Genomic DNA, 56,438 nt, shown 5'->3' on the forward strand with positions numbered 1-56,438 from the left:
CGGCCGGTCTTGTAGTACTGCGTCGCGCTGGCGAACTCGTAGTCGAAGCCGAACGTGTCGAGGAAGCGGCAGAGCATCGCGTTGTTGTGGTCGGCGAAACTCGCATAATCGCCGCCGAAAGGGTTGGGCACCGAAGACAGCGGCTTGTGCAGGTGCGGCTCCAGCGCCGCGCGATCCGGCACGCTGTCGGGTATCTTGCGCATGCCGTCCATGTCGTCGGAAAAGCACAGCAGCTTGGTGGCGACCTTGTCCTGCGTGATGACGCGGAAGGCATGCCGCACCATCGACGTGCGCGCCACCTCGCCGAACGTGCCGATATGCGGCAGGCCGGACGGGCCATATCCGGTTTCGAACAGCACCGTTTGCGGGAGTTCGCGGCCCTTGTAGCGCTCAATGATCTTGCGAGCTTCCTCGAACGGCCACGCCTTGCTTTCGGCCGCCGCCGTCAGCACTTCGGGATTGAGATCGATGATGTTTGATCCCGCCATGTCACTGTTTTCCAAATTAGACGCCGGCAAAGCCGCAAGTGAGGATTTTCAACCGGTCTCTATGCGCGCCTGACCGGAGCGTCAACGAGCGCGGCGCTTTTTCCTTGCAGCGCAGGGAACGCGTTCCTACCTTCGCAGCCCGTATCGAGGAGTTGTTGAATGCCGACCCCGCATGAAGCGCTGATCTACCTGATGGTCATCACCTCCGCCTCCGACCGCGACATGACGGATGTCGAGCTGGCGCGGATCGGCGAGGTCGTCCGCTCATGGCCGGTATTCGAGGATTTCGACCACGACCGCCTGGTTGGCGTCGCCCAAGCCTGCCAGAAGAAGCTGCATGAAAAGGGCGGGCTGGAGGGTGTCCTGGCAAGCGTGGCCGAGGCCCTGCCGGAGCGCCTGCGCGACACCGCCTATGCAGCCGCTTTCGAGGTCGCGGCCGTCGATCTCGAAATGCGGATGGAGGAGGTGCGGGTGCTCCAACTCATTCGCCTCAAGCTCGATCTCGACACGCTGACGGTCGCGGCGATCGCCCGTGCGGCCAAGGCGCGCCTGCGCACGCTGACCTGAGCGGCGACACTCAACCGACCGGAAGAAACTGATCGGGACCGGATCAGAAAAAGCTGACCGGGACCGGATCAGAAGAAACTGACCGGGAAATAGCGCAGGTAGAACTCGGCGAACGTGCCTTTCAGCGAAATCTCCTGCAGCGCGTAGTCGAGAGCGGCGGCCAGCGCCGGGTCATCGGATCGGGCGGCGACGGCCATGCCCGAACCCAGATATTCCGGCGCCAGATAAGGTCCGCCGGCAAAGCGGCAGCAGCCGGCCGCATCCGAACCGCCCAGCCAGAAGGCGAAACGCATGCCGTCGCCGAAGGCGGCATCGATCTTGCCGGCCTTGAGGTTGGCGTAGAGGTCTTCCGGCCTGTCGAAGGTGACGACCTGAACGGTGTTGAAATAATCGCGCAGCATGCGCTCATGCGCCGAGCCTGATATCACGCCGACACGCTTGCCGCGCAGCTTGGCGAACAGCGGCTCGGTCAGCGCCTCGCCCTTCGGCATGATGAAGCGCGCCGGAAATTGCAGGTAGGACCGCGAGAAGGCGTATGTCTGGCGTGACTGCGGCGTCGCGGCGATGCCGGCGATGATCGCTTCGCCTTCGCCTTTCTCAAGCGCTCCTTCGAGCTCGGCCCAGGGCAATGCCTGGATCTGACATTTGTCGACGATGCCGAGCTCGGCGCAGATGGCGCGCGCCAGGTCGATGTGGAAACCGGACAGCTTTCCCGCGGCGTCCAGGAAGTTGAAGGGCGGGAAATCGGTGGTGGTCAGGAACCGCAGCCGCGGCAGTGCGGAGAGATCCGGTTTCGGTAGCCGCTCCTTGGCATCCCACAGCACCGGCACCTGCGGCTCGGCCGCGCGCGCGCGCTCACCCAACGCCAGCGACGCGATCAGCATCGACGCAAGGACGAGAGACCTCCGCTGGAACGCCATGATAAACTTCCACCGCACCTGTGTTCGCATCGGTTCTGGTACGAAAATAGTACAGGCACAATGCTTTTTGATTTCAACGCGTCGATTTCAGGATATGCTTTAGCAGGTTTGCAAACAGCGGTGGCTGCCCGGGTGGGGACCAGGGTCGAGAACCACAACCACAAGGCAACGCTTTGCAATCCCTGGTCGGTGGCGAAGTGCCAACAAGGCACGGATCATCGATTTCAACGAGGCAACATGGGGTTTGATGTTGCGATGGGTCAGTTCGATCGCACGCTGGAATACATAGATCACCTGCAGCAAGCCGGAACGGCGGCTGCGGTTTGCGAGAGGCTGTTGGGCATAACGTCGGATTTTGGCCTGACCGCTCTGATGGCGGGCACCGTACCGCAACCGGGCACGCCGACCGGCCAGCAAAAGCAGCATGTGCTGCTTTGCGACTGGCCTGTCGAATGGTTGGAGCGCTACGTGGCGCGCAACTATGTCGATCACGACCCGATCGTCAGCCACATGAAACAGTTGCAGGCGCCGTTCCAGTGGCGGGAAGCGGCCCAGGGCGTTAGCATCGACAGAAGCAGCGGCGAAGTGATGGGCGACGCCGTCGTGTTCAAGCTGCGCGACGGGCTGGCCTTCCCGCTCATCACGCTCGACGGCCAGATCGTCATGGTGTCACTGGGTGGCGAGGCCGTGGAACTGTCCGCCGCCGAGTTCGGTCTGGTGTCGCTGGTGTCGACCTATGCGGTGGGCCGGGCCATGCAGCTTCACACGAAGGCCAGCAAGACCATCGATAATGTCGAGCTGACGCCGCGCGAACGCGAATGCCTGCAATGGGCCGCCGTCGGCAAGTCCGAATGGGAGATTTCGCAAATCCTCGGCATCTCCGAACACACGTCGGAGAAACACCTCCTTAACGCCAAAAGCAAACTCGGCGCCGTCAACCGCGTACAGGCAGTCGCTGAAGCGATAAGGCGCGGCTATATTAGTTAGGTCGGCCGGGTCGGCCTAGAAATTCCTGCCTACGTGATCGCGTAATTTTCTTGCGAGGGCACGGCCGTATCTTCCTCTTGAACAGGAGACGGCAAAATGATTTTTTCCCTTACAACAAAAGAACTGATGGAACATCCCGATCTGTGGGAGGCCGTGCATCGGCTGCGCTACAGGATTTTTGTCGAGGAAATGGGGTGGGAGGACCTGCGGCGCCCCGATGGATTCGAGATCGACCAGTTCGATCATGACGAAGCGGTGCATCAGATCGTCATCAGAGGCAACGAGGTCGCGGGCTATCAGAGGATGTTGCCGACCACGCGGCCGCATCTGCTAACGGAGGTGCTGGCCGATCTTTCCGTGGGAACGCCGCCGTCGGGTCCGAACATCTGGGAACTGACCCGCTATGCGGTCGCTCCCGGCTTTCGCGACGGCCGCCGAGGCGTTTCGACCGTCGGTACCGAGCTCATTGCCGGCTTCGTCGAGTGGGGGCTGAAGCGCGGCGTCGACAAGGTGATCATCGAGTTCGAGCCGATGTGGGTGCTGCGCGCGCTGCAGCTGCATTTCCTGGCCACGCCGCTGGGCTATCAGCGCACCTATGGCAACCAGCAGGTCGTCGCGACGCTGCTCACCTTTAATGAGCACACGCTGGATGTGGTGCGTTCGCGCCGCAATCACCACGCTCCCGTTCTGGCCAGGGGATATCCCGATATGTTCGGGCAAAGGCGGGCGTCATGAGATCGGAAACGGCCATGAACGCGCACCCGCAACCCGAACTGCGCAACCACACGCTGATCGTCACGGTCTCGTCGACCGACGGCCGGCCGGTGCTCGACAGAAGGGCCTATGAAAGCCTGGCCAGGACATTTCACGAAGCCGCCGACAATGACGATGTGCGTGTCGTCGTGCTGCGCGGTCTGGCGGGCTGCTTCTGCCTCGGCGGCGATTTTTCCGAATTTCTCGACGCTACCAAGCACCAGAAGCTGATCGCCGCCGTCACCGAGATGTTCCGCACGCTGGCGACGTTCCCCAAACCCATACTGGCCTGTGTCGACGGCGATGCGGTCGGCGTTGGCTGCACCATCCTGTTCCATTGCGACATGGTGATCGCGTCCGCCGAAAGCACGTTCCGGGTGCCGTTCGTCGATTTCGGCCTAGTGCCGGATGCCGCGACCAGCATCCTGGCGCCGCAGAAGCTCGGCTACGCCGGCTCCTTCCGCTTTTTCTGCCTCGGCGACACGCTGCGCGCCGACGACGCCAGGGCGCTCGGGCTGGTCGCCGAGATTGTCTCCGAAGGCAGCGTCGAGGAGGCAACCCTCGGCCGGGCAAGGCAGCTCGCCAGGAAGCCGGTCGCCGCGCTGCTGCAGACGCGGGGCCTGCTCAAGGGGAACCCCGCGGAACTTTGCGAACGCATCGATCAGGAGATCTCGCTGTTCCAGCAGGCGCTGCAGGACGACACCACGCTGCGGCGGCTGCAGCGGATTGCCCGGTTGGCGGCCTGAGCGTCGCGCCGAAGGCGTTGCGCCACGCGGTCCAGTGCCGCGTGGCGCAGGCACCGTCAGTCCTGTTTTGCCAGGAATGACGGCCCTTCGCCGATGATTTTCTTGTCTTCCTTGCCTATGATGTCGAGGTCGCGGCCGTCATAAGGCAGCGACAGGAGGATGCGCCGCATCACCGCCAGCCGCGCGCGGCGCTTGTCATTGGCACGCACGATGATCCAGGGAGCGAATTCCTTGTGGGTGCGCTCGAACATGGTATCGCGCGCCCTGGTGTAATCGTCCCACTTGGTAATGCCGGCAATGTCGATCGGCGAAAACTTCCAGCTCTTCAGCGGACTGTGGCGGCGATCGTGAAATCGCTCGAGCTGCGTTTCCCGGCCGATGTTCAGCCAGAATTTGAAGAAGTGGATGCCGTCATTGACGATCATCCTTTCGAAGTGCGGTGTCTCGTCGAGAAACTTCTCGTGCTGTTCTGGCGTGCAGAAGCCCATCACCGGTTCGACGCCGGCGCGGTTGTACCAGGAACGGTCGAACGTGACGAATTCGCCCGCGGTCGGGAAGTGGTCCGCATAACGCTGGTAGTACCATTGCCCCAGCTCGGTCGGCGTCGGCTTGGTCAGCGCCACGTTGCGTGCCGTGCGCGGATTGAGGTACTGGCGCAGGACGAAAATCGTGCCGCCCTTGCCGGCCGCGTCGCGGCCCTCGAACAGCGCCATCATCCGCTTGCCTGTCGACTGCAGCCACGCCTGCGCCTTGACCAGCTCGATCTGCAAGGCCTCGAGCGTCTCGTCATACTCGTCGCTCTTCATCTTCTTGTCGTAGGGATAGCCACCCGCGGTCAGCTTGCGCTCCTCGACCCAGTCCGGCAGTGCCGGATTCTCGATGTCGAACTCCCGCTCCTTGCCGTTGATCCTGAGCTTCAGCGGCCCCTGGGTCGGCGCGGCGGTGTTTTCCTTGGCTTTTTTCATCGAGGCGAACCTTTCCAGCTTACGGACTCGTGCTATTGAGCCATTGCAGTGCCGCGCGCCGCTTCAGACGCAAAGGGCGCTGCACTTTTGGATTTTGCGCATGATCCTTTCCGAAAATCGATTCTGATTTTTCGGCGTCATGCGCCAGGCCGGTCCAGCGAAATTGCCGGACCGGGAGCGGGGCGCAGGCGCGAATGGCTGACCAGGGCGCAGACGAGAAGGGCATGGCGCAAGCGCTTGCCGCGCGGCTGTGGAACAGCCGATGGTTGCTGGTCGCCGGTCTTGTTGCGGTCATGGCGGTTTATGCCTTTGCGGGCATTTCCGCCTATGTGCTGCTGCCGGCGCTGGCTTTGCTGCTGGTGGCGGCGATGATGCCGGCTGGAGCCACGCGCCAGCCCCGCGAAAGCGGCGCGGCGATCGAGGCCATCGGCCTGCAACGCCTGTCCGGCGAATATCTGGCGGCGGCCGTCGCCGACCCCTTGATCATCTTCGACCATGCCGCGGCCATCGTTCATGCCAACGCCGCCGCCTTCGCCGCCTTTGGCGGCATCGCGCCTGGCGTATCGTTGTCGCTGAAATTCCGGGCGCCGGAAATGCAGGCTCTTCTGGACGGCGTGCTGTCGGGCGAGGTCGCGTCGGATGTCATCGATTACACCGAGAGGCTGCCGGTCGAGCGGACTTACCGGGTCAGTGCCTCCTCGGTCGGTCACGGCACCGATCTCTACGTGATGGTGTTCAAGGACCAGAGCGAAGCGCGCCGCATCGACCGCATGCGCGCAGATTTCATCGCCAATGCCAGCCACGAATTGCGCACGCCGCTCGCCTCGATATCGGGTTTCATCGAAACGCTGCGCGGACCGGCCCGCAATGATCCGGCGGCGCGCGAGCAGTTCCTGCAGATCATGCAGAACCAGACCGGCCGCATGGCACGCCTGATCGACGACCTTTTGTCGCTGTCGCGGCTGGAGATGAAGCCCTATCTGCGGCCGGGGACCGAGGTCGATTTGCGCCAGACCGTCGACAGCGTCATCGATTCGCTGGCCCCGCTGGCGCGCGAAAACGGCGTCGTCATCGAGCGGGATTTCGCCGACGGCCCTCTTTACGTGCCGGGCGACCGCGACGAACTGTTCCAGGTCTTCGAGAACCTTCTGGAAAACGCCTGCAAATATGGGCAGTCGGGCGGCCGCGTGGTGGTGTCGATCGAGCGCGGCGACGCCGAGGGCGAAGCGGGCATCGACGTGACGATCAGGGATTTTGGCCCCGGCATTCCCGAGGAGCACATTCCGCGCATCACGGAGCGCTTCTATCGCGTCGACGTCGAGAGCAGTCGAACCCAGAAGGGCACAGGCCTTGGCCTGTCGATCGTCAAGCATATCCTGACGCGCCACAACGCCAGGCTTTCGATCAAGTCCGAAGTCGGCAAGGGCGCCGCCTTCTCGGTCCATTTGCCGGCGGCCTGAGCCGCCCTAGTTTCCAAGCTGCCATTTCTTTTTTCTGTCATCCGGTTAGCGTATCAGCGGGGATTCGAGGAAACGACTCAAAATCAGATCATCCGTGGGAAGGCATCCGGTCATGCAGTCCGTGCACATAGTCAGCGCCTATGACGAGGAGCTGAAAGATCTGTCGAAGCGCATCGCCGCCATGGGCGGACATGCCGAACGCATGGTCGAACAGGCGATCTCCGCCCTGGTCAATGCCGATCCCGGCCTTGCCCAGAAGGTGATCCGCGACGACGCCGTCCTCGACGAAGGCCAGCGCGAAATCGACGACAGGGCAATCATCATCATCGCCCGGCGCCAGCCGATGGCGACGGACTTGCGCGAGATCGTCGGCGCGATCCGCATCTCGGCCGATCTCGAGCGGGTCGGCGATCTCGGCAAGAATGTCGCCAAGCGTGTGGTGGCGGTTGCCGACGGGCGCCAGCCGACCAGCCTGTTCCGCGGCCTCGAAGCCCTGGCCGACCTGGCGTTGACCCAACTCAAGGAAGTGCTCGACGTCTACGCCTCGCGCTCGGTCGAAAGGATCGGCTTCGTACGTGACCGCGACGACCAGATCGACGCCATGTACACGTCGCTGTTTCGCGAATTGCTGACCTACATGATGGAAGATCCGCGCAACATCACGCCTTGCACGCATCTGCTGTTCTGCGCCAAGAACATCGAACGCATCGGTGACCATGCCACCAACATTGCCGAGACGATCTACTATATCGTCACCGGCGACCAGATGCCGAGCGAGCGGCCGAAGGGCGACAAGACGGACAAGATCGGCCTTTCCGCAACGCAGCCGGTCAAGTGAACGCACTTTTTCTCGAACGCTTGGTCGTATTGCGCTAGACTATCCCTGAGGCAAGCCTGCTGGTTCCCAGCAAAGGCAGTGCTTCGGGAGGCTGCGATGGAATATGTCCGGGATTTCAAGCCCGCGCCGCCGACATCGGCCGTCATCGCCTCCAGCGTCTACACAGCCGGGCGCCGCATCGCCGACATCCCGATCGAGGAAGCCGGCACATGGGCAAGGAAAGCGGGGCACGTGGTGTGGATCGGGCTGCTTGAACCCGATCGCGAGCTTCTGCTGCGCGTGCAGGCGCAATTTCATCTGCATGAGCTCGCAATCGAGGATGCCGAGCATCCGCACCAGCGGCCAAAGATCGAGCAGTATGGCGATGCGCTGTTCATCGTCGCCCGCACGGCGCAGCTGATCGAGGGCCGCGTCACCTTCGGCGAGACGCATCTGTTTGTGGGCAGCGGCTACATCGTCAGCGTCAGGCACGGCCCTTCGACATCCTATGCTGTGGTGCGCCAGCACTGGGAAAGCTGCCCGCATTCACTGGCCAAGGGCGAGGATTTCGTCCTCTATGCCATTCTCGATTTCATCGTCGACAACTACATGCCGGTGCTCGAGCAGATCGAGGATGAGGTCGAGGCGATCGAGGACCGGGTCCTGCTGAAGCCGATGACCGGCCCCGATATCGAACGCCTTTATATGCTGCGCCGCGATCTGTTGCGGCTGCGCAATGCCGCACTGCCGCTGGTGGAGGTCTGCCGGCGGCTGACCAGCGCCGACCTGCCGCAGATCCATTCAGCCATGCACCCGCTGTTTCGCGACGTGACCGACCATATCCGCACCGTCCAGGAAAAGATCGACAGCTTGCGCGAAGTGCTGGCCTTTGCCTTCGAGGCGAGCCTGCTGGTGGGCCAGAGCCAGGAAACGGCGATCTCCAAAAAGCTCGCCTCATGGGCGGCAATCCTGGCCGTGCCGACAGCCTTCGCGGGCATATACGGCATGAATTTCAGCGACATGCCGGAACTGAAGATGGAATACGGCTACCCGACGGTGCTGCTGGCGATTGCGCTGATCTGCTGCTTTCTCTACTGGCGGTTTCGCAAGAATGGATGGCTGTGAGAGTAGGGCAGTAGGGCAGTAGGGCAGTAGGGCAGTAGGGCACAGTAGGGCAGTAGGGCAGTAGGTTAAGAGAACGCTCGGGAGCGCAAATTCAAACATACTGCCCTACTGCCTTAGTCCCTTATCTATTCCGCCGCCGCTCCGCTGCCGGCTGGAACGCCACGCGGGCATGGTATTTACAATAGGGTCCGGTTTCGGCGGCTTCGTTGCCGCAGAAATTGAAGTCCTCCGACAGCGGATCGCCGTTCGGCCATTTGCAGGTGCGCTCGGTGAGTTCGGTGAGCTGGAGATGCCGCGAGATCGGCACCACCACATTCTCGACCGGCCGGATATAGTGGCGGGCCACCGGCTCGGCATCGAACTGCGCTTGCAGCGCCGTTGCTCCGATCGATGTCGTGACGTGGCGGGTCGCACTCGCGGGGCGCGACACCGATTTCTGCGCGCCCGACCCTTGCGCCGTCTTCTTCTGGCGTGCCGGCGCTGCCGTGGCGCGCCCGCGGCCCGACAATTTCAGCCGGTGCACCTTGCCGATGACGGCATTGCGGCTGACCCCTCCAAGCTGGGCAGCAATCTGGCTTGCGCTCAGACCCTCCGACCACAGTTTTCTCAAGAGTTCGACCCGCTCGTCAGTCCAATTCATGACCGCGCTCCTGCTAAGCGTACGGTAATCGGAATCCATTCCCGGCCCAGCACCACTGCTGGGGCAGACACCACATATATCTGGTGATTAGGTCCGCCGCACGAAATCTAGTTATTTCCCGACTACAACTACCTTATGCGCTGACTCGGTGACAAGAGTCCGAAGTGCAACACGAATCGGTTTTTTCGGTTTTCCCCAACTTGCCAGCTCACTTATGAGCCGGCGTCCCGTCGGGAGGCTTGCCGCGCGCCACTACGCGACGTTTTCGTTGACTTCATGGCTGAAAAACCCGATAAGCCGCAAAGGCCGCCGCTTTGGCGGCTTTTTTGATTTTCCGGTTCCGGAGACGCATATAATGAGCGGTTCGGCGCTTTTCGAGACCTTTGCTCGCGCACCCCTGGCTTTCGACCATGGGGAAGGCACTTGGCTGGTTACCGACAAGGGCGAGCGATATCTCGACTTTGCCGGCGGCATAGCCGTCAATTCGCTGGGCCACGGCCATCCGCATCTGGTCGCGGCGCTCACTGAACAGGCTGCCAAGCTCTGGCACGTCTCCAATCTCTACGAGATCCCGGGGCAGAGCCGGCTCGGCGAGCGGCTGGCCGACGCCACCTTCGCCGACAAGGTGTTCTTCACCAATTCGGGCGCCGAGGCGCTGGAATGCGCGATCAAGACGGCGCGGCGCTACCATTTCGTCAAGGGCCATCCCGAGCGTTTCCGCGTCATCACTTTCGAGGGCGCCTTCCATGGCCGCACGCTGGCGACCATCGCGGCCGGCGGCCAGTACAAATATCTCGAAGGCTTCGGCCCCAAGGTCGAGGGTTTCGACCAGGTCGGCTTCGACGATATCGACGCCGCCGAAAAAGCGATCACGCCGGAGACCGCGGCGATCCTGATCGAACCGGTGCAGGGCGAGGGCGGTATCCGCCCGGTGCCGACACAATCGCTGAAGCGGCTGCGGCAGCTCTGCGACCAGCACGGCCTGCTGTTGATCTACGATGAGGTCCAGTGCGGCATCGGCCGCACCGGCAAGCTGTTCGCGCATGAATGGTCGGGGGTCGCTCCAGACATTATGGCCATCGCCAAAGGCATTGGCGGTGGCTTCCCGATGGGCGCCTGCCTTGCCACCGACGAGGCGGCTGTCGGCATGACCGCGGGCGTCCACGGCACTACGTTCGGCGGCAACCCGCTGGCCATGGCGGTCGGCAATGCCGTGCTCGACGTGGTGCTGGAGGAGGGCTTCCTGGCGGATGTGCAGCGCAAGGCGCTGTTGTTGAAGCAAGGGCTGGCAGGGGTGGCCGACGAATTCCCCGAGGTCATCGAGGACATCAGGGGCACGGGGCTGATGCTGGGCCTCAAATGCGCCATGCCCAACGGCAAGGTGAACATGGCGCTGCGCGACCAGCATCTGCTCGCGGTTCCGGCCGGCGACAACGTCATTCGCCTGCTGCCGCCGCTCACCGTCACGGACAGCGAGATCCATGAAGCGCTGGAGCGCATTCGCGCCGGCGCCAAGGCCCTGTTCGAGGCCATCGCCGCTGAAGCCGCGAAGTAAATTCGAAAGCTCCTGATGTCACTTCGTCATTTCACCGACCTCTCCGCCGTTTCCGAAGGCGACCTGCGCTCCATGCTGACCGACGCAGTGGAGCGCAAGGCGCGCCTCAAGGCGGGCGAGCGCTCGAAACCGCTCGAAGGCAAGGTGCTGGCGATGATCTTCGACAAGCCGTCGACGCGCACGCGCGTCTCCTTCGATGTCGGCATGCGTCAGCTTGGCGGCGAGACCATCATGCTGACGGGCACCGAGATGCAGCTCGGCCGGTCCGAGACCATCGCCGACACAGCCAAGGTTCTGTCGCGCTATGTCGATGCCATCATGATCCGCACCACCTCGCATGAGCGGCTGCTGGAGCTGACCGAGAATGCAACCATCCCGGTGATCAACGGGCTCACCGACGATACCCATCCTTGCCAGCTGATGGCCGACATCATGACCTTCGAGGAGCATCGCGGTCCGGTCGCCGGCAAGACCATCGCCTGGACTGGCGACGGCAACAACGTGCTGCATTCGCTGCTGGAAGCCTCGGCGCGGTTCCGCTTCAACCTCAACGTCGCGGTGCCCGAAGGCAGCGAGCCGGCGCAGAAGCATGTCGACTGGTCAAAGGCGCATGGCGGCAAGCTCTCCTTTACCCGCTCGCCAGAGGAAGCTGTCGACCAGGCCGACTGCGTCGTCACCGACTGCTGGGTGTCGATGGGCCAGGAGCACCGCGCCCGCGGCCACAACGTGTTTTCGCCCTACCAGGTCAACGCCAAGCTGATGGCCAAGGCAAAGCCCGACGCGCTGTTCATGCATTGTCTGCCGGCGCATCGCGGCGAGGAAGTGACGGACGAGGTCATCGACGGTCCGCATTCGGTGGTCTTCGACGAGGCCGAGAACCGGCTCCACGCCCAAAAGGCCGTGCTTGCCTGGTGTCTTGGGGCCTGAAGTGGACTTGAAGTGTCTTGGCGCTTGACGTGCCGGGGAACTTGATCTCCGGAGGCGCGATGCCTATCTGCGCGGCATCACACAAATCAAGCGCGTTTAGACGCATGCTCCCCAAAGGGCGGCATGGCCGCGCCCTGGAGCTTTGTCATGCTGGAAACCCATCAAGTGGCTGAACATCACCCCAAACTCGGCGAATTCGGTTACGCCGGCGATGATCACGTCGTGCCCTTCGAGGTCGGCCCGCTCGATGTGCGCGGCCGCACCGTGCAGCTTGGACCGATGCTCGACGCGATCCTTGGCCGCCATGATTATCCCGAGCCGGTCGCCCGGTTGCTGGCGGAAGCCTGTGTGCTGACGGTGCTGCTCGGCACCTCGCTCAAGTTCGAGGGCAAGTTCATCCTGCAGACCCGCACCGACGGCCCTGTCGACATGCTGGTCGCGGATTTTTCCACGCCCTCGGCGCTGCGCGCCTATGCGCGCTTCGATGCCGACCGGCTGGAGGCGCTGATTGCGGCCGGCGAGACCTCGCAGCAAACGCTGCTCGGCAATGGTGTGCTGGCGCTGACCATCGACCAAGGTGCTCACACGCAGCGCTACCAAGGCATCGTCCAGCTCGACGGCGAGACCCTGGAAGAGGCCGCGCGCACCTATTTCCGCCAGTCGGAGCAGATCCCGACCGATCTCCGGCTTTCCGTCGCCAAGCTTTTGACGCCCGGCCCCGGCGGCGCGCGCGAGCAGTGGCGGGCGGGCGGCATCCTGGCGCAGTTCCTGCCGCAGGCCTCCGAGCGCATGCGCGTTCCTGACCTGCCCGGCGGGGATGGCGATCCGCGCGAGGAGATCCACGATCCCACAGACAATTCCTGGCAGGAATTGCTGGCGCTGCTCGGCACTATCGAGCCGACCGAACTGATCGATCCGACCATCGGCGCCGAGCGGCTGCTCTATCGTCTGTTCCACGAGCATGGCGTGCGGGTCTTCGGCGGCGTTCCCGTCGCCGATCAGTGCTCATGCTCCCGCGACAAGATCCGCGGCATCCTCGAGGGCTTCTCCGCGCAGGAGATCAAGGACAGCACCGAGGACGGCGGCATCCACGTCGCTTGCGAGTTCTGTTCGACGCAATATGACTTCGATCCGGCGGAATTTACGACTCAGTAGGGTTCTTGTTTCTCCCCGTTCTACGGGGAGAAGGGGCCCAAGAGCGGATGAGGGGCGGCGCTGCCCCTCATTCCTGCCGGACATTTCTCGCCGTATAGTGACGGGGAGAACGACGCTGTCGCCGATTTCGCCTCGTCTAATTCACCGTCCGCCTTGTCCCCGGCAGGTCGAGTGAGAAGGCGGGGATGGCGATGTCGAATGTCTCGCCCCGCTCGTTGCGCATGGTGTAGTGACCGACCATGATCCCCGACGGGGTCGAGAGCGGACAGCCCGACGTGTATTGATAGCTGTCGCCGGGATTGAGTTCGGGCTGATCGCCGACCACGCCGGCACCTCGCACTTCCTCGACCCGGCCGGCGCCGTCGGTTATGTGCCAATAGCGCGACAACAGCTGCACGAATTCGTCGGACTGGTTGTCGATCGTTATCTGGTAGCCCCAGACATAGCGGTTTTCCGAAGGATCCGAGCGGTCCTCGAGATAGAACGGCCTGACCTGCACTTCGATGTTGCGCGTGACGGCGCGGTACATGAGCGGCTCCAAAACAAATCCGGTGTGGAACATTCGGCGCTCTTTGCGGTTCGATCAACCGTGCGCGTCCGAGTTGCTGTCCCTGAAGGGCAGGTGCCGACAAACAATGTCATTTGAGTGACACATGACAGTGATGGTGTGCACCAGCAATGCCGGGCGACTCGGGCGCTCTGTCGAACTGTCGAAAACGGCCGCCAAGCGGGCCGGTTTTTCTGGAGTGACCGGATATCGATGGAACTCGCTCTCATAACCGGCTCGCTTTCGATCGCTCTCATCGCCTCAAATCTCGCCAGCATCCTGCTCGCCTGCTCGCGCCTGAAACGGCGCGCCGCCATCGCGCCGCCGGCCGGCAAGCCGCTGCCTGTGTCGATCGTCATCCCGGCGCGCGGCGTCGAGCCGTTTACCCATGAGACGCTTGAGCGCGCTTTCTCGCTCGACTGGCCGCGCTACGAACTGATCTTTTGTGTCGCCCATGCCGACGACCCCGCGGTCAAGCCGATCCGCGCCGCGATCGCCCGCTTTCCAGCCGTGCCGGCCCGCCTGCTCACCGGCGACGACCGCGTCAGCGCCAACCCGAAACTGAACAACTGCGTCAAGGGCTGGGAGGCAGCGCGCCACGACTGGGTCATTCTCGCCGATTCCAACGTGCTGATGCCGAAAGACTACGTCCAGCACCTGATGGCGGCATGGCGGCGGGACACCGGCCTGGTTTGCTCGACGCCGATCGGTTCGCGGCCCGACGGCTTCTGGGCAGAAGTCGAATGCGCTTTCCTCAACACGCTGCAGGCGCGCTGGCAATATGCCGGCGAGGCGCTTGGCCTCGGCTTTGCCCAGGGCAAGAGCATGTTGTGGAACAAGCAGATGCTCGACGCCAATGGCGGCATCCGTGCGCTCGCCGCCGAGATCGCGGAGGATGCCGCGTCGACCAAACTGGTCAACAGGCTCGGCCTGCGCGTCAATCTCGTCGCTTCGCCCTTCGAGCAGCCGCTCGGGCAGCGCATGCCGGGCGAGATCTGGTCGCGCCAGGCCCGCTGGGCGCGCCTGCGCCGCGTCACCTTTCCGCTCTTCTTCGCGCCCGAGATCCTGACCGGCGTGGCGGCTCCGCTCGTGCTGGCGCTGATCGCCGCGGCCAGCGCCGGCGTCAGCCTGCCCATGACAGCGCTTTGCGTGCTGGCGCTCGCCTACCTGCCGGAATGCATGCTCGCCTCGGCAAAGGGCTGGTATCTGTCGCCGCGCATCGTCACCGCGATGATCGCACGCGACCTGATGTTGCCGGCGATCTGGATGCGCGGTTGGCTGGGCGGGGCCGTCGACTGGCGCGGCAACGCCATGACCATCGGCACCAAGGCGGCCGAGCTCGAAGAGACGCCCTCCCGCGCTTGATGTCGGCGGTTCAGCTTGATGTCGAGGAAGGTTATCGTATATACAAAAATTGTTGAACTTGGCTCTATTTTTGTGTATACAATAACCTATGGAGCGCCCCGACGGCGATGCTGTTCGAGTGGGATGAAACAAGGCAAAGACAAACAGGGCCAAGCATGGCGTGGATTTCGCGATCGCTCCGTCCTTCGATTTCGCCAATGCCGTTATCCGGCTCGATGACAGCGAGGATTTTGGCGAGGATCGTCTTGTTGCCATCGGTCTGATCGAGGCTGGCGTTTTTGTGATGGTCTATGTCGAGCGAAGCCATGCGATCCGCGTAATTTCGCTACGCAAGGCAACGAGACAGGAGATTACGGACTATGTCGAAAACCTCTAAGACGATCGTGCGCCGCGAGGCTACTCCCCCAAAGCAGTCGCGCGCTGATGCTTTGGGGCTCGCCAGAAAGGCGCTTGGCGCGAGGACCGACGAGGAAGATGCTGCGATCACTGCCGCCGCCGAGGCCGATCCGGATGCGCAGCCGACCGATGCCGCTTCGCGCCGCAAAGTTGGCCGACCGCCGCTTGCGCGACCCAAACGTGCGGTACAGTTGCGCCTCGACGCCGATGTTGTCGACCGTTTCAGGGCCGGTGGTGATGGCTGGCAGACGCGCATGAACGAAGCGTTGCGCAAAGCGGCAGGCCTGTAATCCTCGGTCTGCCACCAGTCCTCATCGGGCCTTCAACGCCTGCGCGATGTCGTCCAGCAAATCGTCGGTATCTTCCAACCCGACCGACAGCCTGAGCGTGCCGGGTCCGATGCCGAGCTCGGCGCGCGCTTCGTTGCTTAGGTTCTTGTGCGTCGTCGTCGCCGGATGGGTGATCAGGCTTTTGGCGTCACCGAGATTGTTCGAGATCAGGACGATGTCGAGCGCGTTCTGCAAGGCGAAGGCACCCTGCTTGCCGCCCTTGACGTCAAAGCAGATCAGGGTGGAACCGCCCGACATCTGCTTCTTCACGACGTCAGCCTGCGGATGGTCGGCGCGCCCGGGATAGATCACGCGGGCGATCTCCGGCTGCTCGGCCAGGAAATCGGCGATCTTGCCGGCGCTCTCCGTCTGCTGGCGCACGCGCAGCGGCAGCGTTTCCAGGCCCTTCAGCAGCGTCCAGGCATTGAACGGTGACAGGCTGGGGCCGGTATGGCGGAAATAATCGTGCAGGTTCTCGTCGATCCACTTCTTGTCCGACAGAATGACGCCGCCGAGACATCGGCCCTGGCCATCGATGTGCTTGGTCGCCGAATAGACCACGATATGCGCGCCGAGCTGCAACGGCTTCTGCTGCAGCGGCGTGGCGAAGACATTGTCCACGACCAGCCGCGCGCCGATCGAATTGGCAAGCGAAGCGACGGCGGCGATGTCCACCACCTCAAGCGTCGGGTTGGTCGGGCTTTCCAGGAAAAACAGCTTGGTGTTGGGCCGAACCGCCTTTTCCCAATTGGCGATGTCGGTGCCGTCGACCAGCGTCGCCTCGATGCCGTAGCGCGGCGCCAGCGTCTCGACCACCCAGCGGCAGGAGCCGAACAGGGCGCGCGCCGCAACGATGTGATCGCCGGCCTTGACGCTGCACAGGAGGGCTGCCGTCACCGCCGCCATGCCGGACGCGGTGGCGCGCGCGTCCTCGGCGCCTTCGAGCGCGCACATGCGCTTCTCGAACATGTCGACGGTCGGATTGGCGTAGCGCGAATAGATGAAGCCCGGTTCCTCGCCCTTGAAGCGGGCTTCGGCGGCTTGGGCCGTTTCATAGACATAGCCCTGGGTCAGGTACATCGCCTCGGAAGTTTCACCGAAGCCGGAACGCAGGGTCCCGCCATGCACGAGTGCGGTCTGAGGCTTCCAGTTGCGCGTCTTGCTCGTCATCGTCCTATCCAAACACAAAAAAACCGGCCGCGAAAAAGTCGCAACCGGTCCATGCGGCCTTGCGGCCCGACGGTCCTTTAGCGACTTGTTTAACGTGGCTGCAAGCCGACCGGCCAAATCACCACGGGATAACGACCCTTTAGACCCGCGCCACGCTTGCGTCAATTGCCGGCTTCATTAAGAGACTTGTACCAGCAGAGCGGAGCCAGACTTTGCGGCAGACAGGAATTCTTCCCGATCAGGACATTGCGGCGCTGTTCCAGTCCGGCGCGCTGAAGTCGTCGCGTGCGCTCGACGCCGACCAGATCCAGCCGGCCAGCCTTGATCTGAGGCTCGGCGACAAGGCGTGGCGGGTGCGCGCGTCCTTCCTGCCGGGTCCCAACCATAAGGTCAGTGAAAAACTCGACCGGTTGAAGCTGCACGAGATCAGCCTGGCCGACGGCGCTGTTCTGGAAACCGGCTGCGTCTACATCGTGCCCCTGCTCGAAAGCCTGGCGCTGCCGGCGGAAATTTCGGCGTCCGCCAATCCCAAGAGCTCGACCGGGCGGCTCGATATCTTCACCCGCGTGATGACCGATCGCGGCCACGAGTTCGACAAGATCGCCGCCGGCTATCATGGTCCGCTCTATCTCGAAGTCAGCCCACGGACCTTCCCGATCGTCGTGCGCGCCGGCTCGCGCCTTTCGCAGATACGCTTCCGCACCGGCAATGCGCTGCTCTCGGAAGCAGAGTTGCATCAATTGCACCGGGCCGAAATGCTGGTCGCCACCGAACCGCCAAACATCTCCGGCGGCGGCATCGCATTGTCGATCGATCTCAACGGCGACAGTGACGGGCTGGTCGGCTATCGCGGCAAGCACCATACCGGCCTGGTCGATGTCGACAAACGCGCGGCGCAGGAGATCGTCGACTTCTGGGAGCCGATCCACAAGAGCGGCGCCGGCGAGCTGGTGCTCGATCCGGACGAGTTCTACATCCTCGTCAGCCAGGAAGCGGTGCATGTGCCGCCGCTCTACGCGGCCGAAATGACGCCCTTCGATCCGCTGGTGGGCGAGTTCCGTGTCCACTATGCCGGCTTCTTCGATCCGGGTTTCGGCCATTCGGCGGCCGGCGGCACCGGCAGCCGCGCCGTGCTCGAAGTGCGCAGCCATGAGGTGCCGTTCATCCTCGATCATGGCCAGATCGTCGGCCGGCTGGTCTACGAGCATATGCTGAAGCGGCCGCAGGCGCTTTACGGCACCGAGCTCGGCTCGAACTACCAGGCGCAGGGCCTGAAGCTGTCCAAGCACTTTCGCGCCGCGCCCTGAACGCTCATCACCGTCAGGCAAGATACTTGCCTGCGCCGGCTCGCCATGCTTGGCTGCCTCGCCGGCCGCCGACGTGGCGGCGCTCAAGGGGAATGAAAATGCAGATTTCGAAATGGATCGTATCGGCGGCCGCCGCCGCCATGCTGACGCTTGGTGCCGGCGCCCTATCGGCGCATGCGGCGGAGAAAATCAAGATCGGCACCGAGGGCGCCTATCCGCCGTTCAACACCATCACGCCCGACGGCAAGGTCGAGGGCTTCGACATCGACATCGCCAACGCCTTGTGCGCGCAGATGAAGGTCGAATGCGAGATCGTCACCCAGGACTGGGACGGCATCATCCCGGCGCTGCAGGCCAAGAAATTCGACGCAATCATCGCTTCGATGAGCATCACCGAGGAGCGCAAGAAGCAGGTCGCGTTCACCCACAAATACTATACGACGCCGCTGTCGCTCGTCGCCCTGAAGGACAGCGACATCGCCTCGACCGAACCGGCGGCACTCGCCGGCAAGACGGTCGGCGCCCAGGCGGCGACCACGCAGGCCAATTACGCCCAGGACGTCTATGGCAAGGCCGGCGCCGAAGCGAAGCTCTATCCGACCCAGGAAGAGGCAATCACCGATCTCCAGAACGGCCGCCTCGACGCCGTCCTTTCCGACAAGTTCGTGCTGATGGACTGGATGAAGAAGGCGAGCGACGGTTGCTGCAAGATGGTCGGTGACGTCAAGGGCACCGAGACCGAAGCCGGCATTGCCGTGCGTCTCGAGGATACGGCGCTGCGCGACAAGCTCAACGCAGCCATTGACGCCATCGTCGCCGACGGCACCTACAAGAAGATCCAGGACAAGTATTTCGACTTCGATATTTATTGAGATGGAAGCTGCCGATCTCCTCCCACCAGGGAGGAGATCACGCTCATCTCACAGCGCCTTCACCGCCACCTTCACCGGCTGTTCGATTTCGAGCGGATTGCGCAGCGGCAGGCCGAAATCGCCGGCCTCGATCTCGAACACGTCGCCGGCCTCGGTCTTGATGCCGTCGGCGAAGGACAGGGTCGCGGTGCCGAACATGTGCACATGCACGTCGCCCGGCTGGCGGAAAGCCGAATATTTGAAATGGTGGTGTTCGAGATTGGCGATGGTGTGCGACATGTTCGCTTCGCCCGACAGGAACGGCTTTTCCCACATCAACTTGCTGTCGCGCCAGATGCGTGAGGAGCCCCTGATGTCGGCGGGCAGGTCGCCGACCAGGATCTCCGGTCCGAAGGAAGCGTTGCGCAGCTTGGAATGGGCGAGAAAGAGGTAGTTCACGCGTTCGGTCACATGATCGGAAAATTCGTTGGACAGCGTGAAGCCGACCCGGAACGGCGCGCCGTCGTCGCCGATGACATAGATGCCGGCAACCTCGGGCTCCTCGCCGGCATCCTTGGCGAAGGCCGGCGACAGGAGCGCGGCACCCGGCGCCACGGCCATCGTGCCATTGCCCTTGTAGAACCATTCCGGCTGCACCCCGATCTGGCCTTTCGCGGGTTTGCCGCCTTCCAGCCCCATGCGGAACATCTTCATGGAATCGGTGAGCTGCTCTTCGCCGTCGGTGCTGAGCTTCTTGTGCATGGAATCGCGCGTTGCCGCCGAGCCGAGATGCGTGAGCCCCGTGCCGGTCAGATGCAGATGCGCCGGATCGGGATGATTGATCGGCGACAGCAGCCGCCCCTTCTTGTAGGCGGCGTCGAGATCGACGGTCTCGCCAAGTCCCTTGCGTTCGATCAGCGCGGCAAGGCCCACGCCGGTACGAGCGGCTTCCATCGCCAGCGAATAGACGCTGCGCGCGCCGTTGATGATCCGGGTCTTGCCGCCCGTGCGTGCAACGACACGGATGGTCTCGGCGTCGTCGAGAATCTGCGAGATCAGCATGATCAGTCCTCTCTCATATCTTGGCATGGCTGCCTTCTGGCAAACCCTGACCTGCGCGGCTCGGACTGGCCGTGCCACGGGTTGAACTCGTCGTCCGGATTGCGCTCGCGAGCTCGGTCCTGAAGGACTTTTTCAAGCCGGCGAATTGCCGGCAGCGCCGCGACCGTATGCCTCCTGCTTGCCTCGCCTGAAGCCTGTTCAGGCCTTGTTCTTGTTGTAGACGTCGAAGATCACGGCGCCGAGCAGCACCAGGCCCTTGACCACTTGCTGCCAGTCGACATTGACGCCCATGATCGACATGCCGTTGTTCATCACGCCCATGATAAAGCCGCCGACCACCGCGCCGATGACCTGACCGACGCCGCCCATCGCCGAGGCGCCGCCGATGAACACCGCGGCGATGACGTCGAGCTCGCTGCCGAGGCCTGCCGCCGGCACGGCCTGGCCAAGGCGTGCCGCGATGATCAGGCCGCCAAGCGCCGACAGCACGCCCATATTGACGAACACGTAAAGCGTCAGGCGCTCGGTCTTGATGCCCGACAGCTGCGCGGCCTTGGCATTGCCGCCCATCGCATAGATGCGGCGGCCGATCGTCATGCGCTTGGTGACGAAGACGAACAGCGAGATCAGCAGGCCCATGACGAGCAGCACCACCGGCAGGCCCCGATAGCTGGCGAACTGGTAGACCAGGAACAGCGCCAGCGCGCTGCCGACCAGCGTCTTGATGACGAACAGGGTAAAGGGCTCGGCCTCATAGCCGTGGCGTTCGCGTTTGCGTCGCGTCCGTAGCCCGAAATAGGCATAGGCCAGCACGGCGATCAGGCCCAGCACGATCGTCGTCATGTGCAGCGTCAGACCGCTGCCCATAATCGTCTTGCCGGCTGCATTCACCGTTGGCGGGATCAGCGTCAGCGGTCCGATGACATCTGGAATGAAGCCGGAGCTGAGCGCCTTGAACTCGGGCGGCAGCGGTCCGACCGAAGATCCGCCGCCGAGCAGCGCCTGGCAGATGCCGCGGAAGATCAGCATGCCGGCCAGCGTCACGATGAAGCTCGGTATTCGGTGGTAGGCGATCCAGTAGCCTTGCGCCGCGCCGATGAGGCCGCCCACGATCAGGCAGACGATGGAGACCACCAGCGGGTTGCTGAATATGCCGAGAGGCCAGATCACCATCATCATCGCCGCCAGCGCGCCGATGAAGCCGGCCACGGACCCCACGCTGAGGTCGATATGACCCGATACGATGACCAGCAGCATGCCGAGCGCCATCACGATGATGAAGGAGTTCTGCTGCACCAGATTGCTCAGGTTCACCGGCTTGAACAGCGTTCCCGAGGTGGTGAACTGGAAGAACACCATGATGGCGATCAGCGCCAGGATCAGGCCGTATTCGCGCAGGTTCGTCGCCAGCGCCGATACGGCGATGCGTGGACGCTGCCCTACATCTTCGGCGACGTTGCTCTGCGGGGCGGGGGCGCTTTCCGTGCTCATGCTGCTTTTCCTTCTCCCCGAACGATGGCGCGCATTATTCTTTCTTGGCTTGCGTCCGCCGCGGGCATTTCGCCGACGATGCGGCCTTCGTTCATGACATAGATGCGGTCGGTGATGCCGAGCAGTTCTGGCATTTCCGACGAGATGACCACGATCGCCTTACCTTCGGCCGCAAGGCGCGCGATGATTGTATAGATTTCATATTTGGCGCCGACATCGATGCCGCGCGTCGGCTCGTCCAGGATCAGTACTTCCGGGTCGGCGAACAGCCATTTCGACAGCACCACCTTCTGCTGGTTGCCGCCGGAAAGATTGCCGGTCATCTGATAGACGCTGGAGGCGCGGATGTTGGTCTGCTTGCGATAGTCGTTGGCGACGGCAAGCTCGCGCAAATCATCGATCACGCTGTGGCGCGACACGCCGCCGAGATTGGCCAGCGTAATGTTGTGCTTGATATGGTCGATGAGATTGAGGCCGTAGGTCTTGCGATCCTCGGTCACATAGGCAATGCCGTGTTCGACCGCCCTGCTCACAGAGGAGACGTCGATCGGCTTGCCCTTGAGCAGCACCTCGCCGGTGATGCGGCGCCCATAGGAGCGGCCGAACAGGCTCATGGCGAATTCGGTTCGCCCGGCGCCCATCAGCCCGGCAATGCCGACCACCTCGCCCTTGCGCACATTGATGTCGATGCCCTTGATCACCTGCCGCTCGGCATGGAGCGGGTGATAGACCGACCAGTTCTTCACCTCGAACACGACCTCGCCGATATCGGGCTCGCGCGGCGGATAGCGATCGTCGAGCGAACGGCCGACCATCGAGGTGATGATGCGGTCTTCCGAGATGTCCTTCCTGGACAGCGTCTCGATGGTTCGTCCGTCGCGGATGACGGTCACCTTGTCGGCGACCCGGTTCACCTCGTTGAGCTTGTGCGAGATCAGGATCGAGGTCATGCCTTGCCGCTTGAATTCGAGCAGAAGGTCGAGCAGCGCCTGGCTGTCCTTTTCGCTGAGCGACGCCGTCGGCTCGTCGAGGATCAGGAGCTTGACCTCCTTGCTCAGCGCCTTGGCGATCTCGACCAGCTGCTGCTTGCCGACACCGATATTGGTGATCAGCGTCTTGGGGTCCTCCTTGAGGCCCACCTTCTTCAGCAGCGCGCTGGTGCGCGCCTCGTTGGCATTCCAGTCGATGACGCCGTATCGGGCGTGTTCGTTGCCGAGGAAGATGTTTTCGGCGATCGACAGCATCGGCACCAGCGCAAGCTCCTGGTGGATGATGACGATGCCCTTGCGTTCGCTGTCATGAATGCCTTTGAACTGGCATTCCTGGCCCTGAAAGATGATCTGGCCGTCATAGGTGCCGGAGGGATAGACGCCCGACAGCACCTTCATGAGCGTCGATTTGCCGGCGCCGTTCTCGCCGACCACGGCGTGGATCTCGCCTTCCTCGACCCGAAGGTTGACGTTCGACAGCGCCTTGACGCCGGGAAACGTCTTGGTGATGTCCTGCATCTCCAAAATCGTCGAGGCCATGGGTAAAGTGCTCCTGCGAGACCCGCAACAATACCGGGGTCGCTGGTGAACGAAAAGGGGCCCTGCGTTGCGCAGGACCCCTGGCTATACAACCGAATTTACTTCAGTTCGTCGGCCTTGATGTAGCCGGAGTCGACGACCAGGGCCTGGTAGTTCGACTTGTCGACCTCATGCGGCGTCAGCAGGATCGAGGGAACGACCTTGACGTCGTTGTTGTAGGTCTTGGTGTCGAGGCCTTCCGGCTTGCCGCCCGAGAGCACCTTGTCGACGAGCTCGACGGTGGCCTTGGCCAGTTCGCGGGTGTCCTTGAACACGGTCGAGTACTGCTCGCCCGAGATGATCAGCTTGACCGAGGCGGTCTCGGCGTCCTGGCCGGTCACGATCGGCCACGGCTGGGCCTCCGTGCCGTAACCGACAGCGCGCAGCGAGGCGGTGATGCCGCGCGACAGGCCATCATAGGGCGACAGAACGCCATCGACGCGGCTGCCGTCCGAATAGTTGGCCGACAGCAGATTGTCCATGCGCGCCTGGGCGGTGGCGGCGAGCCAGCGCAGCGTGCCGACCTTGTCCATGCCGGTCTGGCCGGACTTGATCTTGATCGAACCGTCATCGATCAGCGGCTGCAGGACGGAAATCGCGCCGTTGTAGAAGAAGAAGGCGTTGTTGTCGTCGGGTGAGCCGCCGAACAGTTCGACGTTCCACGGCTTGGTATTCGGGAAGCGCTCCTTGAGGCCCTTGACCAGCGAATTCGCCTGGATCACGCCGACGCCGAAATTGTCGAACGTGGTGTAGTAGTCGACATTGGGCGTCTTCTTGATCAGGCGGTCATAGGCGACGACGACGACGCCGGCATCAGCGGCCTTCTGCAGCGCATCCGACAGGGTGGTGCCGTCGATCGAGGCGATGATCAGCGCCTTCGGACCCTTGGTGATTTCGTTTTCCAGCTGGCTGAGCTGGTTGGGGATGTCGTCCTGCGCATATTGCAGGTCGACCGTATAGCCCAAAGCCTCGAGCTGGGACTTGACGGCATCGCCGTCGTTGATCCAGCGCTGCGAGGTCTTGGTGGGCATCAGCACGCCGACGAGACCCTTGTCGGCGGCGTGCGCCGAATAGGTCATGGCAGCGATGCCAAGGGCCGCGACGGCGGCCAGCGTCTTGATGATCTTCACAATTACTCTCCCTGGTTGATGGACGCGACACCTCGGGGCTTCGCGGGCCGCGCAGGCGAGCAGGAGCGCAAGCGCCGCTGTCGTCTATCGATCTCCGGTATCCTCCCAATCGGCCCTGGGACTGATTTCAATCGACACGATTTTCCTCGTCATCGACTGGCACGCCCCAGGACGCGCGAAGGGTGTGTCCCTTTGCCATAACTGTCAAATGCGATCTTTGATGATTGCTATACCGAAACTGGTATACGTTGACGCTAAACTCAAGGGCATTGGGAGCGAAGGGAAATCAATGGCAACGTTGCGCAATCCTGGCGGGATTTCAGAAGGTTACGAGGTGCTCCCCGGTGACGGCGAGACCCTGCTGCGCAGCGGCCTCAGCCTGCGCCATATGCGCATGATCGTTGCACTGGACGATCACGGCCGGGTCAGTTCCGCCGCCCAGGTCATGAATATCTCACAGCCGGCGGCCTCGCGCATGATCGCCGAGATGGAAGCCGTGCTGGACGTCACGCTCTGCGAAAGGCTGCCGCGCGGCGTCACCTTGACGCCCTATGGCAAGGCGCTCGCCAGGCGCGCGCGCTCCATCCTCTTGGAGATGCGCGAGGTCGATCGCGAGATCTCCGAACTCAAGGCGGGTAAGGGCGGCTCGGTGTTCCTTGGTGCGGTGACGGCGCCCGCGATCGAGCTCGCGGTGCCGGCGATCCGCGAAATCCGCCGCATCTACCCGCGCATCGAGATCACCATGCAGGTCGAGACCTCCAACGTGCTGGCGCGCGAGTTGATCGCGTCGCGCCATGACTTCATCATCGCGCGCATCCCCGACGATCTCAACCCGCGGCTGTTCGAGTCCCGTGTGATCGGCGTCGAGAAAGCCTGCCTGATCGTGCGCCGGGGCCATCCGCTGACCGAGGGCAAGGCGGTGCGGTTGGAGGAGACCGCGGCCTATGACTGGGTTTTCCAGTCCGGCGGCTCGCCGCTGCGCCAGGCCATGGAGAGCAATTTCCTGAACCGCAACATCGCGCTGCCGGACCGCATCCTCAACACCAGTTCGCTGCTCCTGACCCTGGTCATGGTCGCGCACTCCGACGCCATCGCGCCGGTCTCGATCCAGGTGGCGAAATTCATCCAGAATCCCGAAGGGCTGGCCGGCGCCATCGATGTCGTCCAGACCGAATTCGACATCGAGGTCCGGCCCTACAGCCTGATCACAGTGAAGAACCGCGCCCTGTCGCCGGCGGCAAAGATGCTGCATGACTTCATCCTGCGCGAAGTGGGATGACCGGAACAAAAACCAGGTAAGTGCGTTCAAAGGCCAATCGGCGTTCGCGCCGGAGCTCGTTTTGAGCCGGGGAACGATGCGCCGATGATAAACAACTCGGGAGATTTTGATGGAACGTCGGTTGTTTCTTACTGGAATGCTTGGCGTCGCGGGGGCCGTTGCTTTTGCAGGCCTGGCCAGGCCCGGCACAGCAGTTGCCGGGGTCCCGAACGGCAACGGAATCCTTGACGAGCTCGACAAGGACGACCTCGACAGGGCTGATGCGGCCGTCTTCGAAGGAGACGATCAAGCCGAGGTGGAGCAGATCTCGCATCGCCGGTGGCATCGCCGGCACCGTCGTCATGGGCGCCGCCGCGCCTGGCGCAGGGTCTGCCGCAGCTATTGGCGCCGCGGCCGCCGCCATGTCCGCTGCTGGCGCAGGCGCGTCTGGGTCAGTGTTTGGCTCTAAAGCGATGCCGGGAAAACGGCTGGAGCGGTTTTCCCGGAATGCGTGCGAAACCGATAGTTGGAGCGGCTTGGCAAGGGTGCAAGCCCCTTGCGGAGCAGACTGGAGCGGGTAGCGGGAATCGAACCCTTCAGCTTGGGAAGCTGGGTGTGCTGCTTATATTCCAGTGGCTTAGCTGTAAAACGAGCTGATTCTCGACCAAAAATTATCCAATGAAATCAATGACGCTGTAAAACCGTGAGCGCCATCCTCGCGCTATAGCCTATGCCCAAACTTGGCAGCAGAGACGCTATTCAGTCCACGGCCCGCCCGGCGGCCACCGGCCGGTGTGCGGTCCTTCAGTCAGAAGCGGTGCCAGGAACACCCGCAGGCCATCGATGATGGTAGCGAAGTCGTCGGGCGCCGCCACCATACGCTCCCGCGTCAGGAAAGCCCGCCACTGACCGCTCTTTGCTGTTGCGAAGGCAACGCTCAGTCCTGTCGGTATCTCGGTCGGCCAGGCCGTTTGGCGTCGCTCGAACGTTCGTCTGATCGCGGAGGAAAGAACGCTCCCCTCGAAGTTGAAGGTCCTGGCGATCATCCACAGGTCGTAGAAGTCCTTCATGCGGCTATTGGCGACGCCCAGGCTTGCCAGGGCCTCAAATTTTTCCGCAACGACCGTCTCCGGCGGGTAGGCGCGAAGGCGGGGCGGTGGCGAGTCGAGCAAGGTTGGGTATTCAAGCTCGACCGGCGCCGGCGTCACCACGTCACCGAAGCCGACGTCGACCTGAATGGGCACACGTGCGCCGGCAATCGTCGCGGCAGTCCTGACACGAACGCCGGCATACTCCGCGTCATTGCGGATCGGCTCGGCCGTAAGTCCAGCAACGTCGAACTCGACACCGTCATCCTCCACAGGTGTCGAGCAGATTGCTCGGAAGCACTCGACCATTGTGGCGACACCTGCATCGCCGCTTCCGAGAAGATCCAGGTCGCGCGTAGGGCGGAAGGGATTGTCGAGCCAGGCCGCAAACAGCATCGCGCCCTTCAGGAGAAAGCGCTCGCGTTCGGTGGATATGCTGAGCCTGTAGAGTAGCCGCTCAAGCGCATACCGTGTTAGCAGCAGCTGGAAGTCGGCCCGCTCCTCGCGAGCGCGATCGAGCAGGCGGGCTCTGACCGAGGCGCCAACGTTGCGAAGCTCATGCGCCATCGGCGACCATTGCCTCGACGTAGGGGCGCATCACCGACCAGACCCGGCCAGGCTGGGCGAATTTCCACAGTTGATCTGGCGTAACCTGTCGCGTCCTGAGCCCCTCTCGGAGCCCCTCGAGCGCGATGTCGAGTCCAATCTTGTTGCGGTAGCGAAAGCAGTCGACGATGGCTTTCGCGGGCTCGAACACTGGCACGTCGACGCCTTCGATGCGGTGGCGTTTGATGCCTTCCGTAAGGGCACGGCCGCTGAAGCGGACAAAACGGATGGGCGGATAATCGACTTTCGGTTTCCAACCCGTTCGATCAATGGCCATCCAGATGGCTGAGGGCATCTGCAGCGTCAGATCGTGGAATTGCAGCGCTGAGGTGAGGCAGACCACCCCTTTGGGAACCAGCGCCGAAGCTTCAGCGATTGAGCGACGCGCATCTGGCATGGCTTCTGCCAGTTGGTAGAGGCCACGCGCGAGCCGCACGACCTCACCCTCGCGAACCAGACGGGCCATTGTCTCCGGACTCACTCCCGCCCCGGTCAGGTCGCGCAGACGGACCAGACTGCCATCCAGCAGCAGTGCACGGGCTTGATCGCGTTGTGTAGGCTTGTGTGACATATCCTCGACGTCTAGGCGTAATAGAAGAGGTTATATCACATACAATTGCTCTCCGTAATGACTTTATCCACTGCGAGAGCTGGCTCGCTTGAATACCCGTCACCCCCCACGAAATCCCCGACAGACCGTCGCTATAAAGAAATTAGCAGCACATCGAAGATGCGATTTCAGAGGAAAGTGACGATGAGTAACCGCTCCGGCAAGCCCTTCGCAGGCACCAGGCTCGCAAAGTATCTTGAAAAGCGCATCCTCGAGCTGAGGCCGAAGAAGACCCAGATTGCGATTGCCGCCGAAGCCGGATTCGTCAACCCCAACATGCTCGCCATGATCAAGGCCGGCACGGCAAAGCTGCCTCTCGACAGGGTGTCGGCTTTGGCGACTGCCCTCGACTGCGATCCCGTGATGCTATTCCAGCTGGCGATCGAGCAGCTCGGCGGCGACACCACCGAGCTTGCCGTCCGGCAGATCTTCGGGACGCCGGTCACCGAGAACGAAGTGGCATGGCTCGAGGAAATTCGCCGCGCGTCCGATCAGACCAATCCAAGCCTCACCTCGAAGGCGCGGTCTGCTCTCCGAGGGATATTCGGCAAATGAGCGGCGAGCAAGACCTATCCATCAAGAGTTGGCGCCGGATTGCTGATAATCGGGCCGAAGGAGGTAACGGGACTCCGGAGTTGTGGGCGAAATAATGAAGGCGCGCCCGGACACCTCCTTCCCTAATTGGTCCGTCTATTCGTTCTAAAACGCCTAAGACATCGCGATTATGCACATTGCATCATTTCACGATGGTCGATCCGATGTCTTTGCATCCGGCGCCAAGTCGATAACGAACTGTGCCGTCAAGTCTGCGGAATATGTTTTGGAGCTTGCGGTGCAAGGGGTCTCATCATTCGTAAACAGCGAGTCACTACGCGTTCCGGTAGATGCTACGCTTCACTGGTCGGTCGAAGCTGTTCCCGCTCGCTAGTGGACCTTTTATGTGTCTTTACTGATCGGTCCATTAGCCGATCAAGATGTTGACGTTGATCTGAAAAAGCTGGAATCGGCTCAAATGTGTCAACCAAATGTAAAGTTACGACAACTTAGCCGCGGGTTTTGGCTGTTTTGGTTGTCGTTTTGGTTGACAGATGGCGGCCTGATGACCGAAATGGCCTGTTTGATGGCCGTAGGTTGACAGTTTTCGGATCCAAGTTGACTGTTTGCGGTTGCGCCGTCAACCTAGAAGCACAACCCTAGACTGATAATTGCCCAAGGCTAAGGGTAATGTCTATTGGTATGCTTGGCGCGGTGGTCCGCGCCTTGTTGGGATGCCGAGCACACCGGAGTTCTTCGCGTCCTACAATGAGGCGATTGCCAGCCGCACGTCGCCTGACAACAACCGCTTTCGATCGTTGGTCACGCAATACAAGGCGAGCGCCGACTACAAGAAACTCGCCGAGTCGACGCGACGTAACTGGGGTCCCTGGCTCGACCGGATTGCCGGCCATTTCGGGGAACTGCGCATCGCCCAGTTCGATCGGCCGGAAAAGATCAGACCAATAATCCGCCGGTGGCGCGCGGCATATGCCGAGACGCCCAGGTCTGCCGACTACGGCATGCAGGTTCTCTCTCGCGTGCTCTCATACGCGGTAGATCCACTCGGCAAGATTGGCTCGAACCCTTGCGAAGGCGTCAAACAACTTTACAGCGGCTCTCGCTCGGAGATCATCTGGACAGACAGCGACGTCGGGCATCTGAAGAAGACGTGCTCGGCCGAAATTGCTCATGCCGTCGATCTCGCTGCATGCACTGGTCTTCGGGTAGGCGATCTCGTCCGCCTGTCATGGTCCCATGTCGACGAGGATGCCATAACCATCACCACCGGCAAAAGCAGACACCAGCGCGAAGGCATCATTCCGCTCTATCGGGAACTGCGCGACGCCCTCGGGCGGATACCGAAGCGCTCACCTGTCATCCTGACCAGCAGCAAGAAGCGCCCATGGACTGTCAACGGTTTGGCTAGCTCGTTCTCCGACGCCAAGAAGATCGCATGGCCGAAAGGCGATGACCTGCACTTCCATGATCTTCGGGGCACGGCCGCGACCAAATTTTACACCGCCGGCCTGACCGAGCGCGAGATCGCCGAGATCATGGGCTGGGAAGAGGACCATGTTTCGCGCATCATAAGGCGTTATGTGAGCCGCGGAGCCGCAATCAAGGAGCGCATCCGAAAACTCGATCAGGCCAAAAAGTGAACGTGCTGTGTAAAACTACCTGTAAAACCGCTGGTTTTCGGCACTCGCCAAATCAGGCGCAAACCCTTGCGGCATATGCTGGAGCGGGTAGCGGGAATCGAACCCGCGCGTTCAGCTTGGGAAGCTGACAGGCTACCATTACATCATACCCGCGCAGCAGCCTCGTTACCATGAGGGCTGGCCATCGGGCAATCGCAAAGCGGCTCACTTTTCACACGGTACCGTCCCAGCGACCGGCGCGCCGCATGCCGGTCACGCCTGCTATCTCACTTTCGCGATCTCGGTGCCGGCTGCAAAGCTCGGCCAGTATCTCGAGATGGCGAGTGCTGCGCCCGCGGAAGAGAAGTGACCATAGTCGAAATAGAGAAATTGCTTGTTGCCGGCATCGGCATACGAGCAGCCTGCGGCGTCGCACAGATAGGTCAGCGGGTCTATGAAGTCAGCGCCTTTGACGAAGGGCAGAACCCGCTTGTTGATGTCCGGATCCATGGCCATCGGCCAGGACATGTTCGCGGTATCTCCTCGTCTTGCGAAGAAGGCGATTTTCTGGACGTCGGCGATGAATTCGGGAGACTGGCCGATGACGTAGACCTTGACGCCCATCTGGCGAAGCCGGTCGATCGTCTTCTGGAGACCGCCGAAGCCCCTGACCTCGTAGTCGGTCCATCGGCCACTCAGGATCACGGCCTGAATGTTGGCTTTGCGGATGATCGACAGGGCCCGCTCGTTGAAGCTGGTACAGGCAGGTCGGGCATAGGAAAAATAGGTCAGGTCCGGGGGGCAGCCGGCATAGGTGTATTGGATGACGTTAGCCTGGATTTTCTGGGCGTTGGCTTCAAGTCCCGAGACATAGTGGGCGGCGAAGGAATCGCCCCACAACAGCACATTGGTGGCAAAGCCGCTCGTTCGGGTGCAGGCGGCAAGGTTCCAGTCCTCGATCCGGTTCGAGCCTTCGTTGAAGCAGATGCCGTTGCGCCAGTCGCCAACCTGGATCCGTTCCGTTGAAAAGTCCGGGAAGCGTTGCGGAAAACCGTTGCCGAGCGCCCCGGCCACGCCGCCGACGCAGAGCAGGACGATTGCCGTCGCGGAAAAGGCGAAGATAGGCAGCGGTGCGGTGTAGGCCCGTTTCCGCCGAAACGGCTGCTCGACATATTTCCACGAGAACGCCGCCAGGGCGAAGCTTGCCACGGTCATGGCGATGATCGTCGGCACGCCGATGGCTTTCAGCGAAACGTAATGGACGAAGGAATTGATCGGCCAATGAACGAGGTAGAGCGAATAGGAAATGAGGCCGATCCAGACCAGCGGCGGAAACTGCAACACCCGCGTGGCGATGGTTGCCGGCCCCTGTTCGCGCGCCCTTTCGTGGCCGGCATAGATGAGCAGCGCGGTGCCGATGCAGGGGAACAAGGCATTGTAGCCCGGAAAGGGGTCGCTCTCCGAAATCGTGACGAAGCCGAAGGCGACCATGGCAAAGCCGGCGAGGCCGATCAGTTCCATTGCCGGCCGGTTGGCAAGTGCCGGCGGCTTTCTCAGCATCAGCATGGCCCCCAGCGCCAGTTCCCAGATGCGCGTCGGCAACAGGTAGAAACCCGCCGTGGGCGCCATCGAGGTCGCCATGACCGCCAGGGCGAAACTGCCGATCGCGATCGGCAGCAATATCGTCAGCCAGCGTTTCGAGGCATAGCGATAGATCAGGTACACCAGTATGGGCGCGAAGATGTAATATTGCTCTTCGACCGAGAGCGACCATGTGTGCAGCAGCGGCCGCAGTTCGGCGTCGATTGAGAAATAGTTCGTCGTCTTCCAGAAATAGATGTTCGACCAGAAGGTCGAGGCCGCGATGACGCTGAGGCTGAATTCGTGCAGGTCCGATGGCAAAAGGATGAACCAGGCGGCAGTGCCTGCGAGCACGATGACGAAGGTCAGCGCCGGCAGGATGCGCCGCGCGCGGCGCCAATAGAAGCGGCCGATCGAGAACTGGCCGCGTTCGAGATCGTCGAGCAGGCTGCCGCTGATCAGATAGCCCGATATGACGAAGAAGATGTCGACGCCGGTGAAGCCGCCTGGGATGGCGGACAAGCCGAAATGAAAGAGGACGACAGGCAGCACCGCTATGGCCCGCAGGCCGTCGATGTCGCGTCTGTAGTTCATGCGACCGGTTCGCGCGCCGTGGCCGGCGGCAGTCGTGGCGCACCCGGTTCACCGGCCCATGCGGCGGCATTGCCGCGATGCGAGAAAGCCTTGATTCTCGATCCCACTTTGTTCGTCCTCTCCGGTGCAATTTGCTGCACCGCAACATCGGTGTCAAGGCGAATGCTGGAGGGCCGAAGCCGGTTTGGGCTGGCGTCGCGGATCAGGCGCCGGGCAGGTAGATCACGGCGTATTCGTCCGCGTAGGCCCGCTTCCAGCCCAATTCCTCGAAGAAGGGAATGCGGGTGTCGCCGGCCGCGAGCAGCGCCCAGCCTATGGCGTATTTCTTCAGCCGGGCCTCGAGCAGTGGTTTGCCGTCACTGTGTCCGGTCGCGTCGTCGGTTTTCGTGAACCCGTCCAGGAACAGCTGGTCCGTCCTGCCGTCGATGTAGGTCTTGATCCCGTGGAAGATCAGCGTGCCGCCGAAATTGTAGGAATTCAGCACGTTGCCGGACAGCTGCTGATCCCTTGCGAAGGCGAGTGCTCCGCTGGCGGACGTCTTCGGGCTCGGCGCGATCTGTTGGACGCTGCCGAGGACCGAGACCGCGCCGATCAGCAGGACGGCCACCGCGCCTGAGATGGCGTAGTAATGCCTGGCGAGGACTTTTTCCAATCCGTCGCGCTTTTGCGCCAGCCAGGTCGCGGCTGAAAGTGCGGGATATTGCTGTGCGACCTCAACCATGATCACCAGCGGAACCAGCAGGAAGAACAGGTACATGAACCGCTGGTGACTGAGATAGGCATGCAAGGTGAAGAGGATGAACAGCGCCTTGGCCCAGCCGATCCGCAGCCGTGACACCAACAGCCCGAAAAGCGCCAGCAGCATCACGGCTTCCTTGATGAGCTCTTCCTGGGCGTTGAAGGGCCGCCATTCCAGGATTAGCGGCACCGCCTCGTTGCCATAGGCGACGGTAAGCGTCGCCAGGATGGCCTTGACGCCATAGGGATGAACCAGGCTGACCACTGGGCAGAGCAGGCCGAACGCGACCCATTTCGCCAAGAGAACCGGTTTCGACAGGCCTATGCGCGACAGGAGATACAGACCGGCAAAGCCGGCGATGACGAAGCTCAAGGTGAATGTGGCATGCAGGTTCGCCCACAACACGACGAGCGCGAGCAGCCACGGGGATGGCGCTCTTTCCTCCTGCGCCGCGCGAAACAGCATTGCCGTCCAAATGACGATGATCGGCAAAGTGAAGACGTGGGGGCGCGCCGTATAGATCGGGGCGACAAGGAAAGCCGCGACGAAAGCCAGCACCACCGCTAACACCGGCTTCAGCCATGCGCTGAGGAACCATCCCATCAGGAAGACTGTCAGGCCGATCGTGGCGATGATCAGCGTGACGACGCCATTCCAGCCACCGGCGCCATAGGCGAGCGCCAGAAGCACCTGCCCCAGCCATTCCTTGGCGATCCAGGGCTGGCCGGCGAAGGTATAGGAATAGGGGTCGACGGTCGGAAATGTCCGGTTCGCCAGGAAATCCAGCCCGACCTTCACCTGCCACCAGCTGTCAGGATCCAGAAGGAGGGAGTTGGCATGCCTCATCAGCACGTAGGCAACGGTGCAGGCGCAGAAAAGACAGAACAACAGCCTGCTGCGCTGTGCATCCTCGAGCGACGGCGTAGCCATCGCGATTGCCGTGGCTTGGTTCATGTCGCGGCTCCCGGCCATTTCGCGTTCGTTCCGGTCGAGAGGTCCCGTCGCGGCCGGTCGATCGTGGCCTTAGCCACGCGCGGCTCTCTTCACCATTTCCTGGAGGCGGTGGACAGGCAGGTCCTGGTTTTCGACGGCCACATCGCTTCGCGAAACGATCTCGTTGACGAAATAGAGCGGCCGCCGCTTCGTCTCCATGTACATCCGGCCGAGATATTCGCCGAATATGCCGAGCACCAGAAGCTGAACACTGCCCAGGATCAGCATGATCGCGGCAAGGCTGGTCCAGCCCGGCAGCACGTTTCCCAGCGACCACTCGAGCAGCGTATAGCCGAGCACGACCATCCCCAGCACGCCGGAAAGCATTCCCAGAAGCGAGGCAAACCGCAACGGCGCGATGGAAAAGCTGGTCATCGCGTCGACAGCCAGGAGAACCATTTTCTTCAGCGGATAGTGGGTGGCGCCGGCGAAACGCCGTTGCCGCTCATAGGAGAAGGCGGCCTGTCTCAGCCCGATCCAGCTCACCATGCCGCGAATGAACCTGTAGCGCTCCGGCATGGCGTTCAGATGGTCGAGGGCGCGGCGGCTCATCAGCCTGAAATCACCGGTGTCCGGCGCGATCTCGACGTCGACCATCCGGCGCAGCAGCCGGTAGAACATCGACGCGGAAGCCAGCTTGAACCAGCCTTCGCCATCACGCTTGGCCCTTTGACCGTAAACGACGTCGAAGCCTTCATCCATCTTCGCCATCATCGCGCCGAGCAGTTCAGGCGGATCCTGGAGATCGGCATCGAGAATGAGGATGCGCTGGCCCCGGCAGAACTCCAGCCCCGCGCTCAGCGCGATCTGGTGGCCATAGTTGCGGGCAAGGTCGATGGCGACGACATGGTCGTCCTTTTGCGCCAGTTCGAAAACGGCCTCGCGGGTGCCGTCGGTCGCCCCGTCGATGACGAGCACGATCTCGTAGGAAGGGTTTTGCGCCAGGCAAGCGGCGGTGACGCGTCGGTGAAGCTCAGCCACGCCGTCCCGCTCGTTATAGCACGGCACGACAACCGAAAGCATGACCGCGCGGCGCGCGCCGATTTTTTCCGCTTCCATCAAAGCCTAGCTCCCGCTCCAGGAATGGCAATAGCGGCAATTGGTTAGAAAACAGATAAGCCGGCCGCGATCAGCCGCCGCCGGCTGCTCGCCTGCCATGCGCCTATGGTCGCCGGCTTGGTACCAGGGCACGATCCGCGTTAACGTGTTCCTTCGGAGCCTTCGACGGTGCGCTGTTGACGGAGCCTTGAACGGATAAACCCGCCTGTGCGGCGGGTCCCTGGCGCAACTCAGCACCATAGCCAAATATCTACCATAGTTGCCTTCACCCCGTCAAGGAAAAAATTCCTATCATGAAAAGCCGGCGGCACCGCCGGACCGGCCGTCATAGGCTTTGTCAGCCAGGTTCAGAGCCTTGGCCCGCCCGGCTTGAAGCGGGGCGGCCAAGTGCGTATTTCTGATCCTGTCGCCGAATCGGGCGATCAGAGCCGGAGACAGGTCTTGTCCGCATTGACGCGCTTTCTCGGCGACACCCCGCTCAGGGTACTCCTGAAGTTGCTGGTGGTGTCGTTCCTCGTCGGCCTCGTCATGACCGCCTTCGGCTGGTCGCCGATGGACGTGCTCTATGGCATCCGCAAATTCGTCCTGGATCTCTGGAATCTGGGCTTCCATGCCATCGACCGCTTCCTGGGTTATATTCTGCTGGGTGCGGCGATCGTGGTTCCGGCGTTCATCCTGCTCAGAATAGCCAACTACAGGAAATAGCGGTCAGGCGTAGTCCGCCGCCGCCTCGAACAGAATGGCATGGCGCGCCGCGAGCGCGGCCACGTCGGTCGAATAGCCGCCGCCGATGACGCCGCATAGCGCGATGCTGCGCGAGCGGAAGTGACCGATCACCATGGCGTCGCGGGCGCGAAGCCCATCGTTTGAAAGCGCCAGCCTGCCGAGCCGGTCCTCGGCATGGACGTCGACGCCGGCATTGTAGAAAACGATGTCCCAGCGCGCATGGGCGGACAGTTCCGGCAAGATGGCGGCCAGCCTTTCGAGATAGGCGGCATCGCCCGTGCCGTCGGGCAGTGCGACATCGAGGTCGGAGGCGATCTTGCGCGCGGGGTAGTTGCGCTCGCCATGCATGGAGAAGGTGAACACGCGCGGATCGCCGGCCAGGATGTCCGCCGTGCCGTCGCCCTGATGCACATCCAGATCGACCACGAGTATGTTCCGCGCCGCGCCTTCGGCGAGCAGCACCAGCGAAGCGACGGCGACGTCGTTGAAGGTGCAGAAGCCCGCGCCTTGCGCGCGCCGCGCATGATGGCTGCCGCCGGCGGTGTTGCAGGCGATGCCGTGGCGCAAGGCCAGCCGGGCCGCCAGTACGGTGCCGCCGGTGGCGAGTTGGGCGCGCAGCGAGACGCGTGGGCCGACCGGAAAGCCGATCTCGCGTTCGATCTTGTCCGGCACCGAACAGCTGATGACCTGGTCGACATAGTCGGCCGCATGGGCAAGCTTCAGCCATGGCGCCGGCGCCGCTTCCGGCATGCTGAGCGCCCCCTGCATGGCCAGTTCGCGTGCGTGCAAGGCCTCCATCAGCAGCGGATATTTGCTCATCGGAAAGCGATGGTTGACGGCGAAGCCGGCGTCGTAGTCGGGATGATGGACGATCTGGAGGGACATGAACCGGATCCGGCGGCTCGCGCCAGACCGGAATTTCGGTTGGCCGCCATGGCAAGGGTGGATTGCGCGGTGGCCGGAAAATGGGGCACACCGGCTGTTCGATCAAGCCGCAATCAGCAAGGCAGCAATTCTTTGGAGAAGGGTGCAATCCCAGCCGACGCCGGATCCCCAATCGTTCCCGGATCCTTTGTCGTCACCAACCGCACGGTGCTCGTCATCGCCGTACCGATGACGCTCGCCTACCTGACGACGCCGCTGCTCGGCATGGTCGATACGGCTGTTGTCGGACAGCTCGGCGACGCCGCCTTGCTTGGCGGCCTGGCGGCAGGCGCGCTGGTCTTCGACGTCGTCTTCACCACCTTCAATTTCCTGCGCTCCGGCACCACCGGTCTGGTCGCCCAGGCTTTCGGGCGCAACGACGTGCTGGAGGAACAGGCGGTGTTCTGGCGCGCGGTGCTGATCGCTGTTGTCGCCGGCATCGTGCTGGCTGCGCTTTCGCCGCTGATCGCGGCCGGCGGGCGGTGGTTCATGGATGCCGGACCGCGCGTCAGCGAGGCGATGGGCGTCTATATCGGCATCAGATTGCTCGCGGCACCTTTCTCGCTGATCAACTACGCCATTCTCGGCTATGTCCTCGGCCGAGGCGAGGGCGGGCTCGGGTTGGTGCTGCAGCTGGTGCTGAACGGCATCAACATCGCGCTCTGCATCCTGCTTGGGCTGGAGCTTGGCTGGGGCGTCGCCGGCGTCGCATGGGCAACCGTCACCGGCGAATTCCTGGCCATGTTGCTTGGCCTCGCCATCGTCATCAGGCGGTTCAGTGCAAGCCCGCCCGTGCCACGCCAACGCCTGCTCGACATGAGCGCGTTCCTGCGCATGCTGTCGCTCAACCGCGATATCATGATCCGCTCGTTCTCGCTGCTTGCCGCCTTTGCGCTGTTCACCCGCCAGGGTGCGCAATTCGGCACGGTCACGCTGGCCGCCAACGCCGTGCTGATGAATTTTTTCCTCGTCGCAGGCTATTTCCTCGACGGTTTCGCCACCGCCGCGGAACAGCTCGCCGGCCGCGCCGTCGGTGCGCGGGCTGAGCACCCGTTCCGGCGCGCGGTGCGGTTGACCCTGTTCTGGGGGTTCGGATTGGCGGGCGCCGCAACCCTGGTGCTTCTGCTGGCCGGTGCCAATCTGGTTGCCGTCGTTACAACGTCGCAGGAAGTCCGCTCGGTGGCCGACACCTACCTGCCCTGGGCGGCCTTCACCGCACTGAGCGGCGTGCTGGCTTTCCAGATGGACGGCGTCTTCATCGGCGCGACCTGGTCGCGCGACATGCGCAACATGATGCTTTTGTCTTTCCTGGCCTTCGCCGCCGCGCTGATTACGCTGGCGCCCGCTTTCGGCAATCATGGGCTGTGGGCGGCATTGCATGTCTTCCTGCTGGTGCGTGGCCTCAGCCTGCTGGCCATCCTGCGGTTGCGGCTGCGGACGGCATTCAGTTGAGCGGCCTTGAAGCCCATTGGTCGAGATGGCGGTCGCGCAAATCGCTGATGGAGTTGAGCCGTTCCGTGTCGGCGAAACGCGCCATGCCGGCGACGATGCGTCCCGGCAGCGCCGGCCCGGCATAGATCATGCCGGTGTAAAGCTGGACGAGATCCGCGCCTGCGCGGATCTTCTCGAGCGCCGTCTCGGCGGAGTTGACCCCACCCACGCCGATGATGGCCATGTCCGGCCCCAGCAGCCTGCGCATACGGGCCAGCACGATGGTCGAGCGCTCGAATAGCGGCCGGCCGGAAAGCCCGCCGGTCTCGCTTGCCGCGCCGCTGGAGCGTAGCGCCGGGCGAGAAATGGTGGTGTTGGACACGATGATGCCGTCTATGGCGTTGTGGGTGACCTCGGCGGCGATGTCTTCCAGCTCGGCTTCGACCAGGTCCGGCGCAATCTTGAGAAACACCGGCGGCTGCCTTGCCGCCGCCGCGCGCGCGGCCATGACGCGCGACAGGAGCTCGCCAAGCTGTTCGCGCGCCTGCATGGTGCGCAGGCCGGGCGTATTGGGCGAGGAAATATTGACGGTGAGATAGCTGGCGTAAGGCGCGAAGCGGATGACACCGCGCTCATAGTCGTTGACGCGGTCGGCGCTGTCCTTGTTGGCGCCGATGTTGACGCCGACGATGCCGGAGCGCTCCTCGCGGCCGACCAGGCGTTTCTCGGCGGCCGCATGGCCTTCATTGTTGAAGCCGAGCCGGTTGATCACCGCTTCATCCGCCGGCAACCGGAAGATGCGCGGCTTCGGATTGCCAGGCTGCGGCAGCGGCGTCACCGTGCCGACCTCGGCAAAGCCGAAGCCGAGGCCGAGAAGCGCATCGGGCACCTCCGCATTCTTGTCATAACCGGCAGCCATGCCGAGCGGATTGGGAAAATCGAGGCCGCAGAGGCTGACCTTCAGCCGTGCGTCGCGCGCCGTCCGTGCGCCGACCGGCAGGCCGCAGCGCAGCGCCGCGATCGACAGGCCATGCGCCGTTTCCGGGTCGAACGTGAAGAGCAGCTTCTGGCCAATCCGGTCGAGCACGCTCATTCGGCCTCCAGCGCCGGGAACTGGTGGGTGCCGTCGGCGCCGAGCGGCAGCGGCCGAACCCACAGCACGGCTTTCAGGTCGAGCACGCCGTAGAGGTGCGGAAACAGCGCGCCGCCGCGGGAGGCCTCGTATTTTAGCGCATCGCCCAGGCTGGTCCCGTCGATGGCGACCAGCAGAAGCCCCGCCTGGCCGGCAAAATGTTTCGCCGCCGTCTCTTTGACCTGTGCCGCCGTGGAGAAATGGATGAAGCCGTCGGCGACATCGATCGGCGCTCCGGTGAAGCGGCCGTTCGCTTCGGCCTCGCGCCAAGGCCCTTCCGGGGTTATCTTGTAGATAATCTGAGACATGGTTGCGCTATAGTCCGAACCAGCCGTGCGGGGAAGGCCGTGCCAAGGATCTTCCCCATTTCCGGCGCAAACATGCGATATCTCAGGCTTTGGCCATGGAGGACAACATGCGTCTGCAGCACATCTTGATCCCCGCCGCGCTCGTTTCGCTGGTCGCGGCGTCCGCCTTTTCCGAGGAGGCCGACCGCTACCGTCTGGAGAAATCCGCCAACGGCTATGTCCGCATGGACACACAGACGGGCGCGATGTCGATCTGCGAGGAGCGCTCCGGCCAACTCGTCTGCAAGATGGCGGCCGATGAACGCGCTGCCTTCCAGGACGAGGTCGATCGCCTGCAAACCTCGATGAAAGCCATGGACGAGCGCGTCACCAGGCTCGAGAATTCGCTCTCGGCCCGCCTCGAATCGACATTGCCGAGCGAGGAGGATTTCAACAAGACGATGAGCTACATGGAGCGTTTCCTGAAGGGCTTCATGGGCATCGTCAAAGATATGGACAAGGACAGCGGCGACGGCGCCAAACCCAACTCGCAGAAGACCTGAAGACAGGCCGTCTGGGGAAATCCGGTGCGCCGGCTTTGCTGCTTGAAAACAGCGCGAAGCGCCTCATAATCGTTGCATCAGGTCCCGAGAAAACAGAAGACCATCAAGGGATCCGGGGAGGGATATTTGCCATCAGGCTATTCTTTCGTCATCGCCGACGATCACCCGCTGTTTCGCGGTGCGTTGCGCGAAGCGCTTGCCGGCATCGGCAATGTCACCGCTATTCACGAAGCCGGCGATTTCGAAAGCGCCAAGGCGCTGGTCGTGGCCAACGAGGAGGTCGATCTGGTGCTGCTCGACCTGTCGATGCCGGGCGCGAGCGGCCTTTCCGGCCTGATCTCGTTGCGCGGCATCCATCCGGCGGCGCCGCTGGTGGTGGTCTCCGCCCATGACGACCCGGCGACCATCCGGCGCGCGCTCGACCTCGGCGCGTCCGGTTTCATCTCCAAATCGGCCAGCATGGAGGAAATCCGCGACGCCGTGCGATCGGTCCTTGCGGGCGATATCGCGGCACCGGCCGGCATCGATCTCGGTGTCGAGCGCGATCCCGAAATATCGGACCTGATCAAGCGCTTGCAGGCGCTCACGCCGCAGCAAACCCGCGTGCTCGGCATGCTGGCGGAAGGCCTTCTCAACAAGCAGATCGCCTATGAGCTCGGCGTCTCAGAGGCGACGATCAAGGCGCATGTCTCGGCGATATTGCAGAAGCTCGGCGTCGACAGCCGCACCCAGGCGGTGATCCTGCTGTCCAAGATCGGCAGCGATCCGCTGCAGCCGGTGAGCTGAGCACCCGAACCTGGCGGATGGTTATGCGGATGTCGGCCCGGCGACCAGTTTTTCGGAAACGCCTCGCCCGTCGGCAGAGATAGAAGCCATGCCGAAGCGATGGCCGACATGTTTTGCGCCTATCTCGAAGCCTGGGCGCCGTCGGCGGGGCCGAAATGAAGCAGATCTGACAGTTACTCCGCCGCCGGCGCCAGCGGCCTGACCCTGGCCATCATCGAGCGCAGCACGGCCGGTTTGAGCGGCTTGTTGATCACCGGGACGTCGAGCCCGGCCGCCGCCGTGCGTACCTCGTTGGAACGGTCGGCGGTGACCAGCACGGCGGGCAGGTCGTCGCCGTGGATCGCTCGCAGCCCGACGATGGCGTCGAGGCCGGTTTCGCCATCGAGATGATAGTCGGCAAGGACAATGTCCGGGCGGCGGATCGCGATATCCCGGTTCGTTGTGCCGGACACGGTCTCGACGGCGCAGCCCCAGCCTTCGAGCAGCAGCCGCATGCCTTCCAGGATGCGGGCGTCGTTGTCGATACACAGCACGCTCAGTCCGGCCAGCGAAGCCGCCGCGCGGGCCGGCGCCCTGGTTTCGACCTCGCGTTTCGGTTCCTGCACGGCCGCCACCGGCAGGATGACGGAAAAGCGCGTGCCCTTGCCCGGATTGGAGAAAATACGGATTTCAAGCCTCAGCACCCGCGCGATGCGATCGACGATCGAAAGGCCGAGGCCGAGGCCTTCGGCCTCGCGCGCGCCTTCGTCCAGCCGGGTGAATTCGCGAAACACCGTGTTCAGCTTGTCGCCGGCAATGCCGATGCCAGTGTCGATCACCTGGATTTCCGCCAGTTCGCCGCGCCGCCGCACGCCAACCAGGATGCGGCCGTGACGTGTGTATTTGATGGCGTTGGAAACGAGGTTCTGGATCAGGCGGCGCAACAGGTTGCGATCCGTCATCACTGTCAGCGACGAGGGCATGATCGTCAGCTTGAGTTGCTTTTCCGCGGCAAGCGGCCGGAAATCATTGCCGATCTGGCGCAGCAATGCGTCTAGGTTGAAGGCCGTGTCGTCCGGTTTCATGGCACCGGCATCGAGGCGGGAAATGTCGAGCACGGCGCCCAGAATGGTCTCGACCGATTCCAGCGAGGAGTCGATGTTGACCGCGGCCTTGCCGGCCGGGCCCTTGCCGGCCTTTTCGATCAACGACGAGCAGTAGAGCCTGGCGGCGTTGAGCGGTTGAAGGATGTCGTGGCCGGCCGCGGCGAGGAAGCGCGTCTTGCCCAGATTGGCCTCCTCGGCAAGCATCTGCGCCTGCGCCAGTTCCTCGTTGACCCGGGTCAACTCCTCGTTGACCCTGGTCAGTTCGATGGTGCGGGTCTTCACCCGCTGTTCCAGCGACTCGTTCGCCCGCTTCAGCGCCAGGTCCTGCTCGACGCGGCCGGAAATGTCGGCATAGGTGGCGACGATGCCGCCGTCCGGCATCGGGTTGGAGCGCAGCTCCAGGATCCGGCCGCTGGTCTTCAGTTCCATCTGCCAGGGGCTGACGAAGCTGGTCAGCCGGTTGAGCATCGTCACCCGCTGGTCGGTCGGGATATCGCCGCGCTCCGCCAGATGGCGCAGGATCTGGTCGAGCGAGACGCCGACCTGGCCCATGTCGTCGGGCAGGTCGAACAGCTCCCGGTACTGGCGGTTCCAGCAGATCAGCCTGAAATCCCGGTCGAAGACGGTGATGCCCTGTTCCATCTGGTCGAGCGCGATCTGCAACAGGTCGCGATTGTGTTGCAATGCTTCCGTGGCGTCGTCGAGCAGCCGGAAGGCATCCCTGGATTCGCGGTCGTGGCGGCGAAACAGCAGCGACAGGATCAGCCGCGCCGACGAAGAGCCGACGGCGCTGGCCAAAAGCTGCTCGGAAAAGCGGATGACGTCCATGCTGGCCTGCTCATTGCCATGCAGGATGACGTTGGTGGTCTTTTCGAAGGACTGGAACGACCGCTCGGTGCGCTGGACGCCGAGATAGCGCGCGATGGTGTCCTTCAGGTCGTTGACGGTGACGGCGGTACGGAAACGGCGCAGGCTGGGCATCGGCCCGGCTTCGCGCGGCACGAAGATCGACGCCTGGATGCGCTCCAGCGGCACCGCGGCGCGTGACAGCGAGCCCAGTACGAAAAACAGTGCGTTGATCGACAGGCTCCACAGCACGCCGTGGTTCAACGGCTCCGCAACGGTGCCGAACAGCGCCTGCGGCCGCAGCGCTTCGAAGCCGAACAGGCCATGCACCAATATGCCGGTTTCGGGCGCGACGAGCGATGGCAACAGCAGCGTGTAGCCCCAGATCACGATGCCGGCGACCATGCCGAGGGCCGCGCCCCTGCCATTGGCGCCGCGCCAGATCAGCCCGCCGATCAGCGCCGGCGCGAATTGCGCGATCGCCGCGAACGACATCAGGCCGATCGACGACAGCCGCGCGCTGTCGGTGCTCTCGCGATAGTAGAGGAAGGCGATGAAAAGCATGATGAAGATCGATGCCCGCCGCACGTTGAGGATGAGCGTCGACCAGTCCTCGTTTTCGGAAGACGTTGTCCTCAGCAGCCGCCGCACGAACAGCGGGATGATGAGGTCGTTGGAGATCATGATCGACAGCGCCACGCTCTCGACGATGACCATGGCGGTTGCCGCCGACAGCCCGCCGATGAAGGCAGCCATGGCCAGGAAATCGTGACCGCTGAACAAGGGCAGCGACAGCACATATAGGTCGCTGCTCGTCTTCGTGCCGACCAGCGACAGTCCGGCGAAGGCGATCGGCAGCACGAACAGGTTGATCGCCACCAGATAGAGCGGAAACACCCATGTCGCGGTGCGCAGTTCCGCCTCGCTGCGGTTCTCGACGATGGTGACGTAGAATTGCCGAGGCAGAAGGATGATAGCGAAGCCACTCAGGCAGGTCAGCACCAGCCAGGTGGCGAGTGACGTCGAATAGCTCATCGCCTGCCGCACCTGGCCGTTTTCGGCCAGCTTGCCGAACATGTCGCCGGGCCCGCCGAAGATCAGGAAAGTGACCATCAGGCCGATCGCCAGGAAGGCGGCAAGCTTGACCACGGTTTCGACCGCCACCGCCAGCACCAGCCCGTCCTGGTGCTCGGTGGCGTCGGCGTGGCGCGTGCCGAACAGCACCGCGAACAGCGCCAGCAGCATGGCGACCACCAGCGAGATGTCGCTGACGAAAGGATCGAACGAGGGCGGCGAGCCGGTGTAATGCTCGACCATCAGGCTGACGGAACCGGAGATCGCCTTCAGCTGCAGCGCGATATAGGGCACCGCGCCGATGGTCGCGATCAGCGTGGCGATGGCGGCCACGGTGAAGCTCTTGCCATAGCGCGCGCCGAGGAAGTCGGCGATCGAGGTGATCTTCTCGGTCTTGGCCAGCCGCACGAGACGGTTGAGCAAGGGAAAACCGAACACGAACACCAGCACCGGGCCGGTATAGATGCCGAGGAACTCCAGGCCGCGCTCGGAAGACAGGCCGACAGAACCGAAAAACGTCCAGGAGGTGCAATAGATGGCCAGGCTGAGCGCGTAGATGAACGGACGTGCGCGACCGGGCCCGGAGCTGGCCGAGCGGCGGTCGCCAAGGCTGGCGATGGCGAACAGAAGCGTCACATAAGCGATCGCGATGACAACGATGAACAAGCCCTGCACGGCTCGCGCTTCCTCCCTGGCCGGCTCGACGCCCGCTCACCGCACGCAACCACAGCTTGGAAGCTGAGTCCATCGCGGCGTTCGGCGCATGGACGTCTGATGATGCGGGTAAAAACAAACCGGTGCCTTGGCCCTTTTTCCGGTTTTGCAACCGGAGGTTTTTGCTATTGTGGGCTTGGCCGGCGCTGGAGAACGCGGCCGATCATGGCAAGGAGGGTCGAAATGCTGAAAGAATTCCAGGAATTCATTTCCAAGGGCAATGTGATGGACCTGGCCGTCGGCGTCATCATCGGCGCTGCTTTCGGCAGGATCGTCGATTCCCTTGTCAACGACATCATCATGCCGATCGTGGGCGCGATTTTCGGCGGGTTGGACTTCAACAACTACTTCTTCGGACTGTCCTCGAACGTCCACTCGGGCACGCTGGCGGAGGCAAAGAAAGAGGGCGCCGTCTTCGCCTATGGCAGCTTCATCACCGTCGTGCTGAACTTCCTCATCCTCGCATTCATCATCTTCTTGATGGTCAAGGCGGTGAACAACCTGCGCAGGCGCCTGGAGGCCGAAAAGCCCGCGCCTGCCGCCGCGCCGCCGCCTGCCGATGTGCAGCTTCTGACCGAAATCCGCGATCTGCTCGCCAGGAAGTAGAGGCATCAGGTTCTTCTGGACCAAAACCCCGGTCGTTCACGGCCGGGGTTTTTTGCTTTCGCCCGTAGTAGAACAGCCGGCATGCTGTCGCTATTCGAACGGACCCGCCCATGACCCTGATCCAGAACCTGCGCCCCGAGGCCCTGGCTGCGCCCGAAAGCGGTATCGTCGCCGTCGTCAACTATGGCAGGCTGCGCGACGGCTTGATCCCGCTCTGGGCCGGCGAGGGCGATCTGCCGACGCCGTCCTTCATCACCGATGCCGCGTCCAAAGCGCTGGCCGGTGGCGAGACGTTCTACACCTGGCAGAGGGGCATCCCCGATCTCAGGCAGGCGCTTGCCCGCTATTACCAGAGGCATTTCGGCAAACACTTCGCCGAGGACGAATTCATCGTCACCGGCTCGGGCATGCATGCGATCCAGCTTGCGCTCGACGCGCTCGCCGGTGCCGGCGACGAGGTGATCTATCTGTCGCCCGCCTGGCCGAATTTCGACGCCGCCGCCGCCATCGCCGGTGCAGTGCCGGTGCCGGTCACGCTCGATCAATCCGGCAATGGCTGGTCGTGCGACGTCGAGAAGATCGCGGCCGCCATCACGCCCAGGACCAGGGCGCTGTTCATCAACACGCCGTCCAATCCGACCGGCTGGACCGCCGACCATGAGACTTTGCGCGCCATTCTCGATCTCGCCCGGGCAAATGGCCTTTGGATCATCGCCGACGAGATCTATTCGCTGTTCCACTATGGCCAAGGCCGCGCGCCGTCCTTCCTCGACATCGCGACCGCAGAGGACCGCATCCTGTTCGTGAACAGCTTCTCCAAGAACTGGGCGATGACCGGCTGGCGCGTCGGCTGGATCAAGACCCATCCGAGCTTGCAGCAGGTGTTCGAGAACCTGATCCAGTATTCGAATTCAGGTGTCGCCCAGTTCATGCAGCGCGGCGCGGTCGCGGCGCTCGATGAAGGCGATGTCTTCGTCGCCGAACAGGTGGAGAGGGCTAGGAAGGCGCGCGATCTGGTCTGCGGCATTCTCGGCGCCACCGACCGCGCCCGGTTCACCGTGCCGCAAGGTGCTTTCTACCTGTTCTTCAGGGTGGACGGCATCACCGATTCGCGCAGCGCCGCCTTCGAGATCGTCGACAAGGCCAATGTCGGCCTGGCGCCGGGCACGGCCTTCGGCCCGGGCGGCGAAGCCTTCCTCAGGCTGTGCTTCCACCGCCGCCTCGACCAACTCGAGGAGGCGGCGCACCGGCTGGCGAAGTGGATGACGGCTGTTTGAGAGGTTGACGAAGCCCGAATTGAAAGTCGCTCCGGCGCGCCAGATGGCCGCCGGAGTGGAGTTTCAAACGGCTTCAGCCGCCGGACTTAGGCACCAGCAGGGGAATGACCCGGTCGGTCTTGGCCACGGAAGGTCGTCCTGCTGAACCATAGGAAATGCCGAGCGCGTCCCAGGTCTCGACCAGGGCGTCCTGCAGCTCGGCGATCAGCGCATCCGAATGGAACGGCGTCGGCGTGATGCGCAGCCGCTCCGTGCCGCGCGGCACGGTCGGATAGTTGATCGGCTGGATGTAGATGCCGTGCACGCCGAGCAGCCGGTCGCTTGCCATCTTGCAAAGCTCGGGGTCGCCAACCAGCACTGGCACGATGTGGGTCGCCGATTCCATCACCGGCAGGCCGGCGGCGGAGAGGATCTGCTTGGTCCGCGTCGCCTGCTGCTGCTGGGCGTCACGCTCGGCCTGCGAGCGCTTGAGATGACGGATCGAGGTAGTGGCAGCGGCGGCGATGGCCGGCGGCAGCGCGGTGGTGAAGATGAAGCCCGGCGCATAGGAGCGCACGGCGTCGATGACAGCGCTCGTGCCGGTGATGTAGCCGCCCAGCGTGCCGAAAGCCTTGGCGAGCGTGCCCTCGATGATGTCGATGCGGTCGGCGAGGCCTTCCCGCTCGGTGATGCCGCCGCCGCGCGGACCATACATGCCCACGGCGTGGACCTCGTCGATATAGGTCATGGCGTTATAGCGCTCGGCGAGGTCGACGATCTCTCTGATCGGCGCGATATCGCCATCCATCGAATAGACGCTCTCGAACACGATCAGCTTGGCGCGTTCGCGGCCCGCCGCCTGCAGCAGGCTTTCCAGGTGCGCGACATCGTTGTGGCGAAAAATCTTCTTTTCCGCGCCCGAGCGCCGCACGCCTTCGATCATCGAGGCATGGTTCAACTCGTCCGAGATGATCAGGCAGTTGGGCAAAAGCCGCGCGATGGTCGAGATCGAGGCCTCGTTGGAGACAAAACCGGAGGTGAAGACCAGCGCGGCTTCCTTGTCGTGCAGGTCGGCGAGCTCATGCTCGAGTTCGACCAGCGGATTGCTGGTGCCGGAGATGTTGCGGGTGCCGCCGGCGCCCGAACCCATCCGGCCCGCCGCGTTCTGAAACGCTGCGATGACATCCGGGTGCTGGCCCATGCCGAGATAGTCGTTGGAGCACCAGACGGTGATTTCCTCTGCGCGGCCGTTGGCGCGCCAGATGGCACGCGGAAATTTGCCCGCTATGCGCTCGAGGTCGGCAAAGACGCGGTAGCGTCGTTCCGCATGGAGCTGGTCGATCGCGTCCTCGAAGAACCGCTGATAATTCATGTCGGCTTCCCAGTTTTGCGCTGGATCATAATCATTGCCCGATTGGCCGTCCACCGGCCCGTTTTGGTCAAAATGCCACGCCCCGCACCTGTTCCTAACGAGGGGCGGATCATGGCCTATTTCCTGGCGATAACGGCCTGTAGGGCGCTTTTGTTTCGACATGATGCCATATGCCGGCCAAGTCGGTTACGCAGGGTTTTATTGGTCATAGGGCGGGCTTTCCAGTAGAGCGGGTGTTGAGACAGTTTCCGATAGATCTTGAATGCGAGGACGCGGAATGACGGTTTTGGTGACAGGCGGCGCCGGCTATATCGGCAGCCATATGGTCTGGGAATTGCTGGATGCGGGCGAAAGCGTGGTCGTTCTCGACCGGCTTTCGACCGGTTTCGAATGGGCGGTGGCACCGGAGGCAAAGCTGGTCGTCGGCGACGTCGCCGACAAGGAATTGGTCGGCTCCATCATCCGCGACAACAATGTCGACGCGATCATCCATTTCGCCGGCTCGATCGTCGTTCCCGAATCCGTCGCCGATCCGCTCGGCTACTACGAGAACAACACCTGCAAGACGCGCACGCTGATCGAAACGGCGGTGCGCGAGGGCGTGCCGAACTTCATCTTCTCCTCGACCGCCGCCGTCTATGGCGGCGCCGGGCTGGAACCGGTGCGCGAGGATGCCCGCCTGGCGCCGGAATCGCCCTACGGCCTCTCCAAGCTGATGAGCGAATGGATGCTGCGCGATGCGGCGATCGCGCATGGCCTGCGCTATACGGCGCTGCGCTATTTCAACGTCGCGGGCGCCGATCCCAGGGGGCGCACCGGCCAGTCGACGCCGGGCGCCACGCATCTGATCAAGGTCGCTTGCGAGACGGCGCTCGGCAAGCGGCCGTTCATGCAGGTGTACGGCACCGATTATCCGACGCCCGACGGCACCTGCATGCGCGATTATATCCATGTCAGCGACCTGGCCGCGGCGCATCGCCTGGCCCTTGAGCGGCTGCGCGCCGGGGGCGCGAGCCTCGTCGCCAATTGCGGCTACAGCCACGGCTACTCGGTGCTGGAGGTGATCGAGAGCGTGCGCCGCGCCTTCGGCCATGATTTCGAGGTCAGGACGGGCGAGCGCCGCCCCGGTGACGCCGCCGCGGTGGTTGCCAATTCCGATCTCGCCCGGACGGAACTCGGCTGGACGCCGCAACGCGACGATCTCGACCAGATCGTTGCAGATGCGCTCGCCTGGGAGCGTATCCTGACGGGGAAGAATTCCGCACGCGGTTGAGCGGGTTTTCCCAAGGGCTCGCAAGCCGCTCCGCGAAGCGCTATGGAAGCGTTCGCGGAGGGTGCGGAAGCGCGCTGCCCGGTTCGACCTTTTTTGGGGGGACGACATGAAGATAACGGTGCTCGGAGCCGGCGTCGTCGGCACGGCGGCCGCCTACTATCTGGCGAGCGACGGCCATGAGGTCACCGTCATCGAGCGTCATCCGGCGCCGGCGCGGGGCACCAGCCAGTCGAATGCCGGGCTGGTGTCGCCGGGCGATGCCACCGCCTGGGCTTCCCCGGCGGCGCTGAAGACCTTCCTGCGCGGGCTCTACAACCACGATCTCGGCATCAAGGTGCGACTGCGCTTCGATCCCTATTTTCTCGCCTGGAGCCTGCGCTTCCTGCGCCAGTGCACGGTGGCGCGCCTGCGCGCCAACACCGACATCAAGCTGCGGCTCGCGCTCTATTCGCGCGACTGCATCAATGCGCTGTCGGAGGCGACCGGCATCCACTATGACGAGCGCAAGAACGGCATCCTCTACTTCTTCCGCTCGCAGAAGAGTCTCGACACCGGGACCGACAATTATCGCTATCTTGCCGAGCATGGCTTGCCGATCGAGATCGTCGGGCGCGACCGGCTGGTCGAACTGGAGCCGGGGCTTGCCGGGGTGAAGGACAAGATAGCCGGCGGGGTTTATTCGCCCACTGACCAGACTGGCGATTCCAAACTGTTTGTCGACAGGCTCGCCGCCTATGCGACCGAGAGGCTTGGCGCCGAGTTCCGGTTCGGCACCACGGTCGAAGGTTTCGATATCGAAGGCGACAGGGTGCGGGCCGTCATCACCTCGTCAGGCCCGGTGGCCGGCGATGCGGTTGTCATCGCAATGGGCCCGGAAAGCGGCCTACTCGGCCGCCGCTACGGCATCGACCTGCCGGTTTATCCGGTGAAAGGCTATACCGCGACGATCCCCCTGGAGGACGAAAGCAACGGGCCGACTATGGGTGGCGCCGACGAGGACCGGCTGATCGGCTATTCCAGGCTGGGCAACCGCTTGCGGATGTCCTCGACGGCCGAGTTCACCGGCTTTGACCGAAGCTTCAAGCCCGCTGACTTCAACACCATCATCAGCACCGGCAAGGATCTTTTCCCTGGCGCCTTCGACGAGAAGAAGGCCATGTTCTGGGCGGGCCTGCGGCCGATGATGCCCAATTCCGTGCCGGTCATCGGCCGGGCCCGCTACAAAAATCTCTATCTCGACACCGGCCACGGCCATGTCGGATGGACCATGGCCTGCGGCTCGGGCAAATTCCTCGCCGACCTCGTCGCCGGCCGAAAGCCCGAAATCGATCCGCAAGGGCTGGTCTATGAAAATTAGGCGAGCGGATCCGTAGTCAGTCCCGCCTTTCGACTGCCGCGCGCCAGGTGCTTGCATAATCCGTCCAGGCGGGGTCGGCGGGCGGTTCTTGTCTCGAGTCCTTGCCATGCGCCTTTGCCTGGTCCGATGCCAGCAATGCGGCGCCGATGCTGGTGCCGGTCGCGGCTTCGGAGGCGACGACGCTTCTGGCGGTCGCCGCCGCCAGCATGCCGACAAACAGCCGGTTGCGGGCGAAAGGGCCTTCGACAATGGTCGGGCCGTCGGCGCCGATCAGATCGAGGCAGGTCGCCGTCATCAGCGCCAGATAAAAAGAAATGGCGGCAAAGCGCTGGCCGCTGTTCATGCCGTCGGCGTTGAGCCATGCCGCCGCATGATGCGGGAACGGTCCCGACCCCTGCTGCATCGACGGCAGCAGCAGCGTCCTTTTTGCCAGCACCGCACCGACATCGTCTTCGGTCCAGTTCTCCGGCTGATCTTCCGTCAGTATGGAAAATTCCCTGCCCCCCATGAAGCGCGCCGATGGCACGGGATCGCCCAGCGCGTTGACGTTGACCAGCGTATCGCGCGCCGGGTCGAGCGCCACCGATCTGCCGCTGACCGCCATCGACACAACCCAGGTGCCGGTCGAGACGACGCTGAAAGGCGGCGCGTCCGCGAGAAGATGTGGCAGCAGCGAGGCGTTGGAATCGTGCAGGCCGCAGAACACGGGCGTCTGCGGATCGAGCCCGATTCGCGCGGCAAGCGCCGGCAGGAGCGGGCCGAGCCGGTCCCTTGCCGGCCGCACCGGCGCCATCAACGCGCGCCAACCGAGGCGGTCGATCATCGCCGAGAAATCCGCTTTCCACGGGTTCCACAGATCGGTGTGGCAGCCGAGCGAGGTCACCTCGTTGGCGGCGATGCCGGTCAGCCGCAGCGCCCAATATTGCGGATACATCAACATCGCCGTTGTCCTGGCGAATTCCGCCGGAAAGCGCTTCTGCTGCCAGAAGAATTGCGCGCCGAGATTGAGGCCGAGCGGCAGCCGCGGCGTGCCGGTTTCAGCGAAGGGCGGACGGATCGCGTCATACTCGGCCGCGAGTTCCTCGGGGCCGTCGAATTCGTAGTCGAGCACGGGCAACACCAGCTCGCCGGAGGCCTCAACCAGAGCGCCCGTCGCGCCATGGGTAGTGATCGAAACGGCGTCGATGGTCTGTTCGCGGTTGAGATCGGCAAGACTGTCGAGGATGAAGGCCCACAGCGCCTCGACGTCGTGATGCGGGTAGCGGGCTTGCCGCACCGGCGCGTTCGCCACTCGGCGCAGCGCGACCTCGCGCAGCGTGGCGAGGTCGACCAGCGCCACCTTGGCGTTGGTCTTGCCGATGTCGATGACGGCGATGTGGCGCGGGGCACTCATGCCATGTGGAACATGGTTTCCAGGGGCACGGCCACCGGCTCATTGTCAGGCTTGGTCGCCATGAGGTCGGCCATGTCTGCCCACCAGCGCTGCATCACCGGATGCTTCGGCAGGTCGGCCATGCCATGGTCGTCCCGCCGCCACAGCACGCCGAACAGGATGTTGGTCTCCTCGTCGAGATGGATGGAATAGTCGGAAACCCCGGCCTGCTTCAACAGCGCGACCAGCGATGGCCATATCTCGTCGTGACGCTTCTTGTATTCCGCCTTCATGCCGGGCTTGAGCATCATCTTGAACGCGTATTTTTCGGCCATCAGCGTCCCCCGCGCAGCCGCCGCCAGACGATCGGCAGCGCGATGACGATGATCAGGAGCAGGCCGATGAAGATCGACATGACGATGCCGGGCACGTTGAGCAGGCCGAGCCCGAAGGTCACCAGCCCCATGATGAAGGCGGCGAGCACGACGCCGACAATGCTGCCTGCGCCGCCAAGGATGCTGACGCCGCCAAGCACCACCATGGTGATGACTTCCAGCTCATAGCCCTGCGCGATCGAGGGACGGGTCGAACCGAGCCGGGAGGTGATCAGCACAGAGGCGATGCCGGACATCAGCCCGGTCAGGCAGAACAGGATGAACTTGATGCGGCCCACTCGCACGCCGGAAAACTGTGCCGCGACCGGATTGTTGCCGATGGCGAAGACGCGGCGGCCGAAACTCGTGCGGTGCAGCGCGAACCAGTAGATGACGGCGGCGATGAGGAAGAGCACCAGCTCGAACGACAGCACCCACCAGACATAACCCTGGCCGAAGAAGGCGAAGCTCTCGGGATAACCCTTGTAGGCCTGGTCGCCGAGGATAATGAAGGCGATGCCGCGAAACAGGCTCATCGTGCCGATGGTGACGACGATGGACGGCAAGCCAAGGCATGTCACCAGCAGGCCGTTGAACGCGCCGCAGCCGAGCCCGACGACGATGCCGATCGCCACCAGCACTGGCGTGCCGGCGCCGGCCTGCACCGCCATGCCCATCATGGTCGAGGCCAGCGCGATGATGGCGGCGACCGACAGGTCGATCTCGCCCGAAATGATCAGCAGCGCCATGGCGAAGGCGATCAGGCCCTTCTCGGTGAAGTTGAAGGTCAGGTCCGACAGCGAATAGGGGTCGAGGAAATAGGGCGAGGCGAAGCTGTTTATGGCGAAGATGGCGAGCGCCACCACAACCAGCAGCGCTTCCCAGGAAAAGATCGCCGAACGAAACGGCTTGTCGAGCCGGTCCGGAATATGGCGCGGGGCAGGGACGTCGGTCATGCCGCCTCCATTTTTCTCAGGATGATGCGGCCCTGCTGGCGTTCGCCGCGCGCGTTGAGCACGACGGCGAGGATGATGGCGCTGCCCGAAATAGCCATCTGCCAGAAGGGCGAGATGTTGATGACCGGCAGCGCGTTGGAGATGATGCCCAGGAACAGCGCCCCCAACACCGCGCCCCCGACCGAACCGATGCCGCCGGCAATCGAGATGCCGCCGATGACGCAGGCGGCGATGATGTTGAGCTCATAGCCGTTGGCGACCTCGACCGAGGCGATCACGTAACGTGAGATCCAGAGATAGCCGGCGAGCCCGCCGATCATGCCGGAGATGCAGAAGACGATGAATTTCGTCCGCCCGACATCGATGCCGGCATAGACCGACGCCGTCGGATTGACGCCGATGGCATAGATCGAGCGGCCGAGCGCGGTGCGCGTCATCAGGATGAAGAACAGCGCGATGACCAGAATGGCGATCCAGGACAGCACCGGAATGCCGAGGAAGGCCGCGCGTTGGAAGCCGATGAACTCGGGGCTCATCTTGTCGGCATTGACCCAGGCGCCGCCGGACAGGACGAAGGTGGCACCGCGATAGATGGTCAGCGTGCCCAATGTCACCACGATCGAGGGGATGTTCAGCCGCCACACCAGAAGGCCGTTGATGGCGCCGAGCACCAGGCCGACGACCAGGGCAATGACGATCAGCAGCGGGATCGGGATCGCCGGGTGAGCGGCGTTCAGCATCGCCACCACCATGCCGGTGAAACAGAGGTTCGACGCCATCGACAGGTCGATCGAACGGGTCAGGATGACCACCATCTGCCCGAGCGCCAGGATCATCAGGATCGAGGTGTCGTTGAACACCTGGCGCAAATTGCCGGGGTCGGCGAAGGCGGGAAAACGCGTCGAGATCAGCCCGATCAGCACGAGAATGGCCGCCAGCAACCAGATTTCGCGATATTTCAGCAAAGCCTTCATGCCGCAATCCCCGCCGCCGTCCGGACCAGCGTCTCGGCGTCCAGTCCGTTGTTGTCGTAGACGGCCGCGACAAGGCCCTCGCGCATGACGACGACGCGGTCGGACATGCCGAGGATTTCGGGCAGCTCCGACGACACCATGATAACCGACAGGCCTTGCGCCACCAGCTCGGCCATGAAGCCGTGCACGGCGGCCTTGGAGCCGATGTCGATGCCCTTGGTCGGCTCGTCCAGGATGATGACCTTGGGCGTGGTCGCCAGCCATTTGGCAATGACGATCTTCTGCTGGTTGCCGCCCGACAGCGTGCCGACATCCTGGCTGAGCGAGGAGGCCCTGAGGTCGAGCCGCTCGGTGTAGGAGCGGGCGAGCGAAAATTCCTCCGCCAGCCGCAGCACGCCGGATTTGGAGGTGCGTGCCAGCGACGGGAGAGAAACATTCTGGAAGATGGGCAGGCCGATCACCACGCCTTGCTTGCCGCGTTCCTCCGGCACGTAGACGATGCCGGCCTCGATCGAATCCGCCGCCGATTTCGGCACGATCGACTTGCCGTCCAGCGTGATCGTGCCGCCGGAGGTGCGAGTGATCCCTGAAATCGCCTGCATCACCTCGCTGCGGCCGGCGCCCACAAGACCGTAGAAGCCGAGAATCTCGCCCTTGTGCAGTTCGAAACCGATGTCGTTGAATTCGGTGGGGTGCGACAGGCCGGAGACCGACAGCACCTGCGCGCCGATCTCGGCCTTGCGCTGTGGAAAGATGTGATCGACCGCACGGCCCACCATCATGCGCACGATCTGGCTCTGGGCGGCATCCTTGATCAGCCCTTCGCCGACCATCTCGCCGTCGCGGAACACGGTGTAGCGGTCGGCGATGCGGTAGATCTCGTCGAACTTGTGGCTGATGAACAGGATCGCCTTGCCTTCGCTCTTGAGGAACTCGATCAGCAAAAAGAGCTCTTCGATCTCCTTCATCGAAAGGGCGGCCGTCGGTTCGTCCATGATGACGATCCGCGCGTCGATCGACATGGCCCGCGCCACGGCAACGAGATGCTTGTTGGCAATGCCGAGGTCCTTCAGCCTTGCATCGGCGTCGATATGGCGGGCATGCATGGTGTCGAGCACTTCGCGCGCATTTCTGCGCATGGTGCGCCAGTCGATGGTGCCAAAGCGGGTGCGCGGCGCATGGCCGAGAAAGATGTTTTCGGCGACAGTCAGATCGTCGAACAGCACGGTTTCCTGATGGATGGCGGTAACGCCGTGGCCGAAGGCGGCGTGCGCGCTGGGCAGGGTGACGTCCTGCCCGTCTATGCTGATCGTGCCCGCGTCGGGCTGGTAGATGCCGGTCATGATCTTGACCAGCGTCGACTTGCCGGCGCCGTTCTCGCCGATCAGCGCCGTCACTTGGCCCGGATAGAGCGAGAGGCTGACATTGTGCAGCGCGCGCACGCCGGGAAAGCTCTTCGAGATGCCGGACAGCGTCAGGCGCGGCGTGGAGGCCAGGGGCCCGTCCTTCACCGTGCCGTGTTGGGCTGTCGTGTCCATGGTCGTATCAAGCCCTGAAACAAGGTGCGTTTGAAGTTGCGGCGGGGCGTGAACCCCGCCGCGTCAGCTTGAAGCTCCGGATCAGTAGATCTTGGAGAACTTCTCGATGTTGGTCTTGTCGAACTGGAAGGGCGGAGCCATCGCAGCCGAATTGGTGTCGTCGAGCGTGACCTTGCCGACGCGGCCGATCGACAGCGTCGCACCGGGCTTGGCCTCTTCCTTCTTCACCGCCAGATCGTGGGCGAGGTAGACGGCGGAGTAACCGAGGTCGATCGGGTTCCAAAGAGCCACGGCCTGTGAAGCGCCGTTGTCGATGAACTTCTTGAACTCCGACGGCAGCGCGAGGCCGGTGACGTTGACCTTGCCGATCAGCTTCTCATCGGTGACGACCTGGGCAGCGGCGACGACGCCGACAGTGGTCGGCGCGATGATCGCCTTCAGGTTCGGATAGGACTTCAAGAGGCCCTTGGCTTCGTCGGTGCTCTTGGCCGAGTCGTCATCGCCATAGACGGTGGCGACGAGCTTGATCTTCGGAAATTTCTCCGGCAGCACCTTCTTGGCCGCGTCGATCCAGGCGTTCTGGTTGGTCGCGGTCGAGGAGGCCGACAGGATGGCGACGTCGCCGCCCTCAGGCAAATAGTCGGCAGCGAGCTTGATGATGGTCTCGCCGATCAGGCCGGTATCGGACGGGTTGAGGTGAAGCTGGCGGCCTTCCTTGGCGACGCCCGAATCCCAGGAGATGACGGTGATGCCGCGCTCCATGGCCTTC

General features: G+C 63.1%; 53 protein-coding genes, 1 tRNA gene and 1 riboswitch (2 of these 55 only partly in view). Of the genes, 25 read left to right on the forward strand and 29 right to left on the reverse strand.

Annotation, left to right across the window (positions count from 1 at the left end; all coding sequences use genetic code 11):
- A protein-coding gene (locus FJ940_RS23365; protein ID WP_140523947.1) for a lysine--tRNA ligase crosses the window boundary here: on the reverse strand, positions 1-488 show its 5' end (the start). The gene continues 1,159 nt to the left of window position 1, outside the view; only the first 488 of its 1,647 coding nucleotides appear in the window; it begins with the start codon at positions 486-488; the stop codon falls past the left edge of the window.
- Positions 489-647: 159 nt separating this feature from the next.
- Here FJ940_RS23365 and FJ940_RS23370 point away from each other — a divergent pair, with 159 nt between their 5' ends.
- Positions 648-1,055, forward strand: coding sequence for a tellurite resistance TerB family protein (locus FJ940_RS23370; protein WP_140496659.1), 408 nt, complete (start codon positions 648-650; stop codon positions 1,053-1,055).
- Positions 1,056-1,123: 68 nt separating this feature from the next.
- Here FJ940_RS23370 and FJ940_RS23375 read toward each other — a convergent pair whose 3' ends face one another.
- Positions 1,124-1,975, reverse strand: coding sequence for a transporter substrate-binding domain-containing protein (locus tag FJ940_RS23375; RefSeq protein WP_140496656.1), 852 nt, complete (start codon positions 1,973-1,975; stop codon positions 1,124-1,126).
- A gap of 60 nt (positions 1,976-2,035) precedes the next feature.
- Here FJ940_RS23375 and FJ940_RS23380 point away from each other — a divergent pair, with 60 nt between their 5' ends.
- The 3 genes from FJ940_RS23380 to FJ940_RS23390 all read left to right on the forward strand — a co-directional run bounded on the left by FJ940_RS23380 (position 2,036) and on the right by FJ940_RS23390 (position 4,461).
- The gene (locus tag FJ940_RS23380) at positions 2,036-2,962 is read left to right on the forward strand and encodes a LuxR family transcriptional regulator (RefSeq protein WP_224647240.1); all 927 of its coding nucleotides are present in this window, start codon (positions 2,036-2,038) and stop codon (positions 2,960-2,962) included.
- A 96-nt stretch (positions 2,963-3,058) separates the two neighbouring features.
- On the forward strand, positions 3,059-3,697 hold the full coding sequence (locus FJ940_RS23385; protein ID WP_140496654.1) for an acyl-homoserine-lactone synthase: 639 nt from the start codon (positions 3,059-3,061) through the stop codon (positions 3,695-3,697).
- 14 nt (positions 3,698-3,711) lie between these two features.
- On the forward strand, positions 3,712-4,461 hold the full coding sequence (locus FJ940_RS23390) for an enoyl-CoA hydratase-related protein (protein ID WP_140580397.1): 750 nt from the start codon (positions 3,712-3,714) through the stop codon (positions 4,459-4,461).
- 56 nt (positions 4,462-4,517) lie between these two features.
- On the opposite strand, the gene ppk2 is transcribed toward FJ940_RS23390, so the two are convergent.
- Entirely contained in the window at positions 4,518-5,426 is a 909-nt protein-coding gene (gene ppk2 / locus FJ940_RS23395; protein ID WP_140580395.1) for a polyphosphate kinase 2, read from the reverse strand.
- Between the two features lie 194 nt (positions 5,427-5,620).
- On the opposite strand from ppk2, the gene FJ940_RS23400 reads away from it, so the two are divergent.
- From FJ940_RS23400 to FJ940_RS23410, 3 genes are all read left to right on the forward strand, one after another.
- Positions 5,621-6,886 carry an ATP-binding protein gene (locus tag FJ940_RS23400; RefSeq protein WP_140580394.1) on the forward strand — a complete coding sequence of 422 codons (1,266 nt, stop codon included), beginning with the start codon at positions 5,621-5,623 and terminating at the stop codon, positions 6,884-6,886.
- A 112-nt stretch (positions 6,887-6,998) separates the two neighbouring features.
- Complete coding sequence (gene phoU, locus FJ940_RS23405; RefSeq protein WP_140513249.1) at positions 6,999-7,724, forward strand: phosphate signaling complex protein PhoU; 726 nt, start codon at positions 6,999-7,001, stop codon at positions 7,722-7,724.
- Between the two features lie 96 nt (positions 7,725-7,820).
- Positions 7,821-8,828, forward strand: coding sequence for a magnesium and cobalt transport protein CorA (locus FJ940_RS23410; RefSeq protein ID WP_140580392.1), 1,008 nt, complete (start codon positions 7,821-7,823; stop codon positions 8,826-8,828).
- Between the two features lie 121 nt (positions 8,829-8,949).
- Here FJ940_RS23410 and FJ940_RS23415 read toward each other — a convergent pair whose 3' ends face one another.
- The gene (locus FJ940_RS23415; RefSeq protein WP_140496642.1) at positions 8,950-9,468 is read right to left on the reverse strand and encodes a GcrA family cell cycle regulator; all 519 of its coding nucleotides are present in this window, start codon (positions 9,466-9,468) and stop codon (positions 8,950-8,952) included.
- 355 nt (positions 9,469-9,823) lie between these two features.
- On the opposite strand from FJ940_RS23415, the gene FJ940_RS23420 reads away from it, so the two are divergent.
- The 3 genes from FJ940_RS23420 (at position 9,824) to FJ940_RS23430 (ending at position 13,105) form a co-directional block, all read left to right on the forward strand.
- Positions 9,824-11,023, forward strand: coding sequence for an aspartate aminotransferase family protein (locus FJ940_RS23420; protein WP_140658068.1), 1,200 nt, complete (start codon positions 9,824-9,826; stop codon positions 11,021-11,023).
- 15 nt (positions 11,024-11,038) lie between these two features.
- Entirely contained in the window at positions 11,039-11,950 is a 912-nt protein-coding gene (gene argF / locus FJ940_RS23425) for an ornithine carbamoyltransferase (protein WP_140550033.1), read from the forward strand.
- A gap of 123 nt (positions 11,951-12,073) precedes the next feature.
- Complete coding sequence (locus FJ940_RS23430) at positions 12,074-13,105, forward strand: Hsp33 family molecular chaperone (protein ID WP_140513251.1); 1,032 nt, start codon at positions 12,074-12,076, stop codon at positions 13,103-13,105.
- 136 nt (positions 13,106-13,241) lie between these two features.
- Here the strand turns inward: FJ940_RS23430 and apaG are convergent, their stop codons facing one another.
- Positions 13,242-13,634, reverse strand: coding sequence for a Co2+/Mg2+ efflux protein ApaG (gene apaG, locus FJ940_RS23435; RefSeq protein WP_140496634.1), 393 nt, complete (start codon positions 13,632-13,634; stop codon positions 13,242-13,244).
- 231 nt (positions 13,635-13,865) lie between these two features.
- Between apaG and FJ940_RS23440 the strand changes: the two genes are divergently transcribed.
- A complete protein-coding gene (locus FJ940_RS23440; RefSeq protein WP_140557635.1) occupies positions 13,866-15,017 on the forward strand; it encodes a ceramide glucosyltransferase in 1,152 nt (383 codons plus the stop codon).
- A 64-nt stretch (positions 15,018-15,081) separates the two neighbouring features.
- On the opposite strand, the gene FJ940_RS28890 is transcribed toward FJ940_RS23440, so the two are convergent.
- On the reverse strand, positions 15,082-15,324 hold the full coding sequence (locus FJ940_RS28890) for a hypothetical protein (protein ID WP_246671082.1): 243 nt from the start codon (positions 15,322-15,324) through the stop codon (positions 15,082-15,084).
- Between the two features lie 52 nt (positions 15,325-15,376).
- Between FJ940_RS28890 and FJ940_RS23450 the strand changes: the two genes are divergently transcribed.
- Positions 15,377-15,703 carry a BrnA antitoxin family protein gene (locus tag FJ940_RS23450; RefSeq protein ID WP_140496628.1) on the forward strand — a complete coding sequence of 109 codons (327 nt, stop codon included), beginning with the start codon at positions 15,377-15,379 and terminating at the stop codon, positions 15,701-15,703.
- Positions 15,704-15,724: 21 nt separating this feature from the next.
- Here FJ940_RS23450 and FJ940_RS23455 read toward each other — a convergent pair whose 3' ends face one another.
- Positions 15,725-16,912, reverse strand: a complete 1,188-nt coding sequence (locus tag FJ940_RS23455) for an O-succinylhomoserine sulfhydrylase (protein ID WP_140658072.1) — start codon at positions 16,910-16,912, stop codon at positions 15,725-15,727.
- A 57-nt stretch (positions 16,913-16,969) separates the two neighbouring features.
- A riboswitch (SAM riboswitch) is annotated at positions 16,970-17,047 on the reverse strand.
- Positions 17,048-17,124: 77 nt separating this feature from the next.
- Here FJ940_RS23455 and FJ940_RS23460 point away from each other — a divergent pair.
- Positions 17,125-18,219 carry a 2'-deoxycytidine 5'-triphosphate deaminase gene (locus tag FJ940_RS23460; RefSeq protein WP_140496624.1) on the forward strand — a complete coding sequence of 365 codons (1,095 nt, stop codon included), beginning with the start codon at positions 17,125-17,127 and terminating at the stop codon, positions 18,217-18,219.
- A gap of 98 nt (positions 18,220-18,317) precedes the next feature.
- Positions 18,318-19,091, forward strand: coding sequence for an ABC transporter substrate-binding protein (locus tag FJ940_RS23465; RefSeq protein ID WP_140658074.1), 774 nt, complete (start codon positions 18,318-18,320; stop codon positions 19,089-19,091).
- A 48-nt stretch (positions 19,092-19,139) separates the two neighbouring features.
- On the opposite strand, the gene araD1 is transcribed toward FJ940_RS23465, so the two are convergent.
- The 4 genes from araD1 to chvE form a co-directional block, all read right to left on the reverse strand.
- A complete protein-coding gene (gene araD1 / locus FJ940_RS23470; protein ID WP_140496620.1) occupies positions 19,140-20,132 on the reverse strand; it encodes an AraD1 family protein in 993 nt (330 codons plus the stop codon).
- Between the two features lie 198 nt (positions 20,133-20,330).
- Complete coding sequence (mmsB, locus tag FJ940_RS23475; protein WP_140496616.1) at positions 20,331-21,623, reverse strand: multiple monosaccharide ABC transporter permease; 1,293 nt, start codon at positions 21,621-21,623, stop codon at positions 20,331-20,333.
- Positions 21,620-23,152: a multiple monosaccharide ABC transporter ATP-binding protein gene (gene mmsA / locus FJ940_RS23480; protein ID WP_140496613.1), complete on the reverse strand. Its 1,533-nt coding sequence runs from the start codon at positions 23,150-23,152 to the stop codon at positions 21,620-21,622. Before mmsA ends, mmsB begins: the two co-directional genes overlap by 4 nt.
- Positions 23,153-23,250: 98 nt before the next feature.
- The gene (gene chvE, locus FJ940_RS23485; RefSeq protein WP_140496611.1) at positions 23,251-24,321 is read right to left on the reverse strand and encodes a multiple monosaccharide ABC transporter substrate-binding protein; all 1,071 of its coding nucleotides are present in this window, start codon (positions 24,319-24,321) and stop codon (positions 23,251-23,253) included.
- Positions 24,322-24,610: 289 nt separating this feature from the next.
- Between chvE and FJ940_RS23490 the strand changes: the two genes are divergently transcribed.
- The gene (locus tag FJ940_RS23490) at positions 24,611-25,600 is read left to right on the forward strand and encodes a LysR family transcriptional regulator (protein ID WP_140496609.1); all 990 of its coding nucleotides are present in this window, start codon (positions 24,611-24,613) and stop codon (positions 25,598-25,600) included.
- Here FJ940_RS23490 and FJ940_RS28555 read toward each other — a convergent pair.
- The 3 genes from FJ940_RS28555 to FJ940_RS23505 form a co-directional block, all read right to left on the reverse strand.
- On the reverse strand, positions 25,578-25,943 hold the full coding sequence (locus tag FJ940_RS28555; protein WP_140624801.1) for a hypothetical protein: 366 nt from the start codon (positions 25,941-25,943) through the stop codon (positions 25,578-25,580). The genes FJ940_RS23490 and FJ940_RS28555 overlap by 23 nt on opposite strands.
- 391 nt (positions 25,944-26,334) lie before the next feature.
- The gene (locus tag FJ940_RS23500; protein WP_140658076.1) at positions 26,335-27,234 is read right to left on the reverse strand and encodes a nucleotidyl transferase AbiEii/AbiGii toxin family protein; all 900 of its coding nucleotides are present in this window, start codon (positions 27,232-27,234) and stop codon (positions 26,335-26,337) included.
- Positions 27,224-27,844 (reverse strand): type IV toxin-antitoxin system AbiEi family antitoxin domain-containing protein, encoded by a 621-nt coding sequence (locus FJ940_RS23505; RefSeq protein ID WP_140658078.1) that lies wholly within the window; start codon positions 27,842-27,844, stop codon positions 27,224-27,226. The genes FJ940_RS23500 and FJ940_RS23505 overlap by 11 nt, the downstream gene beginning before the upstream one ends.
- A 183-nt stretch (positions 27,845-28,027) precedes the next feature.
- Here FJ940_RS23505 and FJ940_RS23510 point away from each other — a divergent pair, with 183 nt between their 5' ends.
- Positions 28,028-28,438 carry a helix-turn-helix transcriptional regulator gene (locus FJ940_RS23510; RefSeq protein WP_140523981.1) on the forward strand — a complete coding sequence of 137 codons (411 nt, stop codon included), beginning with the start codon at positions 28,028-28,030 and terminating at the stop codon, positions 28,436-28,438.
- A 713-nt stretch (positions 28,439-29,151) separates the two neighbouring features.
- Positions 29,152-30,078, forward strand: coding sequence for a site-specific integrase (locus FJ940_RS23515; protein WP_140658104.1), 927 nt, complete (start codon positions 29,152-29,154; stop codon positions 30,076-30,078).
- Between the two features lie 79 nt (positions 30,079-30,157).
- Here FJ940_RS23515 and FJ940_RS23520 read toward each other — a convergent pair.
- The 4 genes from FJ940_RS23520 to FJ940_RS23535 all read right to left on the reverse strand — a co-directional run bounded on the left by FJ940_RS23520 (position 30,158) and on the right by FJ940_RS23535 (position 35,023).
- Positions 30,158-30,231: transfer RNA gene (locus FJ940_RS23520), tRNA-Gly, on the reverse strand.
- Between the two features lie 108 nt (positions 30,232-30,339).
- Positions 30,340-32,232 carry an acyltransferase family protein gene (locus tag FJ940_RS23525; RefSeq protein WP_140658080.1) on the reverse strand — a complete coding sequence of 631 codons (1,893 nt, stop codon included), beginning with the start codon at positions 32,230-32,232 and terminating at the stop codon, positions 30,340-30,342.
- Between the two features lie 202 nt (positions 32,233-32,434).
- Positions 32,435-33,925: a hypothetical protein gene (locus tag FJ940_RS23530; RefSeq protein ID WP_140658082.1), complete on the reverse strand. Its 1,491-nt coding sequence runs from the start codon at positions 33,923-33,925 to the stop codon at positions 32,435-32,437.
- Positions 33,926-33,994: 69 nt separating this feature from the next.
- Entirely contained in the window at positions 33,995-35,023 is a 1,029-nt protein-coding gene (locus FJ940_RS23535) for a glycosyltransferase family 2 protein (protein WP_140513269.1), read from the reverse strand.
- 441 nt (positions 35,024-35,464) lie between these two features.
- On the opposite strand from FJ940_RS23535, the gene FJ940_RS23540 reads away from it, so the two are divergent.
- A complete protein-coding gene (locus FJ940_RS23540) occupies positions 35,465-35,728 on the forward strand; it encodes a DUF6460 domain-containing protein (protein ID WP_140513271.1) in 264 nt (87 codons plus the stop codon).
- 3 nt (positions 35,729-35,731) lie between these two features.
- On the opposite strand, the gene FJ940_RS23545 is transcribed toward FJ940_RS23540, so the two are convergent.
- Positions 35,732-36,634 carry a histone deacetylase gene (locus FJ940_RS23545; RefSeq protein WP_140658084.1) on the reverse strand — a complete coding sequence of 301 codons (903 nt, stop codon included), beginning with the start codon at positions 36,632-36,634 and terminating at the stop codon, positions 35,732-35,734.
- A gap of 132 nt (positions 36,635-36,766) precedes the next feature.
- Here FJ940_RS23545 and FJ940_RS23550 point away from each other — a divergent pair, with 132 nt between their 5' ends.
- Positions 36,767-38,125: an MATE family efflux transporter gene (locus FJ940_RS23550; protein WP_140658086.1), complete on the forward strand. Its 1,359-nt coding sequence runs from the start codon at positions 36,767-36,769 to the stop codon at positions 38,123-38,125.
- Here FJ940_RS23550 and FJ940_RS23555 read toward each other — a convergent pair.
- A complete protein-coding gene (locus FJ940_RS23555; protein ID WP_140658088.1) occupies positions 38,118-39,197 on the reverse strand; it encodes a quinone-dependent dihydroorotate dehydrogenase in 1,080 nt (359 codons plus the stop codon). The two genes, FJ940_RS23550 and FJ940_RS23555, sit on opposite strands and share 8 nt — an antisense overlap.
- Positions 39,194-39,544: a DUF952 domain-containing protein gene (locus FJ940_RS23560; RefSeq protein WP_140496591.1), complete on the reverse strand. Its 351-nt coding sequence runs from the start codon at positions 39,542-39,544 to the stop codon at positions 39,194-39,196. Before FJ940_RS23560 ends, FJ940_RS23555 begins: the two co-directional genes overlap by 4 nt.
- A gap of 107 nt (positions 39,545-39,651) precedes the next feature.
- On the opposite strand from FJ940_RS23560, the gene FJ940_RS23565 reads away from it, so the two are divergent.
- Both FJ940_RS23565 and FJ940_RS23570 read left to right on the forward strand, forming a co-directional pair.
- Positions 39,652-40,086, forward strand: coding sequence for a hypothetical protein (locus FJ940_RS23565; RefSeq protein ID WP_140513277.1), 435 nt, complete (start codon positions 39,652-39,654; stop codon positions 40,084-40,086).
- A 126-nt stretch (positions 40,087-40,212) separates the two neighbouring features.
- A complete protein-coding gene (locus FJ940_RS23570; RefSeq protein WP_140513279.1) occupies positions 40,213-40,872 on the forward strand; it encodes a response regulator transcription factor in 660 nt (219 codons plus the stop codon).
- A 173-nt stretch (positions 40,873-41,045) separates the two neighbouring features.
- On the opposite strand, the gene FJ940_RS23575 is transcribed toward FJ940_RS23570, so the two are convergent.
- Positions 41,046-44,552 (reverse strand): PAS domain-containing hybrid sensor histidine kinase/response regulator, encoded by a 3,507-nt coding sequence (locus tag FJ940_RS23575; RefSeq protein ID WP_140658090.1) that lies wholly within the window; start codon positions 44,550-44,552, stop codon positions 41,046-41,048.
- A gap of 222 nt (positions 44,553-44,774) precedes the next feature.
- On the opposite strand from FJ940_RS23575, the gene mscL reads away from it, so the two are divergent.
- Positions 44,775-45,197, forward strand: a complete 423-nt coding sequence (gene mscL, locus FJ940_RS23580; protein ID WP_140658092.1) for a large conductance mechanosensitive channel protein MscL — start codon at positions 44,775-44,777, stop codon at positions 45,195-45,197.
- 110 nt (positions 45,198-45,307) lie between these two features.
- Entirely contained in the window at positions 45,308-46,474 is a 1,167-nt protein-coding gene (locus tag FJ940_RS23585) for a pyridoxal phosphate-dependent aminotransferase (RefSeq protein ID WP_140496579.1), read from the forward strand.
- A gap of 73 nt (positions 46,475-46,547) precedes the next feature.
- On the opposite strand, the gene hemA is transcribed toward FJ940_RS23585, so the two are convergent.
- Positions 46,548-47,825, reverse strand: coding sequence for a 5-aminolevulinate synthase (gene hemA / locus FJ940_RS23590; protein WP_140658094.1), 1,278 nt, complete (start codon positions 47,823-47,825; stop codon positions 46,548-46,550).
- 277 nt (positions 47,826-48,102) lie between these two features.
- Here hemA and galE point away from each other — a divergent pair, with 277 nt between their 5' ends.
- Both galE and FJ940_RS23600 read left to right on the forward strand, forming a co-directional pair.
- Positions 48,103-49,098: a UDP-glucose 4-epimerase GalE gene (gene galE / locus FJ940_RS23595; protein ID WP_140496575.1), complete on the forward strand. Its 996-nt coding sequence runs from the start codon at positions 48,103-48,105 to the stop codon at positions 49,096-49,098.
- A gap of 106 nt (positions 49,099-49,204) precedes the next feature.
- Positions 49,205-50,455, forward strand: coding sequence for a D-amino acid dehydrogenase (locus tag FJ940_RS23600; RefSeq protein WP_140658096.1), 1,251 nt, complete (start codon positions 49,205-49,207; stop codon positions 50,453-50,455).
- Between the two features lie 16 nt (positions 50,456-50,471).
- Here FJ940_RS23600 and FJ940_RS23605 read toward each other — a convergent pair whose 3' ends face one another.
- The 6 genes from FJ940_RS23605 to rhaS form a co-directional block, all read right to left on the reverse strand.
- Positions 50,472-51,848: an FGGY-family carbohydrate kinase gene (locus tag FJ940_RS23605; RefSeq protein ID WP_140658098.1), complete on the reverse strand. Its 1,377-nt coding sequence runs from the start codon at positions 51,846-51,848 to the stop codon at positions 50,472-50,474.
- Entirely contained in the window at positions 51,845-52,162 is a 318-nt protein-coding gene (gene rhaM, locus FJ940_RS23610) for an L-rhamnose mutarotase (protein WP_140560854.1), read from the reverse strand. Before rhaM ends, FJ940_RS23605 begins: the two co-directional genes overlap by 4 nt.
- A complete protein-coding gene (locus FJ940_RS23615; RefSeq protein ID WP_140560853.1) occupies positions 52,162-53,157 on the reverse strand; it encodes an ABC transporter permease in 996 nt (331 codons plus the stop codon). Before FJ940_RS23615 ends, rhaM begins: the two co-directional genes overlap by 1 nt.
- Positions 53,154-54,131: an ABC transporter permease gene (locus tag FJ940_RS23620; RefSeq protein ID WP_140560852.1), complete on the reverse strand. Its 978-nt coding sequence runs from the start codon at positions 54,129-54,131 to the stop codon at positions 53,154-53,156. The genes FJ940_RS23615 and FJ940_RS23620 overlap by 4 nt, the downstream gene beginning before the upstream one ends.
- Positions 54,128-55,669 (reverse strand): sugar ABC transporter ATP-binding protein, encoded by a 1,542-nt coding sequence (locus FJ940_RS23625; protein WP_140560851.1) that lies wholly within the window; start codon positions 55,667-55,669, stop codon positions 54,128-54,130. Before FJ940_RS23625 ends, FJ940_RS23620 begins: the two co-directional genes overlap by 4 nt.
- An 81-nt stretch (positions 55,670-55,750) precedes the next feature.
- Positions 55,751-56,438: the 3' portion of a rhamnose ABC transporter substrate-binding protein gene (rhaS, locus tag FJ940_RS23630; protein ID WP_140513297.1), read on the reverse strand. 308 nt of this gene lie beyond the right edge of the window; 688 of the gene's 996 nt are visible here — the last part of the coding sequence; its start codon lies off the right edge, out of view; the stop codon is at positions 55,751-55,753.

Source organism: Mesorhizobium sp. B2-3-7, from assembly GCF_006442695.1.
Lineage (GTDB): Bacteria > Pseudomonadota > Alphaproteobacteria > Rhizobiales > Rhizobiaceae > Mesorhizobium.

Coding starts and splice junctions, on each gene's coding strand:
- FJ940_RS23370 (WP_140496659.1), top strand. CDS start 648: ATGCCGACCCCGCATGAAGCGCTGATCTACCTGATGGTCATCACCTCC.
- FJ940_RS23375 (WP_140496656.1), bottom strand. CDS start 1,975: ATGGCGTTCCAGCGGAGGTCTCTCGTCCTTGCGTCGATGCTGATCGCG.
- FJ940_RS23380 (WP_224647240.1), top strand. CDS start 2,036: ATGCTTTTTGATTTCAACGCGTCGATTTCAGGATATGCTTTAGCAGGT.
- FJ940_RS23385 (WP_140496654.1), top strand. CDS start 3,059: ATGATTTTTTCCCTTACAACAAAAGAACTGATGGAACATCCCGATCTG.
- FJ940_RS23390 (WP_140580397.1), top strand. CDS start 3,712: ATGAACGCGCACCCGCAACCCGAACTGCGCAACCACACGCTGATCGTC.
- ppk2 (WP_140580395.1), bottom strand. CDS start 5,426: ATGAAAAAAGCCAAGGAAAACACCGCCGCGCCGACCCAGGGGCCGCTG.
- FJ940_RS23400 (WP_140580394.1), top strand. CDS start 5,621: ATGGCTGACCAGGGCGCAGACGAGAAGGGCATGGCGCAAGCGCTTGCC.
- phoU (WP_140513249.1), top strand. CDS start 6,999: ATGCAGTCCGTGCACATAGTCAGCGCCTATGACGAGGAGCTGAAAGAT.
- FJ940_RS23410 (WP_140580392.1), top strand. CDS start 7,821: ATGGAATATGTCCGGGATTTCAAGCCCGCGCCGCCGACATCGGCCGTC.
- FJ940_RS23415 (WP_140496642.1), bottom strand. CDS start 9,468: ATGAATTGGACTGACGAGCGGGTCGAACTCTTGAGAAAACTGTGGTCG.
- FJ940_RS23420 (WP_140658068.1), top strand. CDS start 9,824: ATGAGCGGTTCGGCGCTTTTCGAGACCTTTGCTCGCGCACCCCTGGCT.
- argF (WP_140550033.1), top strand. CDS start 11,039: ATGTCACTTCGTCATTTCACCGACCTCTCCGCCGTTTCCGAAGGCGAC.
- FJ940_RS23430 (WP_140513251.1), top strand. CDS start 12,074: ATGGCCGCGCCCTGGAGCTTTGTCATGCTGGAAACCCATCAAGTGGCT.
- apaG (WP_140496634.1), bottom strand. CDS start 13,634: ATGTACCGCGCCGTCACGCGCAACATCGAAGTGCAGGTCAGGCCGTTC.
- FJ940_RS23440 (WP_140557635.1), top strand. CDS start 13,866: ATGGAACTCGCTCTCATAACCGGCTCGCTTTCGATCGCTCTCATCGCC.
- FJ940_RS28890 (WP_246671082.1), bottom strand. CDS start 15,324: ATGGCTTCGCTCGACATAGACCATCACAAAAACGCCAGCCTCGATCAG.
- FJ940_RS23450 (WP_140496628.1), top strand. CDS start 15,377: ATGTCGAAAACCTCTAAGACGATCGTGCGCCGCGAGGCTACTCCCCCA.
- FJ940_RS23455 (WP_140658072.1), bottom strand. CDS start 16,912: ATGACGAGCAAGACGCGCAACTGGAAGCCTCAGACCGCACTCGTGCAT.
- FJ940_RS23465 (WP_140658074.1), top strand. CDS start 18,318: ATGCAGATTTCGAAATGGATCGTATCGGCGGCCGCCGCCGCCATGCTG.
- araD1 (WP_140496620.1), bottom strand. CDS start 20,132: ATGCTGATCTCGCAGATTCTCGACGACGCCGAGACCATCCGTGTCGTT.
- mmsB (WP_140496616.1), bottom strand. CDS start 21,623: ATGAGCACGGAAAGCGCCCCCGCCCCGCAGAGCAACGTCGCCGAAGAT.
- mmsA (WP_140496613.1), bottom strand. CDS start 23,152: ATGGCCTCGACGATTTTGGAGATGCAGGACATCACCAAGACGTTTCCC.
- FJ940_RS23490 (WP_140496609.1), top strand. CDS start 24,611: ATGGCAACGTTGCGCAATCCTGGCGGGATTTCAGAAGGTTACGAGGTG.
- FJ940_RS28555 (WP_140624801.1), bottom strand. CDS start 25,943: ATGACGACGGTGCCGGCGATGCCACCGGCGATGCGAGATCTGCTCCAC.
- FJ940_RS23500 (WP_140658076.1), bottom strand. CDS start 27,234: ATGGCGCATGAGCTTCGCAACGTTGGCGCCTCGGTCAGAGCCCGCCTG.
- FJ940_RS23505 (WP_140658078.1), bottom strand. CDS start 27,844: ATGTCACACAAGCCTACACAACGCGATCAAGCCCGTGCACTGCTGCTG.
- FJ940_RS23510 (WP_140523981.1), top strand. CDS start 28,028: ATGAGTAACCGCTCCGGCAAGCCCTTCGCAGGCACCAGGCTCGCAAAG.
- FJ940_RS23515 (WP_140658104.1), top strand. CDS start 29,152: ATGCCGAGCACACCGGAGTTCTTCGCGTCCTACAATGAGGCGATTGCC.
- FJ940_RS23525 (WP_140658080.1), bottom strand. CDS start 32,232: ATGAACTACAGACGCGACATCGACGGCCTGCGGGCCATAGCGGTGCTG.
- FJ940_RS23530 (WP_140658082.1), bottom strand. CDS start 33,925: ATGAACCAAGCCACGGCAATCGCGATGGCTACGCCGTCGCTCGAGGAT.
- FJ940_RS23535 (WP_140513269.1), bottom strand. CDS start 35,023: ATGGAAGCGGAAAAAATCGGCGCGCGCCGCGCGGTCATGCTTTCGGTT.
- FJ940_RS23545 (WP_140658084.1), bottom strand. CDS start 36,634: ATGTCCCTCCAGATCGTCCATCATCCCGACTACGACGCCGGCTTCGCC.
- FJ940_RS23555 (WP_140658088.1), bottom strand. CDS start 39,197: ATGAGCGTGCTCGACCGGATTGGCCAGAAGCTGCTCTTCACGTTCGAC.
- FJ940_RS23560 (WP_140496591.1), bottom strand. CDS start 39,544: ATGTCTCAGATTATCTACAAGATAACCCCGGAAGGGCCTTGGCGCGAG.
- FJ940_RS23565 (WP_140513277.1), top strand. CDS start 39,652: ATGCGTCTGCAGCACATCTTGATCCCCGCCGCGCTCGTTTCGCTGGTC.
- mscL (WP_140658092.1), top strand. CDS start 44,775: ATGCTGAAAGAATTCCAGGAATTCATTTCCAAGGGCAATGTGATGGAC.
- FJ940_RS23585 (WP_140496579.1), top strand. CDS start 45,308: ATGACCCTGATCCAGAACCTGCGCCCCGAGGCCCTGGCTGCGCCCGAA.
- hemA (WP_140658094.1), bottom strand. CDS start 47,825: ATGAATTATCAGCGGTTCTTCGAGGACGCGATCGACCAGCTCCATGCG.
- galE (WP_140496575.1), top strand. CDS start 48,103: ATGACGGTTTTGGTGACAGGCGGCGCCGGCTATATCGGCAGCCATATG.
- FJ940_RS23600 (WP_140658096.1), top strand. CDS start 49,205: ATGAAGATAACGGTGCTCGGAGCCGGCGTCGTCGGCACGGCGGCCGCC.
- FJ940_RS23605 (WP_140658098.1), bottom strand. CDS start 51,848: ATGAGTGCCCCGCGCCACATCGCCGTCATCGACATCGGCAAGACCAAC.
- rhaM (WP_140560854.1), bottom strand. CDS start 52,162: ATGGCCGAAAAATACGCGTTCAAGATGATGCTCAAGCCCGGCATGAAG.
- FJ940_RS23615 (WP_140560853.1), bottom strand. CDS start 53,157: ATGACCGACGTCCCTGCCCCGCGCCATATTCCGGACCGGCTCGACAAG.
- FJ940_RS23620 (WP_140560852.1), bottom strand. CDS start 54,131: ATGAAGGCTTTGCTGAAATATCGCGAAATCTGGTTGCTGGCGGCCATT.
- FJ940_RS23625 (WP_140560851.1), bottom strand. CDS start 55,669: ATGGACACGACAGCCCAACACGGCACGGTGAAGGACGGGCCCCTGGCC.